This is a genomic window from Amycolatopsis sp. NPDC050768, assembly GCF_040654155.1.
GTDB lineage: Bacteria > Actinomycetota > Actinomycetes > Mycobacteriales > Pseudonocardiaceae > Amycolatopsis.
In genome coordinates, this window is record NZ_JBFAHL010000010.1 from 164,600 (window position 1) to 222,270 (window position 57,671).

Sequence of the window (57,671 nt, forward strand, 5' to 3'; positions counted from 1 at the left end):
GGGTGCGTTATGGCGTTGGCGGGGGCTCGCGCTGGGGGCGGGGGGTCCGGCCGGGGCCGATCGCACCGCCCCATCCGGAAGCCGGCGCGATCTCGCGCCGGGGTCGCCTTGGGACAGTCCCGGGCTTCGCCTGTTGGGAAGCCGGCGCGATCTCGCGCTGTGGTGGCGTTCACATCGCTTGTTGGGCACCTCGTGTTGGGGTGCTGTTCCCGGGGATGTGAGGTGGGCGTCATCGGTTTGGATCTCCGAATGACGTCCAGCCATCGCGCGGGATCTTCGTTGCGGGTCCTCGTCGTGACCGAGTCGTACCCGCCGCAGGTCAACGGGGTCGCGCACACCGCGTTCCGGGTCGCCGAGCACCTGACGGAGCGCGGTCACGCGCCGCTGGTGGTGGCGCCGACCGCGCCCACCGGGCTGCGGCAGGAGGCGTCGGCGGAGGTCGGGAGCTCACCCGTCGTGCGGGTGCCCGCGCTGTCGTGGCCCGGTTACCCGGACGTGCGCATGGCGCTGCCGACCCGAGCGGTGGCGCGCGCGATCGCCGAGCACCAGCCTGACGTGGTGCACCTGTCGAGCCCCCTACTGCTCGGTGCCCACGCGGTACGGGCCGCCCTGAAGCGGCAGGTGCCGATCGTGGCGGTGTACGAGACGGACGTCGCGGCATACTGCGCTTCCTACGCCCCGCGGGTGCCCGGTGGCGCGAGGTACGTATGGCACCGGCTGCGGGGGATCCACGGACCGGCCGACCGCACGATCGTCTCGTCCAGCGCATCGAAGCGGGCGCTGGAAGCGCAGGGCATCCCTCGCCTGCACCTGCTCCCCCACGGCGTCGACGCCGTGCGCTTCGACCCGCGGCACCGGGATCCGGAGCTGCACCGCCGGCTCGCGCCGAACGGCGAGGTCCTCGTCGGGTACGTCGGCCGCCTCGCGCCGGACAAGCACGTCGAGCTGCTGCGCGACGTCTGCGCGCTGCCGGGGGTGCGGGTGGTCGTCGTCGGAGACGGGCCGAACCGGCCCAGCCTGCAGGCGGCGCTGCCCGACGCGACCTTCCTGGGCCTGCGCGTCGGTGCCGAGCTGGCGAGCATCTACGCGACGCTCGACGTCTTCACGCACACCGGGCCCTTCGAAACCTTCGGGCTGACCATCCAGGAAGCGATGGCGAGCGGCCTCCCCGTCGTGGCGCCGGCGGCCGGCGGTCCACTGGACCTCGTCGTGGACGGGCACACCGGGTACCTGGTAACCCCGCTCGACCCGGGCGCCCTACGCGACGCGGTGCTCCGGCTCACGGAGTCGCCCGCGAAGCGCGCCGCGTTCGGTGCCGCGGGCCGCGCCACCGCGGTCCGCAACACCTGGGAAGCCTCCGGCGACCGCCTGATCAACCACTACCGCGAGGTGCTGGGCGAGCGCTCACCCCAGGCTCGCGCCCGCGCTGCCGCCTGACCTCACTCAGCTCCCGACAGGTCCGGCGTTGGGGTCGAGCACCCCTCCGATGATCAGCCCGAACAGCAGCAGGCCGAGCACGATCCGGTAGATCACGAACGGCACGAAGCTCTTGCGCTTGATGTAGGACATCAGCCACGCGATCACCACGTACCCGACGCCGAAGGCCACCAGCGTGGCCAGGATCGTGGGCCCCCACTGCGCGGTCTCGCCGTTCTTGCCGATGTCGGTGAGCTTGTACAGGCCCGAGCCGAACACGGCCGGCAGGGCCAGCAGGAACGAGTACTCCGCGGCGTCGGCGCGGGTGTAGCCCATGAGCAGGCCGGCGCTGGTGGTGCCGCCGGAGCGCGAGACGCCCGGGATCAGGGCCAGGGCCTGCGCGAAGCCGAACCCGAGGCCGTGCGGCACGGTGAGGTGGTCGAGCGAGCGCCGCTGCGAGCCCACGCGGTCGGCGATGAGCAGGATCACGCCGAACACGATGAGCGTCGTCGCGGTGATCCGCAGGTCGCGGAAGGTCTCGTCGATCTGGTCCTGCAACAGCAGGCCGAGCACGACGATGGGGATCGAGCCGACGATGATCAGCCAGCCCAGCCGCGCGTCGGGGTCTCGGCGCCAGCTGCGGCGGTAGAGCGAGAAGAACCAGGCCTGCAGGATCCGGCCGATCTTCTTCCCGAAGTACAGGATCACCGCCAGCTCGGTGCCGATCTGCGTCACGGCCGTGAACGCCGCGCCCGGGTCGTCCCAGCCGACGAGCGCGGCCACGATCCGCAGGTGCGCGCTGGAGGAGATGGGCAGGAACTCCGTGAGCCCCTGCACCAGTCCCAGCACCAGTGCTTCGAACCACCCCATCAGGCCACTCCCGCCAGCTCGATCGCTTCCACAGCGGTCCGCAGAGCCGCCTCGAATCCCGCAGACTCCCCGTACGGAGTCACGGACAACGTCGTCACGCCCGCCTTCGCGAACTCCGCCATCCGCTCGGCGATCCGCTCCCGCGGGCCGAGCAGCGACGTCGCGTCGAGGAACTCGAGCGGCACGGCCGCCTGAGCCCCCTCGTAGTCGCGGGCGAGGTAGCACTCCTGCACTTCGGCCGCCGCGGCCTCGAACCCCATCCGCACGGCGAGGCGGTTGTAGAAGTTCTGCTTCCGGCTGCCCATCCCGCCCACGTAAAGAGCGGCGTGGGGGCGCACGGCGTCGGCGCACTCGCGCCAGTCGTCGCCGACCACGAGCGGCACGGCAGGGGCGACGTCGAAGCCGTCGAGCGAACGCCCGGCCGCCTCGGCGCCGGCGCGGATGTGGGCCAGCTGCTCACCCGCGTGCTCGGGTGAGAAGAACACCGGCAGCCAGCCGTCGGCGACCTCACCCGTGAGCGCGAGGTTCTTCGGCCCGATCGCGGCGAGGTACACCGGCACCTGCTTGCGCTCGGGCCGGAAGGTCAGGCCCAGGGCCAGCCCGGGCCCGTCGGGCAGCGGCAGCTCGAAGTGCTCGCCGCTGAAGCGCACGCGGCGCCTCGACTGCACGGCCCGCACGATCTCCACGTACTCGCGGGTGCGGCCCACCGGGTCGGCGAACCGCACGCCGTGCCAGCCCTCCGACACCTGCGGGCCCGAGACACCCAGGCCGAGCCGGAACCGGCCGCCCGAGAGCGTGTCGAGCGTGGCGGCGGTCATGCCTGTCATCGCCGGCGTCCGCGCCGGGATCTGCAGCACGGCGCTGCCGACGTCGATCCGCTCGGTCCGCGCGGCGATCCAGGTGAGCATCGTCACGGCATCGGAGCCGTAGGCCTCGGCCGCCCACACCACCGAATACCCGAGTTCGTCCGCTCTCCTGGCCAGCGCCAGGTTCGCGGAGTTGTCCCCGGTGCCCCAGTAACCGAGGTTGAGTCCCATTCGCACGGCCGGAAACGTACCGAGGGCGCGACTCGCGCCGTGCCCTGGGTGCACCGACGGGGTGGCCGGTCGCGACACGGCCTCACCTTGGTCAACTACGGGCCGGGCCGACGGCTAGGCTCGGTGGTCGTGGAAAAGCGACAGCTCGGCCGGTCGGGACTGCGGGTCTCGCGCCTGGCGCTCGGCACGATGACGTGGGGCGGCGACACCGACGCCGAGGAGGCGGCCAGCCAGCTCGTCGCGTTCGTCGACGCCGGTGGCACCCTCGTGGACACCGCGGACATCTACGCCGAAGGCGAGGCCGAGCGCGTACTCGGGAGCCTGCTGGGCGACCTCGTACCCCGCGACGACGTGGTGGTGGCCACGAAGGCCGTCGCGCGGCGCACCGAAGGGCCCTTCGGCGGCGGGGCTTCCCGGGGCGCGCTGCTGAGTGCGCTCGACGGCTCGCTGCGCCGCCTCGGCACCGACCACGTTGACCTGTGGCAGCTGCACGCGTGGGACGCGGGCGTGCCGATCGAGGAGACCCTCTCGGCCCTCGAGTACGCCGTGACCAGCGGGAAGGTCCGCTACGTCGGCGTCTCCAACTACGCGGGCTGGCAGCTGGCCACGACCGCGTCGCGCGCCTGCGCCGTGGCACCGATCGTGTCCTGCCAGTACGAGTACTCGCTGCTGGAGCGCGGAGTCGACCGCGAAGCCGCACCGGCCGCGCTGCACCACGGCATCGGGCTGCTGCCCTGGGCGCCACTGGGCCGCGGCGTGCTGACTGGCAAGTACCGCACGGGCACGCCTGCCGACTCGCGCGGCGCGTCCAGCGAGTTCGCCGGGTACGTGGAGCACCACCGCACGGACCGCGCGGCGCGGATCGTGCAGGCCGTGGCCACGGCCGCCGACGGGCTCGGCATCTCGCCGCTGGTCGTCGCGCTGGCCTGGGTGCGCGACCGGCCGGGGGTCGTGGCGCCGGTCGTCGGCGCCCGCGACACCGGCCAGCTGACGGGTTCGCTGGCGGCGGAGGAGCTCACGCTCCCGCCCGCGATCCGCAGCGCGCTCGACGACGTGAGCTGCGTCGACGTGGGCTACCCCGAGCGGGGTCCGAAATGAGGCGCAGGTGTCTGTTGGATGACGCACACGTGACGGCACGGGAATCGTGGGGGATGCTGGTGAGGACACCTCGCCGAGGGACAGCTGGAGGCTTCAAGGTGCGTCGGCTCACCGCCGCGTCGCGGATCGCGATTCCGCTGGTCGGTGCTCTCGCGCTTTCGGCATGCTCGGCTTCGGGCCAGGACAACACCGACTCGCTGCAGGTGGTGGCGAACCCGGTGGCCGCGAAGCCGGCGGTCTCCCCCGCCGTGACGACGAAGCCCGCGGGCCAGGTACTCGCGACGCCGGCCGTGTCGGCGATGGCGACCGACGAGAAGACCCGCACGCTCGCGGTCGCGGTCACGCAGCCGCCGTCGGTGCTCGTCTACGACCTCGACTCGCTGAGCACCCCCAAGGCCACCGTGCCCCTGCCCGGGCCGGCCGAATCGCTGACGACGTCCGACGGCCAGGCGATCGCGAGCATCCCGACCAAGGGCGAGCTGGCCAAGATCGCGCTGCCCGGCGGGCAGCTGACCACGCAACCGGTCGCCGGCCAGCCGACCGCCGGTGTGGCCGACGGGCCGGACACGATCGTGGCCGTGCGCGACCGCAAGGCCGTCGAGGTCCTGGCCGGCGGCGCGGTCACCAAGACCATCACCGGCCAGCTCTACAGCGCCGACGACGTCGTGGACACCGGGCAGGGCGTGGTCGTGCTCGACCGCCTGCGCACCGCGGTGTTCAGCGTCGACGTGAACGCAGGGACGATGGGCGAGGGCCTGCGAGCCGGCGACGGCGCCGCCAACGCCACCAGCGACTCCTACGGGCGCGTGCTGGTCACCGACGCCCGCGCGGGCGCGCTGCTCGCGTTCTCCGTCGGCCCGCTGATCCTGCGCCAGCGCTACCCGGTGCCGGGCGGGATCTACGGCATCGCCTACGACCACCAGCGCAACCTGGCCTGGGTCACCCTGACCGGCCAGAACCAGGTGGTGGGCTTCGACGTCCGCGGTGGCGAGCCCACCGAGAAGTACCGATTCCCGACCGTGCGCCAGCCGAACACGGTGAGCGTCGACGACCGGAGCGGCCGAGTGCTCGTCGGCTCGGCCGCAGGAGAAGGGACCCAGGTGATCCAGCCATGACGACTGTCGACGAGGCGGTGGTCGAAGGGGATTGGGAGTACCGCCGCCTGCGCCTGCCCCCGGGTGTGTCCCGGCGCGCGGCGGCGATCCAGCTCTCGATCCACGCCGAGTTCGCCGGCTGGGAGCTGCGCACGGTGCGGCTCTACGCCGACGGCACACGGCGAGTCTGGTTGCGGCGCAAGCGCACCGCAGCCGACCGCCTGCCCGAGCTCGCCACCTGACCGAGCCCAGGACCCGGCCCAAGTGCGTCCGACGTGTGCGGGCTGCCGGAATCTTACGGGCGCGGGCCTCGGCAGCGCCACCGCGCGGATGACAGTGCGTGGCGCCGTGAAACCTTGGCCACCACGACGGTGGCCGCTCGTTCACTCGCCGGCGGACGCCAGAAGCCCTTCGATCTCGGTGATCGCTTGGGCGTTGTCCCGGTAGCGGATTCCGTGGATTCCGACCGCACGCGCAGCGTCGATGTTGGGTTCGAGATCGTCGAGGAAGATCATTTCTTCGGGGGCCACACCAAGCCGGACACAGCTCAGCCGGTAGATCTCCGGATCCGGCTTGCTCATCCCGACCTCGTGCGAGTAGACGATGTCGTCCACCAGGTCCTCGAAACCGTACGCGGCTTGTTCCCGTTCCCGGGCACCGACGAAGCTGTTGCTCAAGATGCCCGTTCGACAGCGCGGCCGCACCCCGCGGACGTAGTCGATCAGGTCGGCGTTGCCGGTGCCGAGGTACTGTTCCCAGATATCGGCCATGATCGCGTCGGCTCGTCCTCGGCCGACGCCGAGCCTGCTGCTGATCGTGTCACGCACGTCGTCCTCGGTGACAGTGCCGACGGCGCCGGCTGCCCAGATGTCGGCCAACCGCCGGGTGATCTCGCCTTCCGAGAGGCCGAGCCTGGCCTCCCACCGCCTGTCGACGCCGAGGTCGGGCGCGATCTCGAGCACGTCACCGATGTCGAACACCACCGCGCGAATCACCATGGCGGCGAACCTATCGACCGACCTGCTGACCCAGGGCCCCGGCTCAGGCGGTGAGCCGCCCGAGCCACTCCTGCCAGCTCTGCTCGTCGCCGGCGTCGGCGGAGAACACGTGGTGGCAGGAGTGGCTCGGGCCGTGGAAGCCCTGAAGGAAGCAGTAGAGCGCGTCGGCCGTGCGGACGCCCACTGTCTGCGGATTCACGGCGTAGACGACGCCTTCGACGGACCGGCCCGCCAGCTCGACGCGCACAAGGTCGCCCTCCTCGGGCCGGCCCGGCAGGCCCAGTTCGGCCCCGAGTGCCGCCCACAAGCGGTCCCAGTCGGACACGGGCGGGCCGAACGCCGTGACCGGCGTGGCCGTGCGGCCGGCGAAGTACGTGACGTACTCGGCGAGGTTGCGGAAGAACAGCGCGCCGCCGGCGGTCATCGCCTCGAACTCGTCCTGCCAGTCGTCGCCGGGCAGGAACCCGCTGGTGACGCAGCGGACGACCGAGCTGCCGCCGTCGCGTCCCTCGATCAGGAACTCGTAGGCGATCCGGCGCCCGTCGGGCTCGGTCTCCGTGCCGTAGACGAGCCGCTCCAGCGGGTCCCACGCGGTGATGGCCATGTCCGGTTCGTAGCCCGCGAAGGAGCCGCGCACGACGCCGCCGAGGCCGCCTTCGACCTCGTTGCGGCCCATGTACCACGAGTCGATGCCCGGCCCGGTCGCGATCGCGGCCCAGATCTGCTCCGGCGTGGCGGCCACCTCGGCCGATCCGGGGAGCTCGAACTCTTTCCCGGTGAACTCCGCCATCTCAGGCCTCCTCGTCCGGCACGCTCGGGTGCACAGCCACGATCACGCGGTGCGCGCGCCCGTTCTCCGCGCCCTCGTCGTGGTACTTCCCCACCAAGGTCGTCACGGCCACTGCGAGCTCCTCGGCGAACGCGGCCCGGTCCGCCGCCGAGGCGAAGCGCACCTCGCCGTCGAGCGCGAACGTCGCGACGCGCTTGCGCGCCTTGGCGGCGCCCGTGATCAGGATCCCGACGTCGCGCACCAGCCGGCCCGCCACAGCGAGCAGCCAGCGCGCCGACAAGCGGTCGGGCGACCGCGCCGGGTCCGGCTGCACCGCCGCCAGTGCGGAAGGCGAGATCACGTACGACGCCGCGGTCGCACGCATCATGCGCTCGGTGACGTTGCCCTTGCGCCGCTCCTCCACCAGCTCCACGAGCCCGTGCTTCTCCAGCGCGCGCAGGTGGTAGTTGACCTTCTGGCGGGGCAGGTCGACGCGGGCCGCGAGCATGGTCGCCGACGCCGGCTCCGCCAGCTCGGCCAGCAGCCGGGCGCGGACCGGATCGAGCGACACCTCGGCCGCGGCCGCGTCTTCGATCACCGCAACGGGAAACATGCGCCCATGGTGCTTCCGAAAAATGAAATTGTCAAGAACCACGATGTTGTCGGTACGCCTCGCGCACCTGCGCCACGATCCGTGGCACGACCTGCGCGGCGGCCTCCAGCGGTACGACGTGCCCCACGCCCGGCAGCACCACGGCCGTCCCGTGTTCGAGGCCTCCGACGAGGTGCTCGACGTCCGTGGCCGCCACGATCCGGTCCCGCTCCCCCACGATCGCCGTGACCGGCAAGGAACCCACGCGTGCCAGCGCCGCTTCGCGCGCGTACGCGTCGAGCGCCGGGCGGAACACGGCGACGGTGTGCGGCCAGTTGCGCCGGATCATCGTCACGGTCAGCTCCACGAGCTCCGGATCCGGGTCGTCACCGAAGAGCCACCAGCGCAGCCCCGCGCTCACCGCGCGGCTCGTGTGCTCGCGCACCAGCCCGAACAACTTGGCGCCCAGCACCACTTCCAGGTCCTGCGCCAGCACCCCGAGCGCGCCCGGCCACGCCGCCGAAGCCTCCGTGGCGAGCCGCCCGGACGACGTCGCGAGCAGCACGAGCCCGGCCACGCGCGCGGCGAACAGCTCGGGGTGGCGTTGCGTGAGCGACATGATCGCGAGCCCGCCCATGTCGTGGCCCACCAGCACCACCCGGCCTTCGGGCACGGCGCGTTCCAGTACTTCGGCGAGATCGTCGCCCAGCTGGGCCATGGTCGCCGTGCCACGCCCCGCGCGACCGGACTTGCCGTGGCCGCGGTGGTCGTAGCCGACGACCGACAGCGGCTCGTCCACCGCCTCCGGCAGCAACGGGGCGATCCGGCTCCAGCTGCGCCGGTCGAGCGCGTAGCCGTGCAGGAGCACCACGGTCACGCCGGCCGACGGGTCGCCCCAGCGCACGAGGTGCAGGGGTGTCCCGTCGGCGAGCGTGAACGCGGGCAACTCGGTGGTTTCCGGCGCTCAGGACGACCGCACGAACCGGTCCAGCACGCGCGTGCCGAACTTCAGCGCGTCCACCGGCACGCGCTCGTCCACGCCGTGGAAGAGCGCGGAGAAGTCGAGATCCGCCGGCAGCTTCAGCGGCGCGAAGCCGAAGTTGCGGATTCCGAGCTGCTGGAACGACTTCGCGTCGGTGCCGCCGGAAAGCATGTACGGCAGCGTGCGCGCGCCCGGGTCCTCGGCGAGCACCGCGGCGGTCATCGCGTTGACGAGCGCGCCGTCGAACGTGGTCTCGACCGGTGGGAGCTCCATCCACTCCTTCTCGATGTCCGGGCCGAGCAGCTCGTCGAGCTCGCGGTCGAACGCCTCGATGCGCCCGGGCAGGATGCGGCAGTCGACCGCGGCCTCGGCGACCGACGGGATCACGTTCGACTTGTAGCCGGCGGTGAGCATCGTCGGGTTCGCGGTGTCGCGCAGCGTCGCGCCGATCATGCGGGAGATGTTGCCCAGCTTGGCGACCGAGCCCTCGAGGTCGTCCTCGGGAAAGTCCCAGCCGGTGATCTCGGTGACCCCGGCGAGGAACTCGCGCACGGAGTCGGTGAGCACGAGCGGGAACTGGTGGCTGCCGAGCTTCGCGACAGCCTCGGCAAGCTTGGTGACCGCGTTGTCGCGGTGGATCATCGAGCCGTGGCCCGCCGTGCCGCGCACGCGCAGCTTCATCCAGCGGATGCCCTTCTCGGCCGTCTCGATCACGTACGCGCGCACATCGTCCTTCAGCGTGATCGAGAACCCGCCGACCTCGCTGATCGCCTCGGTGACGCCCTCGAACAGCTCCGGCCGGTTCTCCACCAGCCACTGCGCGCCGTACTTGCCGCCGGCCTCCTCGTCGGCGAGGAACGCGAACACGATGTCGCGTGGGGGGACGATGCCGTGGATCTTGTAGTGGCGGGCCAGTGCCAGCGTCATGCCGACCATGCCCTTCATGTCCACCGCGCCGCGGCCCCAGACGTAGCCGTCCTGCACGGCGCCGGAGAACGGGTGCACCGACCACTCGGCCGGGTCGGCGGGCACGACGTCGAGGTGCCCGTGGATCAGCAACGCGCCTCGAGACGGGTCGGCTCCGGCCAGCCGGACGATGACGTTGTGGCGGTCTTCGCCACCGGACTCGACGTAGGTGATCTCGTAGCCGGCGTCGGTGAGCTGCTCCGCGACGTACTCGGCGGCGGCGCGTTCGCCGATCAGGGTGTCGGGGTCTCCGGTGTTGGTGGTGTCGATGCGGATGAGGTCGCTGGTGAGCGTGACGGCCTCGTCAGCGGCGGCGTCGATCGAGTTCGGTTCGGTCACTCGACCTTCCTATCATCAGCGCGCGCGGTGCCGCGCCGCTCACGCCCGTTCAGGTCCGGTCAAGGGCCGAGACCACCTCGGAAACCGGCCGAAGGTGCTGGTTCAGGATCCGCAGCGCCGTTTCCGTGTCACCCTCGTCGAGCGCGGCGACGAGCTGCCGGTGCTCCGCGTCGATGATCGACAGCCGTTCCGGACGCGCCTCCAGCGCCCGCACGGCGACGCGCTGCTGGCGCGAGCGGAGTGTGTCGTACAGCTCGGTGAGCACGGTGTTGCCGGCGGCGTTCACGATCGCGCGGTGGAACCGGCGGTCGAGCCCGGACACGGCGAACCAGTCACGTTCCGCGCCCGCGTGGCCCATGTCCTCGATCAGGCCGGCCATCTCGGCGGGGGCACCCGCGCCCGCGGCGCAGACCTCGGTGATCGCGTGACCCTCGATGAGGCGGCGGCTCTGGTAGACCTCTTCCAGCTCGCGCGCGGTCACCGTGCGGACCTGCGCGCCCTTGCGCGGCAGCAGGCTGATGAAGCGCTCGGCCTCGAGCCGGTGGAACGCCTCGCGCACCGGCGTCCGCGACACGCCGACCACCCCGGAGACCCACAGCTCGTCGAGGAAGCGTCCGCCTTCCAGCGCGCCCGAGATGATCCCGTCGCGCAGCCAGGCGTACACCCGATCCCGAGCCGGTCCGCCGCCCTCGACCGGGACCGGTCCCGGTGCGGTGGTGGTCATGCGTCTCCCCTCGTCCCGCGCCCGCGTCGGCGCGCTGCGAGCCTACACCTCTGGACCGGCTCCAATCCGTCGTGTATACACGCAGTACACAGAACGGTGACGGTCGCCGTCCCTCCTGAAAGGACACTCGTCATGGTGCACGTCGCCGTCGCGCAGTTCGCGCCCACCGACGACAAACCGGCCAATCTGGCGGAAGTCGCGCGGCTCGCGGGCGAGGCCGCCGACCGCGGCGCCGAGGTCGTGGTGCTGCCCGAGTACTCGATGTTCACCGTGCCGAAGGTCGACGAGCGGTTCGTGGCGTCGGCCGAGCCCCTCGATGGCGCGTTCGCCACCGGGCTGCGCGAACTCGCGCGCGAGCGTGGGATCACCGTGGTGGCCGGGATGAACGAAGCCATGCCCGAGGGCGGGCGGATCTGGAACACGCTCGTCGCCGCGGGTCCGGACGGCGACTTCGCCGCGCTGTACCGCAAGATCCACCTCTACGACGCGTTCGGCTTCCGCGAGTCCGACGTGATCCGCGCCGGCGAGATCACCGAGCCCGCGACGTTCAAGGCCGCCGGCCTGACCTTCGGCCTGCAGACCTGTTACGACCTGCGGTTCCCGGAGGTGACGCGCCGGCTCGTCGACGCCGGCGCGCAAGCCGTGCTGCTGCCGGCGGAGTGGGTGCCGGGGCCGCTGAAGGAGTACCACTGGACGACGCTGGTGAAGGCACGCGCGATCGAGAACACCGTGTACGTCGCCGCGGCCGGGCAGATCGCGCCGATGGGGTCGGGGTCGAGCCTCGTCGTCGATCCGATGGGTGTGGTCACGGCGTCGCTCGGGGAGCGGCCGGGGGTAGCGGTCGCGGAGATCTCGACCGACCGGCTCGAGCAGGTCCGGACCACGAACCCGGCGCTCGCGCTGCGCCGGTTCTCCGTGGTGCCCAAGGAGAACTAGTCGAACGAGCTGTCGCCGCGGTGCGCGCCGAGGCCGATCTCCTTCACGGCCGCGGCCGCGCCGGGCGCGCTGCCGAGCGAGCGTGCGAGGTCCACCGCCGCCGCGAGTTCGGTGCCCGCCGGCACGACCCGGTGCACGACCCCGCAGCGCGCGGCGGCGGCCGCGGTGAGCCGTCCGGTGCGGCACAGTCCGTGCACGGCCTCTTCGGAGAGCCGCTCGGGCAGCGGTACCGCGCCGCAGGGGTCGGGCAGGACGAACTCGGCGTGGTCCGCGGCGACGATGAGATCGGTCATGAGCGCGAGCTCGAACCCGCCACCGCGGGCGAGCCCGTTGACGGCCGCGATCATGGGTTTGCTGAGCCGGAAGAAGTCGGCCACGCCGGCGAACCCGCCGGAGCCGGACGCGAGGGCCCAGCCGGCCGAGAAGTACCCCGATCCCGTGCCGGTCACCACACCGGCGAACAGCGCCGGGTCGTCCCGCAGCCGCGCCCACGCGGTGTAGAGCTCGAAGCTCATCCGGGAGTCGATCTTGTTGCCACCGGGCCGGTCCAGGGTGGCGACGAGCACGCCGTCGATCACCTCGGTGTGCACGGCACAGGACGGGGCGGCGGTCACGCTCGGACGGTAATGCCCGCGCCGCCGGCGGTCAAACCGGGGGCTTGACTGATCCGACAGTCAGCACCCATCGCAACTCGCTGACACTGGGCCAAAACTACGCGAACGCGACAGTGAAAGTGTCCGGACCATTGCGATAATCGCAATGCGGGGTTACGGTCCTCCGGCATGGACGAGTCGGAAGAGCTGCGGACCAGGGTCCGGGAGCTGATCCGGTCCATGCCGGGAGCCCAGCGGGAGTTCGCCGCCGCCATCGGGCTCGAAGAGACGAAGTTGTCCAAGGCGCTGACCGGCACCCGCCGGTTCTCGCCGCACGAGCTCGTCCGCGTCGCCGAGTACTGCGGCGTCACGGTTAACTGGCTGCTCAACGGCAGCGACGACGCGAAGACCGTGACGGCGGTCCCCGCGCTCGCCGCGCGTCCGGAGAGCGATCCCGAGCACCACATGCAGTCCGAGCCGCGGCGGCGGATCCTCGAGACGGCGTGGCTGCTCATCGCCGAGCGCGGCTACCACCGGGTGCGCATCGCCGACATCGCGAAGGCATGCGGCACCAGCACCGCCACCATCCACTACCACTTCCCGAGCAAGGCGGAAGTGCTCAACGAAGCGTTGCGGCGCAACGTGAAGCTCGCCTTCGACCGGCAGGTCGCCGAGCTGCACGCCGTCGACGGCGCCCATGACCGGCTGCTCAAGCTGGTCGAACTGCAACTCCCGGCCGACGGCGTGCTGCGCGCCGAGTGGTCGGTCTGGCTTCAGGTGTGGAACGAGGTGTCCCTCGCCCCGGAGCTGCGGTCGCTCTACACCGATTCCTACGACCGCTGGTACCGGACGATCCTCATGACCATCCGCACCGGCCAGGAGCAGCACGCGTTCCGCGTGGCCGATCCCGAGGCCGCCACCGAGCAGCTCACGGCGCTGATCGACGGGCTCGGCATCCAGGTGCTGACCCGCAAGCCCGGCAGCACCGTGGCCACCATGCGCGCGCATTTGCACGACTTCATCGAAAGGTCGATCGTCAAAGGAGCCTGATGAACCACGAGGTCATCGTCACCTGCGCCCTCACCGGCGCGGGCGACACCGTCGGCCGGAGTCCCCACGTGCCGGTCACGCCGGCGCAGATCGCCGCGAGCGCCATCGAGGCCGCAGAAGCCGGGGCGGCCGTCGTCCACATCCACGTCCGCGAGCCCGAGACCGGGGCTCCGTCGCGCGAAGTGGCGCTGTACGCCGAAGCCGTGCGGCTGATCCGGGAGTCCGGAGTGGACGTGGTCGTGAACCTGACCGCGGGGATGGGCGGTGACCTCGTGCTCGACGAGGAGGATCCGCTCAAGCCGATCGACGGCACGGACCTCGTCAACGCTCTGGCCCGGCTGCCGCACGTGGAGGAGCTGCTGCCCGACATCTGCACGCTCGACTGCGGTTCGCTGAACTTCGGCGAGGGCAGCCAGCTCTACGTGTCCACTCCGGACATGCTGCGCACCGGCGCGAAACGGATCCAGGAGCTCGGCGTGAAGCCGGAGCTGGAGATCTTCGACACCGGGCACCTGTGGTTCGCCTCGAAGATGGTGGAGGAAGGGCTGATCGACGCGCCGCCGCTGTTCCAGCTGTGCATGGGCATCCCCTACGGCGCGCCCGCCGACCCAGGGCTGCTGCAGGCGATGGTGAAGCTGCTGCCCGAGGGCGCACAGTGGGCGTCGTTCGCGATCGGGCGCGACCAGATGCCGTGGGTGGCACAGTCGGTGCTGCTCGGCGGGCACGTGCGCGTCGGGCTCGAGGACAACCTCTACCTCGCCCGCGGGGTCAAGGCGACCAACGGCCAGCTGGTGGAGCGGGCGGTGCGGATCGTCACCGACCTCGGCGCCGGCATCGCCACTCCAGACCGTGCCCGCGAAATCCTCGGCCTCAAGGAGCGTGTCCGTGCCTGAGGTATCCACTGTGGACACCGTCGCGTGCGTCGGTGCGGGGGTGATCGGCGGCGGCTGGGTCGCGCACTTCCTCGCGCGCGGCTACCGCGTTCGGGCCTGGGACCCCGCGCCCGACGCCGCGGCGAAGCTGGGCCGGCTCGTCGACGCCGCGTGGCCCGCGCTCACGTCGCTGGGCTTGGCCGAGGGCGCGAGCCGCGACGCGCTCACCGTCGCCGGCACGCTCGCGGAGGCGGTCGAGGGCGCCGGGTTCGTGCAGGAAAGCGCTCCCGAAGATCTGCCGCTCAAGCAGAAGCTGCTGGCCGACATCGACGCCGTCACGCCGGCCGGTGTCGTGGTCGCGTCCTCGACCTCGGGGTACGGCATGACCGAGATGCAGGTGGCGGCGAAGACACCGGAACGGCTCGTGGTGGGCCACCCGTTCAACCCGCCGTACTTGATCCCGCTGGTCGAGGTCGTGGGCGGGAAGCTCACCGCGCCGTGGGCCGTGACGTGGGCAAGCGAGTTCTACCGGCACGTCGGCAAGACCGTGATCACCATGGACCACGAGGTGCCCGGGTTCATCGCCAACCGGCTGCAGGAGGCGCTGTGGCGCGAGGCCCTGCACATGATCGCGAACGGCGAGGCCACCGTGGAGCAGATCGACACCGCGATCACCGACGGGCCGGGCCTGCGCTGGCCGGTGCAGGGGCCGATGCTCACGTTCCACCTCGCCGGCGGCGAAGGCGGCATGGCGCACATGCTGGACCACTTCGGACCGTCGCTGAAGGCGCCGTGGACGCGGCTCGAGGCGCCTGAGCTCACGACCGAGCTGCGCAACGCCGTGGTCGACGGCTGCGAGGACGAGGCCGCACCGCGCGCGATCGCCGACCTCGTGGCCGAGCGGGACCGGGCGATCATCGCCGTCCAGCGCGCCGTCGGCGAGGCCCGTCGTGGGTGAGGTCCTGCTCCACCACGACCGCGTCCGTCCCGAGTGGATCGACTACAACGGACACCTCTCCGAGCCCTACTACGTGCTGGTGTTCGGCGACGCCACCACCGCGTTGATGGACGCCGTCGGCCTCGATCCCGCCTACCGCGAGTCCACCGGCGCTTCGCTGTACACCGTGGAGGCGCACGTCCGCTACCTTCGAGAGGTCGGGCCGGACGCCGAGCTGACCGTGACGACCTCCGTGCTGGCCGTCGGGGCGAAGAAGGTGCGGCTGTGGCACGAGCTATACGTGGGCGATGAGCTCGTGGCCACGGAGGAACTGCTGTGCCTGCACGTCGCCGACGGCAGAGCCGCACCGTTTCCCGAAGCCGTCGCCGAGCGCCTCGGCGCCCACCTCACGCCACTGCCCGAACACGCCGGGCGCGCCATCGCCTGACGCTCTCCCGAACCCCTGCCCGGCCAGCCTCCCACCGGAAGACACCCATGGAAGAACGATGTGAGCCGAATTCCCTCTCACGCCGCCGGTTCCTCACGGCGGCGCTCGGCGGTGCCGCCCTGCTCGGCGCCACTCCCCTGCTCGCCGCGTGCGGCGGCTCCGCTGTCGCGGCCGCCGCGCCGAGCGGGCCACCGCGCCGCGGCGGCACCCTGCGCGTCGGCGTGACCGGTGGTGGCGCGTCCGACACGCTCGACCCGCACATCCCCGTGGCGAACCCGGACATCGCCCGGGTGCTCAACCTCTACGAACCCCTGCTGCTGCGCGACCACGACTACAAGCTGCAGATGCTGGTCGCCGAATCGCTCACGTCGTCGCCGGACGCGCGGACGTGGACGGCCGTGTTGCGCGACGGGGTGCGATTCCACGACGGTCGCGCGGTGACCCCCGCCGACGTCGTGGCGACGTTCAAGCGGATCACGGACCCGAAGGACCCCAAGAGCGGAGCCGCCAGCCTGACCATGCTCGGCCAGGTGGTGCCGACGGGCGAGCGGACCGTCGAGTTCCGGCTCACCGAGCCCAACGCCGGCTTCGACGACCTGCTCGGCCAGTACTCCCTCGGCATCGTGCCGGCGGACTTCGACGTGAAGCGGCCGATCGGCACCGGGCCGTTCCGGCTGAAGGAGTTCACCGCGGGTCTGCAGAGCACGTTCGTGCGCAACGACCATTACTGGCGGCCCGGCCAGCCCTACCTCGACGAGCTGGTGCTGATCAACTTCGCCGAGGACGACGCCCGGATCAACGCGCTGCTCTCGTCCCAGGTGGACGCGATCGACCAGGTGCCGGTGGCGCTCGTCGACGTGCTGCGCAGCGACCCGCGGATGCGCGTGCTGCGCTCGGCCACGGGCACCTGGCTGCCCTTCACGATGCGCGTGGACCGTCCGCCGTTCGACGACGTGCGCGTGCGGCAGGCGCTGCGGCTGGTGGTGGACCGCGACCAGATGATCAACCAGGTCCTGAGCGGTCAGGGCCGGCCCGGCAACGACCTCTACGCGCCGTTCGACCCGGCGTACGACTCGCAGCTGCCGCAACGCGAACAGGACATCCCGGCCGCGAAGCGACTGCTGGCCGAAGCCGGGCACGAGAACCTCGACATCGAGCTCGTCACCGCGCCCATCCAGGCCGGCGCGGTCGAGGCGGCGCAGGTGTTCCAGCAGCAGGCCAAGGCCGCGGGCGTCAACGTGCGCATCCGCAAGGTCGACACCACCACGTTCTACGGCGAGAACTACCTGTCCTGGGACTTCGCGCAGGACTTCTGGTACACGCGCAACTACCTGCCGCAGGTCGCGAATGGTTCGCTGCCGAAGTCGCCGTACAACGAGACCCATTGGCAGGACCCGCAGTTCACCGACCTCGTCACGCGCGCGAGCGCCACAGTGGACACCGCGGCCCGCACGGACTTGCTGCACCAGGCGCAGCGGATCGAGTACGAACGCGGCGGCCTCATCGTGTGGGGCTTCGTGGACCAGGTGGACGCCCACCAGGTCTACGTGGCGGGCCTCGTGCCGGACCGGACGGGGATCTCGCTGTCCGGCTACCAGTTCCGCGAAGCGTGGCTGGGCACCGCGCCCGTCGACTCAGGAAAGTGAGGTGCGGCATGACCCGGATGATCGTGAAGCGGCTGCTCGTGAGCCTCGTGGTGCTGTGGCTGGTCACGCTGCTCGTGTTCGTGGCGACGCTGTTGCTGCCGGGCGACCCGGCGCGCGCCATCCTCGGCCAGCAAGCGACACCGGAGCGGATCGCCGCGCTGCAGCACCAGCTGCACCTCGACGAGCCGGTCTGGCAGCGCTACCTCACCTGGCTCGGCGGGCTGTTCACCGGCGACCTCGGCACCTCGACGTCCACGCAAGGCCCGGTGACGACGTTGCTGGGCGACCGGATCGTGGCCTCGCTCGTGCTGCTCGTGCTCGCCGCGGTGATCGCGACGCCGCTCGGGCTGGCGCTGGGCACGTGGAGCTCGATGCGGCGCGGCCGGGCCGCGGACCAGACCGTGTCCGGCATCAGCCTGGTGATCGCCGCGCTGCCGGAGTTCGTGATCGGCGTGGCGCTGATCGTGCTGTTCGCGACCACGGTGTTCAAGGTCCTGCCCTCGGTCACGCTCACCGCGCCCGGTGAACCCGTGTGGCGGCAGCCGAGCCAGCTCGTGCTGCCGGTGGCGACGCTCGTGCTGGTGGTGACGCCGTACATCACGCGGATGATGCGGGCGACCATGAACGAGGTCCTCGACTCCGGCTACGTCGAGATGGCCCGGCTCAAGGGTGTGCGCGAGCGGACCGTGCTGCTGCGGCACGCCTTGCCGCACGCCGTGGGTCCCGTCGCGCAGGTCGTGGCACTGCAGCTCGCGTGGCTCGCAGGCGGGGTCGTGGTGGTCGAGTTCCTCTTCCGCTACCCCGGCATCGGGCAGTCGCTGATCGACGCGGTGAGCAAACGCGACGTCGCCGTGGTCCAGGCCGTGACGCTGATCATCGCCGCGGTGTACATCGTGGTGAACCTGCTCGCCGACGTGGTCGGCATCCTCGCGAACCCCAAGCTGCGGACGGAGGCGAGCCGATGACCGCCGTCGACGACGAGCTCGCACCGGCCACCACGGCCGGCGAAGCACCCGTCAAGGCCGGCGGGCTTCTCCGTACGGCGTGGCGGTTCCCGCAGGCGAAGGTCGGCACAGTGCTGGCCGGGATCGTGGTGCTGGTGGCGCTGCTCGGCCCGTGGCTCGGGCCGGTGCTCACCGGCTACAGCACCACGGACTTCGCGGGCAAGCCGTTCAAACCGGACGGACTCGCGGGCACCGACGGCCTCGGCCGCGACGTGCTCACGCGTTTCCTCGCCGGCGGCACCACGCTGCTGCTCTACGCGGTGCTCGCCACCGTGCTCGGGATCGTGCTGGGCGCGCTGCTCGGCATGGTCGCGGGCTACGGCGGCGGCCGCCTCGACAGCCTGCTGATGCGCGGCAACGACGTGCTGCTGTCATTCCCGCAGCTGGTGATCGCGCTGCTCGCCATCGCGGTGATCGGGCCGAAAGGCTGGCTGCTCGTGCTGGTGATCGGCCTGACCCACGCGCCCCGCACGGCTCGCGTCGCGCGCCAGGCGACGGTGGCGGTGCGCGGCGAGGACTACATCCGGGCCGCGGAGATGTACGCGGTGCCGCGAAGCCGGATCCTGCTGCGCGAGATCCTGCCGAACATCACCGGCCCGCTCATGGTGGAGCTCGGTCTGCGGCTGACCTACTCCATCGGCTACATCGCGTCGCTGTCGTTCCTCGGGCTCGGGATCCAGCCGCCCGCGGCCGACTGGGGCCTGATGATCAACGAGAACCGGATCGCGCTGGTCGTGCAGCCGTGGGGCGTGCTGCTCCCGGTGGTGGCGATCGCGCTGCTCGCCGTCGGCACGAACCTCGTGGCCGACTCGTTCGCCTCGGCCGCGGCCGGGCGCACCCGGGAGGAACGCTCGTGACCGCCGTCGACAACGCGCAGCTCGCGCTGGAAGTGACCGGCCTCCGTGTGAAGACGGCCGCGGGTCGGCCGGTGCTCCACGACATCTCCTACCGCATCGCGCCGGGCGAGGTGCTGGCGCTCGTCGGCGAGTCCGGGTCGGGCAAGACCACGGCGGGCCTGGCCGCGCTCGGCCACTTCCGCCGCGGGCTCGTGGCGGACGGCGGCGAGGTGACTCTGCACCCGCGTGAGGGCGAACCCGTCGACGTGCTCTCGCTCGCCACGCCCGAGCGTCGGAAACTGCGTGGCACGACCGTTTCCTACGTGCCGCAGGACCCGGCGCTGTCGCTGAACCCGGCGTTGCGGATCGGGCTGCAGATCGCCGAGGTGCTGGAAACGCACGGCTACCCCGGCCCGGTCGAGGAGCGCGTGGCCGAGGTGCTCACGGAGGTGGGCCTGCCCGCCGATCCGGCCTACCGCCGGCGGTACCCGCACCAGCTCTCGGGCGGGCAGCAGCAGCGCGTGGGGATCGCGATGGCGTTCGCGTGCCGGCCGAGTGTCGTGGTGCTCGACGAGCCGACGACCGGGCTCGACGTGATGACCCAGGCGCTCGTGCTGGAGACCGTGCGGCGGCTGACGGCCGAGCACGGCGTGGCCGCGCTCTACATCACCCACGACCTGGCCGTGGTCGCGCAGCTCGCCGACCGCGTCTCGGTCATGTACCAGGGCCGCGTGGTCGAGACAGGGTCGGCCGAGGACGTGTTGAAGCGCCCGGAACACGCCTACACGCGCGAACTGCTGGCCGCCGTGCCGGATCTGGGCGCGGAACCCGGCGACGCTCCCCCGCCCTCGGACGCAGTGCTGGCCGCGCGCGGCATCCACGTCGCATACGGCCGCCACGAGGTGCTGCGCGGGGTGGACTTGGAGGTGACGCGCGGCGAGTGCGTGATGCTGCTGGGCGAATCCGGGTCCGGCAAAACCACGCTGTCGCAGTGCGTCGCGGGCCTCACGCGCGGCTTCACCGGCACCGTCGCACTCGACGGGACCCCGCTCGCGCCCGGCACGCGCCAGCGCAGCAACGACGAGCGGCGGCGAATCCAGTACGTCTTCCAGAGCCCGTTTTCCTCGCTCAACCCGCGTCGCACGATTGCGCAGTCGATCGAGGTGCCGCTGGTGCACCTGACCTCGCTGTCGCGTCCGCAGCGGCGCGAGCGCGTGGCCGAGGTGCTCGACCGCGTGCGGTTCGGCCGGTCGCTCGCGAACCGCCTGCCCGACCAGCTCAGCGGCGGCGAACGCCAGCGCGCGGCGATCGCGCGGGCGCTGGTCACGACCCCCGACGTGCTGGTGTGCGACGAGGTGACCTCCGCGCTCGACGTGTCGGTGCAGGCGACCATCGTGGAGCTGCTCGGTGAGCTGCGCCGCGAGCTGGGGATGGCCGTGCTGTTCGTGACGCACAACATCGCGCTCGCGCCCGAGGTGGCCGACCGGATCGCCGTTCTGCGCGGCGGGGAGATCGTGGAAGAGGGTACGGTCGAAGCCGTGCTGACCGCGCCCGCCCACTCCTACACCGGCGAACTGCTGGCCACCACGCCGCGCCTATGACCGGCCACGGCGAGGTGCGGCCGGGGTTCGAGGCGGTGCGCGAAGCGTTCGACGAGGTCGCCGGCGCGGCCTCGGGCGGGGTCGCGTTCAGCGTCTTCCAGCGTGGCCGCCTCGTGGTCGAACTGTGTGCCGGATCAGCGGCGCCCGGGGTCCCGTGGACCCGCGACACGCGCGTGGTGCTGTTCAGCGGCACCAAGGGGATCGTGGCCACGCTCGTCGCGATGCTCACCGCGCGCGGCCAGCTCGGCCCGAGCGAACGCGTGGCACGTTACTGGCCGGAGTTCGCGGCGGCGGGCAAGGCCGACGTGGCTGTGTCGCAGGTGCTCGCGCACACCGTCGGGCTGCCCTATGTGGACGCCGATGTGCCGATGGCCGACAACGCGGCCAACGCGGCCGCCCTCGCGTCTCAAAGTCCTCTGTGGACACCGGGCACGCGCGTGGCCTACCACGCGCTGACCTACGGCTACCTCGCCACGGAGCTGATCCGCCGCGTCACCGGCCAGCGCGTCGGCGAGCTGCTGCACGAGCTGCTCACCGCCCCGCACGGGCTGGATCTGCGGCTCGGCACCCCGCCGTCGATCCCGGTCGCGACGCTGCAACGCGCGCCCGGCTACCGGATCAGCACATTCCTGCAGGACGAGGAGCGCCGGCGCGTCGTCGAGCGCATGTACCGCGGCCTGCTGGACTCCACCGACACCATGAACTCCCCCGGGTACCGCGGCGCCGAGCTCGCGGCCGGCAGCGGCGTCGGCACGGCCACGAGCATGGCGCGCCTCTACGACCTGCTGCTGGCGGGTTCCCTCGTCCCGTCGGCCGTGCTGACGCAGGCGACCCGGAGGTGGAGCGAGGGCGTCGACGCGATCAACGACCGGCCGCTGCGCTTCGGTCTCGGCTTCGAACTGGCCGACCCGATCGGCACCTACGGTCCGGAAGGTGCCGACCCGGGCGCCTTCGGCCACTCGGGCGCGGGCGGCGGCCGACACGGCGCGTGGCCGAACCGAGGTGTCTCGTTCTCCTTCACCACCAACGAACTGCAGGCCGAAGACGTGGACACGCGCGCCGCGACGCTGCTGGCGGCCCTGCACCAGGCCGTCTGACCGGAGGCTTTCTCTAGCGGTCACCGAGAGTTTTGCTGTTACGACACGGTGGACCCGCCCGCGCCCTCCGGGTGAGACTCGGCTTCGTCGAAGCACCGCCGGCGGCTGTCCGGAAGGACCGAGAAGCTCGATGCCGGCTCGAGGCGAGCCCCGGAGGGCACGAATGAGCACCGGCGACCCGATGATCGAGGCCACCGGCATCACCAGGACGTTCGGGTCGGTCGACGCGCTGTCCTCGGTGAGCCTGAGCGTCGAGCGCGGCACCGTGCTGGGCCTGCTGGGCCACAACGGCGCGGGCAAGACCACCTTGGTCAACATCCTCACCACCATGCTGCCGGCCAGTTCCGGCACCGCGCGCGTCGCCGGGTTCGACGTCGCGCGCGAGGGCGGTGAGGTCCGTTCCCGGATCGGCCTCCCGGGCCAGTTCGCCTCGGCGGGTCTTGCGCCGCCGCGCGGCGAACTCGTCGGCGATCGCGAGCACCGCGCGTTCGGCATCGGCGACCACCACGGAGTTGCGAGGTCACGGTGTGCGTCCGATCGGGCACCCCACGCAGTCGGTCCACAATAGCCTTCACCGGGCCGCGTAACCGACGGTGATCGCGGTCTGCCTCCCCGCGCGGGGCGATTCGGCGCGGGCTAGGTTCGAACCATGCGGATCGTGTCTCTGCTGCCCGCCGCCACCGACCTCGTGGCCGAGCTCGGCCGCCTTGATGACCTGGTCGGACGCACCCACGAATGCGACTGGCCGCCCGGGGTCGAGTCGGTGCCCGTCGTCACCGCGGCCGAGGTGGACGACGCCGTGCTGACCAGCCGCGAGATCTCCGACGCCGTCGGCGGTTCGGCCCACCGCGGGTCTTCGCTGTACTCGGTGGACACCGCGCGGCTGGCCGGGCTCGCGCCGGATCTCGTGCTCACCCAGGACCTGTGCGAGGTGTGCGCGGTCTCCTACACCCGCGTCGCCGAAGCCGTGCGGATGCTCGACGCGGGGCCGAAAGTCCTGAGCCTCGAACCACGGCGGCTCGCCGAGGTCCTCGGCTGCGTCACGACACTCGGCGACGCGCTGGGCGTACCGGCCCTCGCCGCTGATCGCGTCCGCTCACTCACCGCGCGACTCGACGCCGTCCGCGCTCGTGTCGCCGGCAAGCCGCAGCCACGCGTGGTCGCGCTCGAATGGCTCGACCCGCTGTGGCCCGCCGGGCACTGGGTGCCCGAGCAGATCACCGCGGCGGGCGGCGAACCGCTGCTCGCGGCGCCCGGCGAGCACACGCACCCGATCCCGTGGGACGCCGTGGCAGCCGCGCGCCCGGACGTGCTGCTCGTCCTGCCGTGCGGCTTCAGCCCCGATCGCACGGCGGCGGAGTTCGACGTCCTCACCTCGTTGCCGGGCTGGGCCGAACTGCCCGCGGTGCGCGCCGGTGCGGTGTGGCTGCTCGACGGTCCGGCCTACTTCAACCGCCCCGGCCCGCGCGTCATCCGCGGCGCGGAAGTCCTCGCCCACGTGCTGCACGGCGTCGACGCCGACCCGCCGGTGTCCCCCGCCGAGGCCCGCCGAGCCTGAACCGCCGTCAGGCGAACACGACGTCCGCGGTCGCCACGGCTTCCGCGCGCGCGGAGTCGACCTGCAGCGCCGCGCCGCCGTCGCCGGGCACGCCGGTCGCGAGGAGGTGCTCGCCCGCGAAGACCGGGCGGCGCAAGCGGTAGGACAGCGACGGGATCGCGCGTTCCGGCGCCCGGGTGCGCGCCAGCTCCAGCAGGTGCAGCACGAGCAGCGGGCCGTGCACCACGAGACCCGGATACCCCTCGGTGCCGGTGACGTACGGCTCGTCGTAGTGGATGCGGTGCGCGTTGGCCGTCAGCGCGCTGAACCTGAACAGCAGCACGGGATCCGGCGTCCACGCCTGCTGCCACTCGGCGGCCGACTCCGGCTTGCCGGTCACGTCAAGCGCCGCCAGCGCGGTGCGCCCGGCGTCCTCGCCGGAGCGGTAGACGATGTCCTGCTCCTCGACCACGCGCACGGTCCCGTCCTGGCTGATCTCCGACCGCACGGTCACGAACAGCATCTCGCCGGTCCTGCCGTGTTTCACGGCGACCTCGCCGAGCGACCGCGTCCGTTCCGCAGGCGTGCCCAGCACGAGCGGCGCCCGGACCTCCAGGCGTCCGCCGGCGAACATCCGCCGCCGGTCCGGCAACGGCGGCAGGAAGTGGCCGTCCGCCGGATGGCCGTCGGTGCCGATCTCCGAATGCCGCGGCCACTCCAGGAAGTACAGCCAGTGCCACAGCGGCGGTAGCGCCTGCCCCACGACGGCAGCCGGCCGCGGCAGGTCCAGTGCCGCCGACAGCGCGGCGGCCGGTCCGGCCGGGAGCGCGTCGGTATCGGTGACCGGTTCGGGAGACCACGACTCGACGTAGGAACCCAGCGCGTTCATGGTCTTGGCCTACCACACCACGGCACGACCCGCAGTCAGGCTGTGACGAGCTCCGCGAACTCGTAGATCAGCCGCGAGCGTCGCGCGGCGACCCAGGCCAAGGCGACCTGGCCCGGCGGCAGGTCGCCGACCGGCACGTGGGTGACGTCGGGGCGCGTGTAGTACTCCGAAGTGGACAGCGGCACGATCGCGATGCCCAGACCGGCGGCCACGTGCTCCAGCTTCTCCTCGATGCTGCGGAACCCGCGGGGCCGCGCGGCGCCGCCGGCGCGCAGCTCGGTCGCGACGGCCCGCCACTCCGGCACCGCGTCCGGGTCGTTGAGCAGGTGCTCGTCGGCGAGGTCGGCCACGTCGACGGATTCCTTGCCCGCCAGGCGGTGCGACACCGGCAGGATGGCCACGCGCGGCTCGCTGAACATCGGCCGCACGGTGAGCCCGCGCGGGTCCACCGGCAGCCGGACGATGCCGACGTCGGCCCGGCCGTCGTGCAGCACCTGGGTCTGGTCGTCCCACGTGGTCCGGACCAGCTCCACCTCGAGGCCGGGATGCCGATCCGTCAGCGCCCGCACGGGTTCGGTCACGGTGATGCCGGGCATGAATCCGATGGTGAAGGTCGAAGCGCCGCGCGCCGCCAGCGCCACGCGCCGCCGCAACGCGTCGGCCGAGGCGAGGATCGGCCGGCTGTCCTCGAGCAGCTGCCGGCCGGCGGCCGTGAGCTCCGTCGAGCGCCGGTCGCGGACGAACAGCTGCGCGCGCAGCTCCTCTTCCAACGCCCTGATCTGGCGCGACAGCACGGGCTGCGCGATGTGCAACCGCTCCGCCGCCCGGCCGAAATGCAGTTCCTCGGCCACGGCGACGAAGTAGCGCACCTTCCGCAGATCGACGTCCACCTCGCGCCTCCGTCCCTCGCCGCGCCCAGCCTAAGCCAGCCGCGGCTCCGTGGCCGGGTCGAGACCGACGCCCGGGTGAGGCCGCGCTCAGCCGGCGAAGCGGCCCACGGCGACGAACACGGTCAGCACCAGCAGCACCACGTTGACCGGCACGCCCTTCGGCTCCTTGCGCCGCGCGTGCACCACGATCGCGCCGAGGGCCACGATCGCCAGACCCACCGCCGCGATCGGCGTGAGGACGGGCGCGATGTCCAGGGCCCACGGCAGGATCAGGCCGATCGCGCCGAGCACCTCCGCGAGCGCGATCAGCTTCACCGAGGTGTCCGAGAAGTCCTCGACCCAGCCCATGTTGGGGTTCTCGAGCAGCTTCTTCCGCGGCGTTGCGAGCTTCATCCCGCCCGCCCCCAGGTACAGCACTGCCGAAATCCCCGCCGCGATCCACAACGCGATGTTCATGCCCGCTCCTGATCTGTCCGACTCGTGTAGTTGAACGCTACACTGTTCGAGGTCGAACCGACGAACGGCACGGGCGCCGGAAGGTGCGGACGGGAACCCTCCGGCGCCCGTCCGGTCACCGCGGGGTGACGGTGATCGACTGGCCCGGGCGCAGCCGGATCTGCTGCTTCCAGGTACCGGCGCGCAGTTCGGTCTCGGTGCCGCCGACGCTGCGCACGACCGCCTTCGTGACCTTGCCCCGCCGCCATTCGAGGTCGACCTCGAACCCGCCGCGGGCGCCGATGCCGGTCACCTGCCCGGACTCCGCCCAGGCCGACGGCAGCGCGGGCAGGAGCTCGATCACACCCGAGCGCGAGTACAGCAGCATTTCCAGTACCGCGGCCGGCCCGCCGAGGTTCGCGTCGATCTGGAAGATCGTGTAGCTGCCCTGGCTGTACATGTCGAAGAAGTTGGCTGCCGTGCCGTTGCCGTTGTTGAACGAGGGCCGCAGCACCGTGAGGAAGAGCTGGTACGCGCGGTCGGCGTCCTTGAGCCGGGCCCAGCACGCGGAGCGCCACGCGCAGCCCCAGCCGAAGGTGTCCATCCCGCGGGCGATCAGCAGGTTGCGCACCCCGTCGATCAGTTCCTTCGGCGCGGTGTCGGTGTTGATGCGGTCGCCGGGGAAGAACCCGATGAGCGGCGAGAGATGCCGGTGGGTGGTCTCCCCCAGGTTCTCCGGCGAGAGCCACTCCTGCAGCCAGCCGGTGACCGGACTGACGGTCGGCAGGTGCAGCCGGTCGCGCATCCCCGTGATCGTCTTGCCGTAGTCGCCGTCGCGCCCGAGGATCTGCGTCGCCTGCGTGAAGTGCCCGAACAGGTCGTGGACGAGTTCCTGGGAGTAGGTGTTGCCCTGCGCGTCCGGCCCTTGCTCTGGCGACCAGTCGGTGTCGCTGACCAGGTAGTCCTTGCCGTCGATGTTCTTCGTGACCAGGCGCGCCTCCCAGAACTCCGTCGCGCCCTTGAGCACCGGGTAGACCTTCTCGAGGTAGGCCTTGTCCTGGGTGAACTCGTAGTGGTCCCACAAGTTGTTGGACAGCCACGCGTTGCCCGCCGGGTGCCACACCCAGCCGGAGCCGCCGTAGATGTTGGTGGAGAACGCGATCGCCCAGCCGGCGATCTTGCCGGTGCTGTTGCGGAACCGGTTGCGCGGGTCGTTGAACAGCCGCTTCGTCGTGTCGGTCCACGAGGGCAGCTGCGCGAGGCAGTAGTCCGCCAGGGCGGTGAAGCACTCCTTCAGGCCCGCGCGGTCGGCGAGCCAGTAGTTCATCTCCAGGTTGATGTCGGTGTGGTAGTCGCTGTACCAGTCGGGCGAGTTGTTGTTGAGCCACAGGCCCTGGAGGCTGATCGGGAGACCGCTGCGGGAGCCGGTGATCGTCAGGTACCGGCCGAACTGCACGTAGCTCGCCTCGAGCTCCGGGTCCGGCGTGCCCGGGTCGGTGTAGCGCACCGCGATGCGCGACCACGAGTCGAGGGTGCGCCGGTTGGCCGGCGACTGCCCGAGGTCGACCTTCATGCGGTCGAACAGCTCGCGGTAGTCCTGCACGTGGGTCGCGAGCAGCGCGGTGCCGGACGCGGCGGCCGCGGCCTTCACCTTGCCGACGGCCACGGAAGCCGGGTCCGCCCCGGCGTCGAGGTACTGCCGCGCAGCGTCGGGCACGTAGTTCGTGCCGCCGCAGACCACGATCACCACTTCGCTGCAGCCGGTGAAGGTCACCTCCGTGCCCGAGACGGCAACGCGCCCGCCCTTCGACGCGGCCGTGACGGCGCTGCTGTACTTCAGGCCGTTCGCGAACGTGCCGCCGAGCGAGACGGCGCCGCCGCCCGTCGTCGGCTTCTCGTCGCGAGTGCCTTCCAGCGTCACCGAACCGGTGTAGGAACCACCGCCCTGCTGCGTCAGCCGGATCACCACGACGTCGTCGGGGTAGCTCGCGTAGACCTCACGCCGGTAGGTCGCGCCACGCAGGCCGTAGGTCGCCGTGACGAGGCCGTTGCTGAGGTCGAGGGTTCGCCGGTAGCCGCTGACGCCCGTGTGGGCGGGCAACTTCAGCCGCACCTTGGCCAGGAGACCGAAGCTGCCGAAGTCGTCCTTGCCGTAGGGCAGCTGGCCGTCGTCCTGCACCGTGTCGTTGAGCCCGCCGGTCCAGAGCGACGAGTCGGTGAAGTACACGTAGTCGGCCGCGGGGTCACCGCCGACGAGGCCACCGATCCGACCATTGCCGATCGGCAGCGCCTGCTCGATCACGTGCGACTCGACGGCCGGCGCCGGGTACCAGAGCGTGGTCGCGGCGTTGTCCGAGACGAGGTCGGCGACCGGCGGTCGCGCGGGCGACGCTTGCGCTGTGAACGGGTGAAACCCGCTCAAGGCGAAGCCCGCGCCGACGGCGCCACCGAGCTTGAGAAAGGTCCGACGGGAGGGTGGGGAGGAGAGGTCCGACATGACAGGTCCGTTCGTCGTCGAAGGCGGAATCCGGCCGTGAGCGAGGCCTGAAGCTCGCCAAAGATAGGATGTCTGCCCGAACCTGGTCAAGATTCTTCGGAATTATTTCCCGCCAACGACGGAGACGGATCGGTTTCCGGCGGAGCCGGATCAAACCCCTCGGAGGACTCGGGTGGCGGTGCCTCCGCCGGCGGGGACCGCCACCCGAGCGCGCTCAGCAGGTGCTGGGCGCGGGCTTGCCCGCCAGCCGGTCGGCGAGGTAGGCCAGCGCGCCGGGCGCGCCCTGCACCGCCACCGTCACGTGGTCGCCGATCGGGATCCGGCGGTACTGCACCGCGGCGCCCTGCGCGCAGTACGTGCGCACGAGCTTGTCCACCGGCGGCGAGAACGCCAGCTCGTCGAACACGCCCTGGTAGACGTAGACCGGCGAGCCGGGCTTGAAGCGCCCCATGGTGTTCTCGGCGATCACGCGCTTCACCGCGGGCACCTCGAGCAGTTGCGGCACGGTCGTGTAGTCGCGCATCCGCCGGAATGCCTGTCCGACCGTGAACTGGGCGATGCACTGGTCGCCGACCTCGGTGAACGCCTGCTTGCCACGCGCGTTGAGCAGCGTGTCCGTGTCGATCTCCGGGTACGCGCGGGCCAGCCCGACGGCGGCGCCCACGTAGATGCCCGCGAACGGGCCGCCGTCGATGTGGCGGGCGATGTAGTCGAGGTCCGCCGGCACGCCGCCGGCGGCGACCCCGGCGAACTTCAGCTCCGGCGCGTACCGCGGCTGCAGCTCGTTGGCCCACTCACTGGCGAGCGCGCCGCCCGAGTAGCCGATCAGGCCCGTCGGCGTGCTCGGGCCGGCGAGCCCGGCGGGCGGGAACGACTGCGCGGCGCGAATCCCGTCCAGCACACCATGGGCGGCGTTGGCGGCGGCCGCCCACTCGGAGTCCGGACCTTCATAGTCGGCGGTCACCACGGTGTAGCCGGCCGCGACCAGCGGCAGCATCAGCGCCAGCTCCTCGGCCGGCAGCGCGGTGCCCGTGGTGAGGACGTATGAAGGCGCGCAGTCGGTGGTCAGCCCGTCCTGCGCGGTCTGGTACGACACGAGCTTGCGCGCGCCGGCCGCCGGCGGGTTCACCGGCTGCATGATCGTGGCGACGTCTGCGATGGCGGCACCGTCGGTGTCGGTCGAGCGGTACTTCACCTGCCACGCGCGCACCGGCGCGGGCAGGGTCAGCGCCCGGATGGTGACCGGGCGCGAGTCGAGCACGGTGCCCGGCGCGACTTCCGGGAACGGCGAGGGCTGGGCCTAGAACGGGTCGCTCGCGGGATTTCCGGTCGACGGCGCGGCGGTGGCGGACGGCGTGGCGGCCGTGAAGACCGTCGCGGCCATCGCGGTGACGACGGCGAGGGCGGAGAGCTTTCGGCGGATGTCGACGCTGACAGTGGGCACGGGACCTCCAACTCAATACCGAGCGGTATCGGCTCAGAGGCTTACCAGATGACCTGGATCACAGTCAACGAAAAACGTCCAGGTGAGGGAGCTGTAGTCTCCGGCTCATGGCCCCTTCGCGGACCCCGCGCCGTCGCCCGAGCCGCGCCGAGACCCGGCGCAAGATCATCGACGCCGCGAGCGAGGTGTTCGCCCGGCAAGGCATCGCGGCCACGTCGCTCAACGACATCGCCGCGGCGGCCGGGCTCACCAAGGGCGCGGTCTACTCGAACTTCGAGGGCCGCGACGACCTCGTGCTCACCATCATGGAAGAGCACATCGTGGAGCGCATGCGTTCGGCCACCACGGCGTTCGACGAGCTGAGCGACCTCGGCGCGGCCACCGCGGAGGCGGGCGCGCGGCTGGCCGCGGGCGTCGACACGGACGCGACGTGGCACCGGCTTCTGCTGGAGTATTGGGGAATCGCGATGCGCAACCCGGCCGTCCACAAAGGACTCTCATTGCGCCGGGCGCAGCTGCGCGACGCCATCACCGCGGCCATCACGCGGGCCGCGGCCCAGCACGGCGTCGAGCTGCCGCTGCCGCCGGAACAGCTCGCGGTGGTGGTGCTGGCGCTGTCCAACGGGCTCGCGGTGGAGCGCGGCGTCGAAGCGTCCGCGGTGCCGGACTCGCTCTTCGCCGACGTGCTGAAGCTGCTGGTCTCGCCGCACGCGGTCAGTGGTACCGCAGAGCCACCGGATTCTCCTGCTCCGCCAGGTACTGCCGGAAGGTGATCACCCCGTCGGCGTGACCGGGCGCGAGGTTGCCGCCGTCGGCGTAGGCACGGAACAACGCGCCGGGCAGCCGCACCGGCAGCACGCGTTTGGTCCGGCCGCTCGCGGCGAGCACCGCCTTCGCCAGGTCCGCCGCCGCCAGCACCTCCGGTCCGCTGAAGTCCGGCGCCCGGCCCGCGGGCTCCGCCTTGGCCAGCTCGGCCAAGCGCACCGCGAGGTCGCGCACGTCCACGGGCTGGAACCGCCAGCGCGGCACCGGGACCACCGGCAGCCGGGCCGCGCCCGCGAGCACGGCGCGCACGAGCGCGTGGAACTGCGTCGCACGCTGGATCGTGTGCGGCAGCCCGGAACTCGCGAGCACGTGCTCGGCGGCGAGCTTCGCCGCGTAGTAGCCGAGCGGCACGCGGTCGACGCCGACGATGGACACGTACACGACGTGCGGCGGGTTGCCCGTCCAACGCGAGGCCTCGACGAGCGTGCGCATCGTGGCGACCTCGCGCCGGTAATCGGTGGCGCAGTGCAGAACGATGTCGCAGCCCGCCAGCGCGGTGTCGATCCCGCGCCCGGAGCGCAGATCCCCGACGACCCATTCGGCGCCGCCTCCACCGCGGCGCCGGCGGCTCAGCGCGCGCACCTGCTCCCCCGCCTTCACCAGGCGTTCGACGACCACCCTGCCGAGCTGACCGGTCCCGCCGGTCACCAGGATCCGTTCCGGCACGCCGCCCCTTCCCGGCACCACCGCCCGGCCGGACGGCTTCCGCGGCCATCCTGGCACGCGCCCGCCCGGCCCGGAAGCCGTGTGCTTCAGCGGAAGATCAGCGCACCGCGCCCACGCGGACCGCGTGCAGGCCTTTCGACGCGATCGGCTCGCCGCAATGCGCGCACACGCTCTTCACGTGCAGCTGTTCACCGCAGTCGTGCTCGTACACCGTCGGCGGCGGGCCCTGGCGGATGAATCGGTCGCCCCACTGCATCAGGCCGAGCAGCACCGGCTGGAGCGCCTTCGCGGACTCCGTGGGCAGGTACTCGAAGCGCGGCGGGTGGTCCTCGTACTGGCGCTTCTCGAGCACGCCGGCGTCGACCAGCTTGCGCAGCCGCGCCGCCAGGATGTCGCGGCTGGCCCCGGTGTTCTCGGCGATCTGGTTGAACCGCCGCTCGCCCAGCAGGACCTCCCGGAGCGCGAGCAGGCTCCACCGCTCGCCGACCACCTCGAGCGCGTCCGCGATCGAGCACTCCCGGCCTCGCGTTGCCATCCGTCCCACCTCCGTTACACCCCAGCAGGAATTTCCAACCTAGCACGTCACCACCAGGGTGTGAGGTGGCCGACAACCCTCGCCGAGTGAGTTGTGTTATCCAACCCATAACGCGTACAACGGGATCAAGCGGCTATGCAAGGAGGCAGGTCATGAGGGACGCGGTCATCGTCGACGCGGTGCGGACACCGATCGGCAAGGGCAAGCCCACGGGGCAGCTGGCGGGGGTCCACCCGGTCGATCTGCACGCACACGCCATCCGGTCGCTGGTCGAACGCACCGGCATCGACCCCGCGCTGATCGACGACGTGATCAGCGGCGCGGTCGGGCAGATCGGCGAGCAGAGCATGAACACCGCGCGCTGGGCCGCGCTCGCCGCGGGGCTGCCGGAGTCGGTGCCCGCCGTGACCGTCGACCGCCAGTGCGGCAGCAGCCAGCAGGCCATCCACTTCGCCGCGCAGGGTGTGTTGAGCGGCGCCTACGACATCGCCATCGCCTCCGGCATCGAGTCCATGGGCCGCGTGCCGATGGGCAGCCAGATGGCCGGCAAGGACCCGTTCGGCGCCGGTGTCGCCGCCCGTTACCCCGAGGGCCTCGTGCCACAGGGCATCAGCGCGGAGCTCATCGCCGCCAAGTGGGGCTTCTCGCGCGAGCAGCTCGACGCGTACTCCGCCGAGAGCCACCGCCACGCGGCCCAGGCCTGGGCCGACGGCAAGTTCGCCGGCGAGGTCGCCGCGCTCAAGGCGCCGGGCCCCAACGGCACGCTCGTCGACGTGACCACCGACGAGTCGGTGCGCCCGGGCACCACGTCCGAGGTCCTCGCGGGCCTCAAGCCGGCGTTCAAGGCCGACCTCTGGTCGGAGCGCTTCCCGCAGATCGACTGGCGCGTGACGGCGGGCAACTCCTCGCCGATCAACGACGGCGCCTCCGCGGTGCTCATCACCAGCACCGACACGGCGAAGAAGCTCGGCCTCAAGCCGAGGGCGCGCCTGCACTCGTTCTCGGTGGTCGGCGACGACCCGCTCTACATGCTCACCGGCGTGATCCCCGCGACCCGCAAGGTGCTCGACCGCGCAGGGTTGAAGCTGTCTGACATCGACGCGTTCGAGGTCAACGAAGCCTTCGCCAGCGTCGTGCTGGCGTGGCAGGCGGAGCTCGGTGCGGACCTGAACAAGGTCAACGTCAACGGCGGCGCCATCTCGATCGGCCACCCCCTCGGCGCGAGCGGCGGGCGCCTCATGACGACGCTGCTGTCCGTACTGGAGCAGACCGGCGGCCGCTACGGCCTGCAAACCATGTGCGAAGCCGGCGGCCTCGCCAACGCGACCATCATCGAACGGCTGTAACTCTGCCCCGACTCCGTCGGGGCGTGCGAGATCGCCTTTGAGCCGGCTTCCCGATTGTGCGGTCGGATCGGCCGGGGGCCGATCGCACCACACAATCGGGAAGCCGGCGCGATCTCGCGGGTGCAACGGCCGCTAGGTTGCCGGGATGGGGTGGAACCTGGGCGAGCTCATCACGAAGTACGACGTACCGGGCGCGCAGGTGGCTGTGCTGGCCGACGGGAAGATCCGGGACGAGGCCGCGGGTGTGCTGAGCCTGCGCACGGGAGTCGAGACCACGTCCGACTCGGTGTTCAAGATCGGCTCGATCACCAAGATCTGGACCGCCACCCTGGTCCGGCAACTGGTGAGCGAGGGCGTGCTGGATCTCGACCGTCCCGTTCGCGAGTACGTGCCCGGTTTCCGGCTGAGCGACGCGGCCGCCACCGCATCGCTGACCGCCCGCCACCTGCTCACCCACACCGGCGGCCTCGACGGCAACCACTACGTCGACACCGGTCGCAACGACGACGCGATCGAGAAGTTCGTCGCCGCCCTCGCCGACGCGGACCAGCTCCTTCCACCAGGCACGCTCTTCTCCTACTCCAACAGCGGGTACGCGCTGCTCGGCAGGCTCGTGGAGGTGGTGCGCGGCAAGCGTTTCCACGACGTGCTGCGCGAACACCTCGTGGCACCGCTGGGGCTGCGGACCGTCGCCACCGACCCGTACGAGGCGATCCTGCACCGCGCCGCGGTCGGCCACGTCGAGGCCGGCGGAGAGCTCGTGCCCACCACGTCGTGGGCGGCCCGCTACCACTGCGTGCCCAGCGGCTCGCACCTCGCGATGAGTGCGCGCGACCTGCTGGAGTTCGTCCGCCTGCACCTCACCGACGAGACGCTCGCGGCACTGCGCGAACCCCAGCTCGAGTCCGTCCCGGACTTCGGCGGCGGCATCCTCGGCTGGGGGCTCGGCTGGATGCTCTACCAGGACCGCGTGCTCGGCCACACCGGCGTCTCCAAAGGACAAAAGGCGTTCCTGCGCGTCGTCCCCTCGGCCGGCGTCGCGGTGGCGGTGCTGACCAACAGCGCGGGCGGTGAACCGCTGGCGCACGAAATCTTCAGCACGGTGCTCGGGGAGCTCGCCGGCGTCGGGACGGCACCGCTCCCCGTGCCGCCCGCGAACCCCACTCCGATCGACGCGGACCGCATGTGCGGCACCTACCGCACCACGCTGTACGACATCGCCCTCGCCGTCGAGAACGACCGCGCGTTTCTCACCTACCACCCTCGAAGCGAGCTCGCCGCGTCCCTCCTCGGCAAGCGCGAGAGCCGCGTCGAGGTCGTCCGCCTCGGCGACAGCACGATCATCACGCTCGAGCCGAAGTTCGACGGCCACCAGGTCCTGTCCCTGGTCGGCTCGGACGAGCACGGCCGAGCCCGCTTCCTGCACAACGGAGCCGCCGCCTCCCGGATCGCCTGATCATCAAGAGTCATCGGCTTCCAGGCCGTCGCGGTCGGCCCATTCCAGCAGGGGCTCCAGGGAGAACACCGCGTCGTCGATACCCGCGTGTAGGTCGCCCAGCTCCGCGAAGCGCGCGGGCACTGTGGCGATGGTGCACTCGCGCGGCTCGACGTCGTCGACCTCGTCCCAGCGGATGGGCGTCGACACGGTGCCCTCCGGCACGCCGCGCACGGAGTACGCGCTGGCGATCGTGTGGTCACGCGCGTTCTGGTTGTAGTCCACGAAAAGCTTCTTCGGATCGCGGTCCTTGCGCCACCACGTGGTCGTGACCTCGTCGGGCGCGCGCCGCTCCACCTCGCGCGCGAAGGCCAGCGCCGCGCGGCGCACGTCGGCGAAGCCCCAGCGGGGTTCGATGCGCACGTAGACGTGCAGCCCGCTCCCGCCGGAGGTTTTCGGCCAGCCGACGGCGCCGAGCTCGTCCAGCACCTCATGGACGACGTGCGCGACGCTGCGGACCGTGTCGAAGGGACAGTCGGGCATCGGGTCGAGGTCGATCCGCCACTCGTCGGGCTTTTCCGTGTCCGCGCGACGCGAGTTCCACGGGTGGAACTCCACAGTGGACATCTGCACCGCCCACGCGACGTGCGCCGCCTCCGTCACGCACAGCTCGTCGGCGTAGCGGCCGTAGCGCGGGAAGTGCACCCGCACGGTCTCCAGCCACGGCGGCGCACCGTTCGGCACACGCTTCTGGTGCACCTTCTCCCCCGCGACGCCCGAAGGGAACCGGTGCAGCATGCACGGGCGCTCCCGCAGGGCGCGCACGATGCCCTCGCCCACCGACAGGTAGTAGTTCACCAGGTCCAGCTTTGTCTCGCCCCGGGCCGGGAAGTACACCCGGTCCGGGTTGGAGATGCGCACCATGCGGTCCCCGACCGCGACCTCCACCGCCGAGTCTTTCGCCATGCCGTGACGGTAACCGCTGCGGGGCGCGGGCGCGATCAGATCCGCACGAGCCGCACCCAGCCGTCGCCCGTCGCCGGTGAGGACAGGTGCCACGTGTCCGGCCCGGAGATCGGCGCCCAGCTCCAGTCGAGGCGGTAGTCCACCGGCCGGGGCCGGCGAGCGGTGTCGAGCCAGTGGTAGTCCATCCGCAGCAGGAATCCACCCACCGGTCCCGCCTGCGCGATGCGCTGCGCCACCAACGGGACGACGCGGCCCTGGTCGGCGAACGTGTCGACCATCGCGCATTCGCAGAAGTACGCGAGGGTGCCGATCTCGGGCGGGGCCGCCACCGTCGCGTCGCCGACCCGCGCGCCGATTTCCCGGCCGACGCGGGCGTAGTCCGCCGCCGTGGCCCAGTTGCCGAAGATCGGCGGCGCCGTCCAGGGCACCCCGCGCTGCACGTCGAGGTATCCGGCCGGCAGCACCGCGAGCGCCAACGCCAGGCTCGCCACGCCCACCCGGAACGCGCCGCCGCGGGCCAGCCAACCGGCTGCGACCACGAACACCACGGTGAGCGCGACGATCGGCGCCACGTAGTACCACTGGTAGGGCGGCACGCCGAGCAGCGAGTACGCGCCGTAGTACGCCAACCCTCCCGCACCCAGCACGCCCACCGGCCCGAACCGCGCGGCCTGTTCCCGGCGCACCGCGAGCCACCCCAGCCAGCCGAGCAGCGCCACCAGCCCGGCGGCAGCCGGGGCGAACGCCACCAGCGTCGCCTTCCAGCGCTTCGGGTCGAGGTAGTACTCCGGCCCGTTGCCGTAGGTGTACTCGCCGAACGCGCCCTGCGTCGTCTTGATCAGGAAGGTGTCCGGGATCGCCGAGCCGAGCGCGAACCAGCTGAAGACGAACCACGGCAGGCACACCGCGAGCGCCACGCCCACTACGGGCAGCAGCCGGCGCCGCAGCGCGCCGACCCCCAGCGCGAACAGCACCACGAAGACCACCAGATCCAGCCGCACCAGCACCGCGAGCCCGGCCACCACGCCGAACCCGATCGCCCGGCCCTCCAGCGCGTACGCCGTGAGCAGGACCAGCACCGCCGAAATCAGGTGCACCTCCAGCCCCGTCGCCGACAGAACGAACGGGTTGACCAGGATCGCCGCCGTCCCCGCCACAGCCGTGAAAAACGGCAGCCGCAGCGCCCGGGTGATGCGCGCGAACCCCCAGCCCACGGTTGTCATCTCCGCCACGAACACGAGTCCCGCGCCGGCCACCGGGTGGACCTGGCCGCCCGCGACCCGCGTGAGCGTGCCGCCGAGCGCGAGCAGCAGGACGTTCAACGGCGAGGTCGCCGAGTTCGCCGTCTCGGCCTCGACCAGGCCCCAGTGGAAGTGCTCAGCGAGGTTGCGCGCGTACCCGAGCGTGATGAACGAGTCGTCGATCAGGCTTCCCTTGACGCCGAGGAACACCACGGCCGAGACCGCGGCCACCGTGGCCGGCCACAGCACCGCCCGGCCACGGCCGCGTCTCGCGGGCTCCCCCGGCTCGGCCGGGAGACGCCCAGGGGCCACGGCCCGGCCCACGTCAGGTCCCGTCGCCGCGCACGAGGTAGAGCACCTGCTCGCCGGCCCACGGCGACGCGATCCGCCACTGCGCCAGCACGTTTGCCGGCGCGGTCGCGCCGACCGAGGTCGGGACCAGCGCGTACTCGGGCTTCACGGCCACCGCGCCGTAGTCGAAGTAGTGGAAGTTGAGGTCGACGAGCTTGCGGCCGAACGAGCCCATGGTCGCCTCGCGCTGCGCGATCGCCGGGCCGACCGCGCCGCGGTCGTCGAACAGGTCCACGATCGAGCAGCCGCAGCTGTATGCGAGCACCCCGATCTCCCCGCCGCTGCGCACCGTGCCGGTACCGACGAGCCGGCCCAGCTCCGGCCCGATTCGCTCGTACTCGGCGGTGGTGGTGTGGTTGGACATGATCGGCGCGAACGGCCGTGGCAGCCCGCCCCACGCGTAGAACGCCGCGCTCACGACCACGAGCCCGACCGCCGCCAGCACCGCGGGCGCCCCGGCCGTCCAGCGGGCCACCGCCGGTGCGCGCCCGGCCACGGCGGCGACTGCTGCGGCGAAGAAGAGCGTGGTCACGGCGATGCTCGGCGCGTAGTACCAGTGATAAGGCGGTACGTGTAGCCGCGAGTACGCCATGTAGTGCACGACCCCGGCCGGCACCAGCGCCACGAACGGCAGCAGTGTCCTCGCCGCGGGGCCGCGCCGCACCAGCGTGAGGAGCCAGACGGCGAAAGCGACCACGCCCAGCGCCGCCGGGAGGAACGAAAGCCACGTCGCCCCAGGGAAAACGCTCTCGTACAGCGCCGGGCCGTTCGAGAACCCGTAGGCGCCCCAGGACTTCTGCAGCGTTTTGATGATCAGCGTGTCCGGCACCGCGGACCCGAGCACGAACCAGCTGAACACGAACCACGGCAGCGCGACGACCACCGCCGTCAGCAGCGACTTGCCGAGCCCGGCCCAGAACCGCACCCGCAGGAGGACCACCACGATCGCGATCAGCACCAGGTCCACCCGGATGAGCACGAGCACGCCCGTGGCCACGCCGACGAGCACCGGCCGCCGCTCGGCCGAGAACACCAGCAGGCACACCACCGCCGCCACGCCGAACTCGACCTCGAGCCCGATCGACGAGATCAGCAGCGGGTTCACGGTGAGCAGCGCGACCGCCAGCGGCGAGAACCACTGCGGCAGGCCCGCCCGGTCACCCAGGCGGGCCAGGCCGACGGCGATCACGACCTGGCACAGCACGTACAGGATCGCCGCGGCCACCACGGCGTCGCGCACCACCAGCGTCAGCCCGGCCAGCACCAGCACGCTCAAGGGCGAGGTCGCCGTGTTCGACGTGCCCAGCTCGATCAGGCCCCAGTGCCCGTGGAAAGCGAGGTTGCGGGCATAAGACAGCGTGATGAAGGTGTCGTCGATCAGGTGGTTGCGGAACAACGCGAACGCGCCGGCCGAGAGCACGGCGACCACGAGCGCGAGCACGCCGTGGCGGCGCGGTGCCGGTCCGGCGTCCTCGACGTCGCCGGGTGCGGTGGTGCTGGTCGATGCCACGCGGACTCCTCGTCGGGAGGGGTCGGGCAGGGTCTCAGCGCGCGGGCTCCAGCGTGAAGTGCCCGATGCCCTTGGCGGCCGAGTACACCGTCCACGAGTCGGGTCCCGAAGCCGGGCCCTTGCCGTAAAGAAGCCGGTAGTCTACCTGGCGCGGCGGCTGATTCCGGTCGAACCAGTGGTAGTTGATGCGCAGGCCGAGCCGCGAGACGGCCCCGTCCTCCGCGATCCGCTTGCGCACGATCGACGCGACCTGGCTGCGGTCGGAGAACACGTCGAGGATCTGGCAGTCGCAGTAGTACGCGAGCGTGCCGATCTCCCCCGGCCCCGCCACCGACGCGCCGTTGAGCCGCTGCCCGAGCTCGCGGCCCACCCGCGCGTAGTCGGTCGAGCTCGCCCAGTTGCCGAAGATGACCGGCGAGGGCCACGGCACGCCCTGCGCGAGGTCGATCGACACCATGCCGAGCGCGGTCACCCAGGCCAGACCCAGCGCCGTGAGCGGCGCGGCTTTGCGCAGCCCCGGCCGACGGCCGGACTCAGCCAGCCAGATGCCGGTCATGAGCACGGCGAACGACCCGATCGTGGCCGTCGGCGTCACGTAGTACCAGTGGTACGGGCCGACGCCGAGCGTCGAGTACACGATGTAGTAGACGACACCGCCCATGCCGAGCCCGACGACCGGCGCCAGAGCCGGGAAGTCCTCCCAGCGACGCGCGAAGCGCAGCCCGAGCCAGGCCAGCAGGATCACGGCACCCGCGACCGCCGCGGCGAACGTGAAGATCACCGTCACCGGCTGGTACAGGAAGTACATCACCGGGCCGCTGAAGTAGCCCCAGGCGCCGAAGAGGCCTTCCTGGTCCTGCTTGATGACCAGGGTGTCGGGGATGAACGAGCCGAGCGCGAACCAGCTGAACAGGAACCACGGCGCGGCGACCAGCACGGCCGTGCCGAACGCGCGCCAGAAATGCTGTCGGATGGCGCGCGTGCCGAACGTGATGATGAGGACGAACACGACCAGGTCGAGGCGGGTGAGCACCGTCAGCGCCGCGAACACCCCGAACAGGACCGGCCGGCCCTCGACGGCGAACACCGTGAGCCACAGGAGGATCGCCGGCACCAGCAGGACCTCGAGGCCCGTGGCCGAAAGGAGGAACGGGTTCACGACCACGATCACCACGCCGAGCAGGCCGACCCACGTCGCCAGCCCGAACGAGCGCGCCAGGCGCTGCCACGCCCAGCCGATGGCGGCGGACGAGAGCACGGTGAGCGCGCCGAGCGCGACCACCGGGTGAGCCGCACCGCTGACCCGCGTGACGAGCGTGAGCAGCCCGAGCAGCAGCACGTCGAGCGGCGAGGTCGCCGAGTTCGCCGTGATGCCCGGCACCAGCGCCCATTCGCCGTGGAGCGCGAGGTTCTTCGCGTAGGCGAGGGTGATGTACCCGTCGTCGGTCAGGCTCCCGCGCACGAGGAGGAACGACAACAGGCCCAGGAGAGCCGCGGCCCAGGGCAGCCAACGGAAGCGCACGGAGCGTGACCGTACGGCACTGCTGGTGTGGGGCTCCACACGGCTGTCCGCGTCTTCCGGGATCGTGACCACTGACTCATCCACCGACATGGTCCGGGAACAGTAGGGGGTGTTCGTTCCGGCGATGTTAACGCCCCGCCCGCAACGTCCCGTTTTTTTCAGACCAGCGCGTGGCGGCCCGTGCGCTCAGCGTCAGCACTCTGGTCGAGCACGCGCGCGGCGACGCGGCCGATCGCGGCGTCGAGCTCGGCGCGGTCGCCGGTGCCCCAGTCGGCGAGCCGCTCGGCCAGCCAGTCGCGCCAGGCGCGCACGAGCTTGCCGAACTCCTCGCGCCCGGCCTCCGTGAGCGCCCAGCTCCCGCCGGAGAACCTGAGGTACCCGGTGAGCTCCAGCCGCGCGAACGCGGGTTCCAGCACCTGCGGGGGCACGCCGTAGTGCTGCCCGATCGCCGTGAGCGTCGCCGGTTCGCCACGGCGTTCACGCAGGTGGACCTGCACGAGGCACCACAGGCCACCGTGGTCGAGCTCGGAACCGGAGCGCGCCGCGATGGCGGGCGCGACCTTGCGCCGCTCGCGGAAGAAGAGCGTGGCGATGGCCCGTTCCAGCTCGCGGTCGTGGTCGCGCGCCTCGGGCATCGCGAACCCGTCGCCGAGATCGGGTGCGGCCGCCCTGGACGTGTCACGCAGCGGCACCTCCTTGAGGAAGAACGCCAGCGCCAGCGCGACGAGGCCCACCGGAGCGGCCGACAAGAACACCACATGCAGTGAATCGCTGTACGCGGCGATCACGGGCTGTGACACCGTCGGGGGAAGCTGGTGCAACGCCTGCGGCACCTGCGTCGCCCGCGGATCGACTCCCGGTGGCAGGGGGTGCGCCGCGAGAGCGCCGGCCAGGTTCGGGCCGAGCTGGTTGGCGTAGACCGTGCCGAAGATCGCCGCGCCGAACGAGCTGCCGATAGACCGAAGGAACGTGACGCCGGACGTGGCGACGCCGATGTCGCGGTAGTCGACCGTGTTCTGCACCGCGATGGTGAGGACCTGCATGCCGAGGCCGATCCCGAGACCCAGCACCGCCATGTACAGCGCCGACTCCCAGAACCCGGTGTCCGGGTCGAGGCGCGAGAGCAGGTAGAGCCCGGCTGTCATCAGGGCGGAGCCCACCAGCGGGAAGATCTTGTACCGGCCCGTGCGGCTCACGAGGTTACCCGAAAGGATCGACGCGAACAGCAATGCCAGCACCATCGGCAGCAGCCGCACCCCGGACGACGTCGCCGAGACGCCTTGCACGTACTGCATGTAAGTGGGCAGGTAGGACAGCGCCCCGAGCATCGCGAAGCCGACGACGAAACTCATGATCCCGGCCACGGTGAACACGGGGTTCCGGAACAGCCGCATCGGCAGCATCGGTTCTTTCGCCCGGAGCTCCACCAGCACGAACAGCCCGAGCAGCACGATCGAGCCGACCGCCATCCCGATGATCGTCGGCGAGCCCCACGCGTACGTGGTGCCGCCCCAGCTCGTGACGAGCGAGCCCGGTGGCGGCGAGGCCGATGAGCAGGATGCCGAGGTAGTCGATCACGGGCTTGAGGGCGGCTCGCGCGTTGGGCATCGCGGACGCGGCCACGATGAGCACCACGACGACCAGCGGGATGTTCACGTAGAACGCCCAGCGCCACGACAGGTGGTCCACGAAGAAGCCGCCGAGCATCGGCCCGGCCACGGTCACCACGCCGAACACCGAGCCGAGCGCGCCTTGGTACTTGCCGCGCTCGCGCAGTGGCACGACGTCGGCGATGAGCGCTGTCGAGGTCACCATGAGGCCGCCGCCGCCCAGTCCCTGCACGGCCCGCCACACGATGAGCCACACCATGCTGTCGGCGAAGCCGCAGAAGAAGGACCCGACCCCGAAGATCACGACGGACAGCTGGAACATCAGCTTGCGCCCGAACAGGTCGCCGAGCTTGCCGACGACCACGGTCATGATCGTCTCGGCCAGCAAGTACGCGGTGACGACCCACGACAGGTGCCCCGCCCCGCCGAGGTCACCCACGATCGTGGGCAACGCGGTGCCCACGATCGTCTGGTCCAGCGCCGCGAGCAGCATGCCGAGCAGCACCGCGCCGAACACCGCGTTGATCTTCCGCCGCGACAACCCGGCCCCCAGCGCGGCCGGCTCCTCCTGCGTCACCTCGGCGGTGGCCGTCATGCGCCCTCCTCGTCACCCGCTCGGCGGTCGTTCCCGCGGGTCCACCGTAGGGCGAGGTGTCCACTGTGGATAGCCACTCGTTCCGGTGACACCGGGCAGGTCCGAGGCTCCGGCGACCGTCACATTGACCGGACGCGTGAGCGTGGCCAGAGTGTCCCTCGTGGACTACGTGGACGAACGCTCCGGCCGCCGCTACCCGCTCGACGCACTGCGCTGGTGCGGGGACGACGGCGCGCCGCTCACCGTGGAAGCGCTGCCGGGCATCACGCGCGAGCAGGTGGACACCGCCACGCGGTCGCTGTGGCGCTACCGCGCCGCGCTGCCCGGCGATCTGCGGCCGATCTCGCTCGGCGAGGGCTGCACGCCGCTGGTCGAGCGCCCGTGGCGCGGGCACGACACGCGGTTCAAGCTCGAGTGGTTCAGCCCCACGGGGAGCTTCAAGGACCGCGGCAGCAGCGTCATGCTCTCGGCACTCGCCCAAGCCGGCGTGCGCGAGGTCCTCGAAGACAGCTCCGGCAACGGCGGTTCCTCGGTGTCGGCCTACGCGGCCGCCGCGGGCATCGCGGCCACGATCCTCGCGCCGGAGGCGACGTCGCCCGCGAAGATCCTGCAGAGCCGCGCGTACGGCGCGACCGTGGACCTCGTGCCGGGCACCCGCGACGACACCGCCGCCGAAGCCCTGCGCCGATCCGGTGAAACCACCTACGCGAGCCACAACTGGCACCCGTTTTTCCTGCAGGGCACCAAAACCCTCGCGTACGAGCTGTGGGAGGACTTCGGGTACACCGCGCCGGACACGGTCGTGACCGTGGCCGGCGCGGGCAGCATCGTCCTCGGCCTCGACCTGGGGTTCGGCGAGCTGCTCGCCTCCGGCGCGATCGCGAAGCGGCCGCGCCTGCTCGTCGCGCAGCCCGCGAACTGCGCGCCGATCGACGCCGCCTTCCGCGCCGGTGCCGACAGTGCCGTGCCGACGCAGTTCGCGCCGACGATCGCCGAGGGCACCGCCATCCGCGAACCGGTCCGCCTCCCCGAGGTGCTCGCCGCGATCCGCCGCTCGGGCGGGGCGACGGTGGCGATCGCCGAGGACGAGATCGCCCGCGCCGCGCGGGAGCTCCCGCGGATCGGCCTCTACGCCGAGCCGACCAGCGCCACCGCGGCGGCCGCCGTCGACCTCTTCCGCGCCGACGGCGTGCTCGCGCCCGGAGAGAGGACCGCCGTCATCCTCACCGGCTCGGGGCTGAAGGCGGCCACCACGATGAGCACGCTCATCTGACCCCGCACCCGGTCAGCGGTCGTGACTGCGCCGGTCGTAGGAGACCGCGTAGATCGCGCTGCGGGCGGCCAGGATCGGGTCGTCGGACAGCTCGATGCCCTCGGTGAGCAGCGTGGGGTCGAAGACCTGGGAGTTCCAATGCTTCTGGTCGGTGACCTCGGCGGTGATCGCCAGCCGGCCGGCCGTGACCTCCGTGCGGTCCTCGGGCCAGACCAGCGTGGCGTCGTTCGTGGGGTCGCCCGGCTCGCCGAGCTGCACCTTGAGCGTGAACTCGACCGGTCCGCGCGCCAGCCGCTCGCCGAGCTCACCGGTGAGGTGCTCGGCCGACCAGTCGCCGCCCTCTCCGGCGGCGAGCACGTGGTCGCCGGCCTCGGGCACCCAGCGGTAACGCACCGGGCGCAGGGAACCGTCGGCGGCGCGCCAGAAGAACGCGTGGATCGCCCAGTAGGTGGTGGTGCCGTAGCTGACCGGCGTGGGCAGCTGCGAGGCGGTGAACAGGCCCGGGCCCGCGCTCGGGTGCGCGCCGACGTGGGCCTGCACCTTGCCGAGGTCGGGCGCGCCGGTGGCCGGGTCGGGCTCGGCCGACTTGAGCAACGCGAGGAAGTCCTCGGGCGTCGCGGCGATGAACCGGTCGAGGTTCACGCCGACGATGTCGGTGTTGCCGCCACCCGGGAGGTGGAACTTCACCGCGAGCCCGCGCACGGCCGTGCCGGCGTCGGGCAAGTGCGGGTTGGTGTCGGTGTGCGAGAACCGCACGGTCGCGCGCACGGGCTCGCCCCGCAGGTGCGCCGCCGTGGTGAGGTCGGCGGCGACGCCGGACGGGACGAAAGTGGCGTCGTAGCAGACGCCCCGGGCGTGGGCCCGGCGGTAACCCGGGTAGGTGCCTTTCAGCTGCTCGATCTCGTCCACGATGGACACGGAGAGCTGGGACGCGGGCAGTTCGGTGGTCATGTCGCGAAGGTAACGGCCGTCGCGCGTGCGCGCCCGCCGCATTACCCTCCCGGCCACGGAAGTGTTCCTGAAGTTCCCCGCGAACCTGAGAGATATTCCGAAATCCCGGTCACCGTAATCGCCGGCCCGCGCGAATCAAGCCTTGATCAAGTCACCGGAAGAATGGTGCCGCTGTCAAATCGAGGGAGCGTTTTCACGGGATTTTCCCCGAGTGAGGTGTCGCACACCTTAAGTCTTCCTTGGTGTGCTTGGTCACGCGCGCCCGCACCGCTAGCGTCACGCAACCATGGATTCCACAGTGGTCGCAGGCGAAGGCGACAGCTACACGAAAGCACTGGGCAACCGCCAGGTGCAGATGATCGCGATCGGCGGCGCGATCGGTGTCGGCCTCTTCCTCGGGGCCGGCGGCAAGCTCCAGCAGGTCGGCCCGTCGCTGGTGCTCTCCTACGCCATCTGCGGCATCGCCGCGTATTTCGTCATGCGCGCACTCGGTGAGCTCGTCCTGCACGAACCGAGTTCGGGAAGTTTCGTCACCTACGCCCGCAAGTTCATCGGGCCGTGGGCCGGTTTCGTCTCCGGCTGGATGTACTGGGTGAACTGGGCGATGACCGGCATCGCCGAGATCACCGCCGTCGCGATCTACGTGCACAAGTGGCTGCCCGACGTGCCGCAGTGGATCACCGCGCTCGTCGCGCTCGGCGTGCTGCTCGGCGTGAACCTGGTGAGCGTGAAGCTGTTCGGCGAGCTGGAGTTCTGGTTCTCCGTGGTGAAGGTGCTCGCGATCGTCGTCTTCCTGATCACGGCGATCGGCCTCGTGTTCGCGGGCGCCGACATCGGCGGCACCCCGGCCGGTGTGCACAACCTGACCGACCACGGCGGCTTCTTCCCCGCGGGCATCGGCATCGCGCTCATGACCCTGCAGGCCGTGATCTTCGCCTACTCCGCGATCGAGGTCGTCGGCATCGCGGCCGGCGAGACCAAGGACGCGCGCAAGGTGCTGCCGAAGGCGATCAACGGTGTCGTCTGGCGCATCGGCGTGTTCTACGTCGGTTCGGTGCTGCTGCTGGCGATGCTGATGCCGTGGTCGTTCTACAGCGGCAGCGAAAGCCCGTTCGTCACCGTCTTCTCGCGCCTGGGCATCGGCGGCATCGGCGACGTGATGAACGCCGTAGTGCTCACGGCCGCGCTCTCGTCGTGCAACTCGGGTCTCTACTCGACCGGGCGCATCCTGCGGGCGCTGGCCGACCACGGCGAGGCGCCGAAGTTCGTCGGCCGCATGAACAACCGTCACGTGCCCTACGGCGGCATCCTGTTCACATCGATCGTCTACGTGCTCGGCGTGGTGCTGAACTACATCGTGCCGCAGGAGGCCTTCGACATCGCCATCGCGGTGGCGTCGCTCGGCGTGGTGGCCACGTGGGCCACGCTCATCTACTCGCAGATCCGGATGCGCCAGGCCGCGCTGCGCGGCGAGGTCGAACGGCCGAGCTACCGCATGCCGGGCGCGCCCTACACCGGCTGGGCCACGCTCGGGTTCCTCCTGCTGGTGGTCGTGCTGATGGGCTTCTCCGACGGCGCCGAGAAGATCGCGTTCTACTCCATTCCCGTGCTCGCGATCGTCCTGGCGGTCGGCTGGCGGATCGTGGCGCGCCGGCGCGGCGCGCGCGTCGGCGACAACGCCTGAGCCCGGCACCGGGCCGTACCGCACACGCCCGGCCGGGCACCGTTCCCGGCCCGGCGTGTGCGGTGCGGGCATACTCGGATCCGGCGGCGCGGACGCGTCGCACGGCGGGAGGTCGGTGATGGTGTCGTCGGAAACGTCCCGGAAGGTGACGATCCACGACGTCGCCCGCAGCGCGGGGGTGTCGCGCCAGACCGTGTCGCGGGCGCTCAACGACAAGGCCGAGATCGACGGCACCACGAAACAGCGGGTGCTCGACGCGGCCCGTGAGCTCGGCTACCGGCCGAGCCGGTTCGCCCGCGGCCTCGTGCGCCAGGACACCACCACGATCGGGCTCGTGATCCCCGACCTGCTCAACCCGTTCTTCACCGAGGTCGCCGCCGCCGCGCTCGAGGCCGCGCGCGCCCGCGGCTGGCACGTGGTCGTGTACGACACCTCCGACAGCGCCGAGGAAGAACTCGGCACGCTGCAGGTGATCGGTTCGCAGGTCGACGCCGTCGTCGGCTACTTCAGCCGGCCCGAGGACGAGCTCGACCGCTTCACCCGCGGCATCCCCGTGGTCCTCATCGGCCGCGAACACCACACGCCCCGGTTCAGCTCGATCCGGGTCGAGGGCGCGGACGGCGTGCAGGCCGCGATCACGCACCTCGTGCGAGCCGGTCACCGGCGCATCGGCATGCTCGACCACGCGGGCCGCGCCGAGCCGAGCGTCCGGCGCGACTGGTTCGCCGCCGCGGTCGCCGCGCACGGGCTCGAAGCCGAGGTCGTCGAGCGGGCCGCCCAGTCGGTGGACGGCGGGGCCGCGGCCCTGGAGGCGCTGCTGGCCGAGCACCCCGACGTGACGGCCGTGTTCACCTTCAACGACATCATCGCCATGGGCGCCCTGCGCGCCGCCCGCCGCCTCGGGCGCCGGGTGCCGGACGACCTCGCCGTGGTCGGGTTCGACGGGCTCCAGCTCGGCACCGTCGTGGACCCGGCATTGACCAGCGTCGCCCTCGACACGCGCCGGCTGGGCGCCCTCGCGATCGACCAGGCCGCGCGCCTGCTCACCGGCGCGACTCCCCTGTCGGCCGACGAGCTCGTGATCCAGGCCGAGCTGCTGGTCCGCGAATCCGCCTGAGCCTCTCCGCTTGACACCTCACGGCACCTCGCGCACACTTCCGGGCAATTCGTGAACGTTCACGGGAGCGTTCACGGAGCTCTCCGGAGGGTCCCCGATGACGTTGACTCGACGACGGTTCCTGACCGGCGCGGCGGCACTCGGCGCCGCGGCGTTCGGGGCAGTTGCCTGCACCAGTCCCACGACCGCCAACCCAGGGCGGATCACGCTCTGGTACACCTCGAACGGCCTGTCCGACGCCGTGCTCGGCGAGGCCGTGAAGCGGTTCGCCGCCGACAGGCTGACCCCTTCGCAGGTCAGCGGCGAGCTGAAACAGCGGCTGCTCGCCGCGCTGGCCGGCGAGGCCTACCTGCCCGACTTCACCATGCTCGGCGACGACATCGCCACCTACTTCGCCGACACCGACCACTTCGTCGACCTGAACAGCCTCGGCGCGGCCGGTGTGCGCGACGAGTACCTGCCCTGGAAGTGGCAGGCGGGCACCAGCCCCGACGGCTTCCAGCTCGGGTTTCCCGTCGACGTCGGCCCGGCCGCGCTGTACTACCGCCACGACCTGTTCACCCAGGCCGGCCTGCCGAGCGAACCCGACGAGGTCGCCGCGGCCGTGTCCACATGGGACGACTACTTCGCGTTCAGCGCGCAGGTGCAGAAGAAGCTGCCCGGCCGTTACATGATCACCGACACCAAGACGGTGTTCACGTACTCGCTCGCGCAGGAACCGCGCAAGTACTTCGACCGGGCCAACCACTACCTCGACGACCAGTCGCAGGTGCGCCGCGCGTGGGACCGGGCCGTGCAGGCGTTCCGGATGGGCCTGACCGCCGGGTACGCGGGTTCGCAGAGCGTCAACGGCCAGTCGATCGACCGCCACGCGGCCTGGAACAGCGGCAAGGAGCTCAGCTTCGTCAACGCCTCCTGGATCACCGGCGAGCTCAAGGAGTCGGCGCCGGGCACCTCGGGCAAGTGGCGTGTGTGCCGGCCACCCGGCGGCGCGGGCAACCAGGGCGGTTCGTTCCTGGCGATCACGAAGTACTGCCCCGACCCGCACGCCGCGTTCGAGATCGTGAAGTGGCTGCAGTCGCCGCAGAACCAGCCGCAGACGTTCCTGGACCTGGGGCTCTTCCCGCCCAGTCCGTCGGCCTACACCGACCCGCGGCTGCTCGCACCCGAGCCGTTCTTCGGCGGGCAGGTGACGATGGACGTGTTCTCGAAGATCGCGCGGGAGGTCCAGCCCGTGTACTTCAGCCCGTGGGACATCACGATCAGCGACACGTTCACCGACGAACTGACCAATGTGGAGAGTGCGGGCAAGGACCCCGAGGACGCGTGGCGCGACGCCCGCGCTTCGGTGGAACGCCTGCTGCGCCGCCAGGGGGTGCTCTCGTGACCGCGATCCTGCCCGCCGAGACGGCCGGCGCCCGCCGTGCCCCGGTCCGCCACACCGCCGACGGCCGCCGCAAACGGTGGCGCTACCTGCCGCAGTACCTGGCCGTCGCGCCGTTCTTCGTGCTGTTCGCGATCTTCGGCGTCTACCCGGTGCTGTACTCGCTCTACCTCGCGCTGCAGCGCTGGGACGGCGTCGGCCCGATGAAGTTCGTCGGGCTGGAGAACTTCGCGTTCCTGCTGTCGGACACCACGTTCTGGGACTCGATCGGCAACACTCTGATCATCTGGGTGATGTCGACGGTCCCGATGACGGCGCTCGCGCTGCTCATCGCGGTCGGCCTCAACTCTTCGGTGCGGTACAAGGGTGTGCTGCGCGTCGCGTACTTCCTGCCGAACGTGACCTCGATCGTGGCGATGTCGCTGGTGTTCGGCTCGATCTTCTCCGACGAGTTCGGGATCCTGAACTGGTTCCTGGGCCTGTTCGGCATCGGCAACGTCGATTGGCTGAGCGACCCGTGGGCCATTCGCGGCGCGATCTCGATCATGATCATCTGGCGCTGGACGGGCTACAACGCGATCATCTTCCTGGCCGGGCTGCAAGCGTTGCCACCGGATGTGTTCGAGGCCGCCCGCATCGACGGCGCCGGCCCGGTGCAGACGTTCTTCCGCATCACGCTGCCGCTGCTGCGGCCGGTGCTGCTGTTCTCCGTGGTGATGTCGGCGATCAACGGGCTGCAGATCTTCACCGAGTCGCAGGTGCTGCTCGGCAACCGCGGCGGCCCGGGCGGCGCGGGCATGACGATGGTCCTCTACTTCTACAACACGGCCTTCGCGGACAACGACTTCGGTTACGGCGCGGCGATCGCGTGGGGCATCTTCGTGGTCGTCGTCCTCTTCTCGATCCTCAACTGGCGGCTCGTGATGCGGCCCGAGCGCGGCCAGGTCCAGACCAAGGGAGCCGGCCGATGACGACCAGGCGCGCACGGGTGCTGACGCTGGTGGCGCTGATCGTCGGCGCCCTGATCACCCTTTTCCCCTACTACTGGCTCGCCGTGATGGCGTCCAACACCACGGCCGACATCTACGCGACCCCGCCGCGGCTGACGTTCGGCGGGCACCTGTTCGCCAACATCGGCGAGGTGTTCGCGAAGATCGACTTCTTCGGATCGCTGCTCAACACGCTGATCGTCGCCGTGGTCACCACGTTGCTGGTGCTGTTCTTCGACTCGCTGGCGGCGTTCACCTTCGCCAAGTACGACTTCCCGGGCAGCAGCGTGCTCTTCGGCATCCTGCTCTCGACGTTCGTGGTGCCCACGCAGCTCTCGGCGATCCCGCAGTTCACGTTGATGGCGAACTTCGGCTGGGTCGGTGACCTCAAGGCGCTCATCATCCCGGCCGCCGCCAATGCCTTCGGCATCTTCTGGATGCGCCAGTACGCCCGCGGCGCCATCCCGGACGAGCTGCTGGAAGCGGCACGGATGGACGGCGCGGGGTTCTTCCGCACGTACCTGTCGGTCGGGCTGCCGGTGCTGCGCCCGGCGCTCGCGTTCCTCGGCATCTTCACCTTCGTCAACGCCTGGAACGACTACCTGTGGCCGCTGGTCGTGCTGATCGACTCCAACCACGTGACGCTGCAGGTGGCGCTCTCGCAGCTGCAGGGCGTGTACGTGAAGGACTACAGCGTCGTGATGGCCGGGACACTCGTGGCGATCGTGCCGCTGATCATCGTGTTCCTCTTCGGTGCCCGGCACTTCATCCGCAACATCGCCGCCGGCGCCCTCAAGGGCTGAAAGGAATCCATGTCGTCGTCGTACGTCGAAGACCCCGCCCCCGGCCACGGCTCACTACTGGCCCGCGCCGCGTTCTCTTCGGACGCGCGGTCGGTGAGCCTGGCCGGGACGTGGCGGTTCCGCCTCTCGCCCTCTCCGGCGGCCGCGCCCGAAGGGATCGCGCGCGACGACTTCGACGACAGCGGCTGGGACACGCTCACGGTGCCGGGCCACTGGCAGCTGCAGGGACACGGGAAACCGGCCTACACCAACGTGCACTACCCGTTCCCGGTGCAGCCGCCGCTGGTGCCTTCGGACAACCCGACAGGGGATCACCGCCTCACGTTCGATCTGCCGGCCGGCTGGCCGGACGAGCCTGCGGTGCTGCGCTTTGACGGCGTCGACTCGTGCGCGAAGGTGTGGCTCAACGGCGAGGAGCTCGGCGTCACGCGCGGCAGCCGGCTGCCGACCGAGTTCGAGGTGAGCCACCTGCTGCGTGCGCGCGGAAACGTGCTGGCCGTGCGCGTGCACCAGTGGTCCTCGGGCAGCTACCTCGAGGACCAGGACATGTGGTGGCTCTCGGGCATCTTCCGCGGGGTCACGCTGCTCTCGCGCCCGGCGGGTGGTGTCGAGGACTACCAGCTGCACGCCGACTACGACCACGTCGGCGGCCTCGGCACGCTCTCGGTCACCGCGGCCGAGGGCGTGCTGCTGAGCGTGCCCGAGCTCGGCGTCGAGAACCTGCCGGCCGGCTCGCCGGTGGAAGTCGCCGTGGAGCCCTGGAGCGCCGAATCGCCGCGGCTCTACCACGGTGAGGTGCACACCGCGGCCGAACGCGTGCCGGTGCGGATCGGGTTCCGCACCGTGGCGATCGAGGACGGCCTGCTCAAAGTGAACGGCCGGCGGGTGCTGCTCCGCGGAGTCAACCGGCACGAGCACCACCCGCGGTTCGGCCGCGCGCTGCCGCGCGAGTTCGCGCTGGCCGACGTGCTGCTCATGAAGCGCCACAACGTGAACGCGGTGCGCACCAGCCACTACCCGCCGGACCCGTACTTCCTCGAGCTGTGCGACACCCACGGACTGTGGGTGATCGACGAGTGCGACCTCGAGACCCACGGCTTCGGCGACCTGGGCTGGGCGGGCAACCCGAGCGACGACCCGCGCTGGGGCGAGGCCTACCTCGACCGCATGCGCCGCACCGTCGAGCGCGACAAGAACCACCCGTCGATCGTGCTGTGGTCGCTCGGCAACGAGGCCCACACCGGCCGCAACCTCGCCGCGACGGCCGCGTGGACGCGGGAGCGCGATACGTCGCGGCCGGTGCACTACGAAGGCGACTTCGAGTGCGAGTACGTGGACGTGTACAGCCGCATGTACGCCGACCACGCAGAGGTCGACCGGATCGGCCGCCGCGACGACGCCAACGAACGCCGCCGGTCGCTGCCGTTCCTGCTGTGCGAGTTCGCGCACGCGATGGGCAACGGGCCGGGCGGGCTGCTGGAGTACCGCGAGCTGTTCGAGCGGTACCCGCACGTGCAAGGCGGGTTTGTGTGGGAGTGGCTCGATCACGGGCTTGCCCAGCGCGACGCCGGAGGCCGCGAGTACTTCGCGTACGGCGGCGACTTCGGCGAACAGATCCACGACGGCAACTTCGTGATCGACGGCCTGGTCCACCCCGACCGCACGCCCTCGCCCGCGCTGGCCGAGTTCGCGAAGGTCTTCGAACCGGTGCGGATCGACGCGAGCGCCGAGGGGGTGCGGATCTCGAACCACTACGACGTGGTCGGGTCGGCGCACCTGGTGTTCCGCTGGAGTTTCGAGGACGACGGCGTCGAGGTGGCGGCCGGCGAGCTGGCCGTACCCGAGGTCCACCCCGGACAGAGCCTCGACGTGCCGCTCCCCCGGCTGCCCGATGCCTCGGGAGAAGGCGTGCTCACCGTGCGAGCGGTGCTGGCGGCCGACACCGGCTGGGCATCCGCGGGCCACGTCGTGGCGTGGGGGCAGCTGCCCGTGACGCCCGCGGCCGACCCCGTGCCTCCCGCAGTGGGTGCGCCACTGCTGCGTGAACGGGGGCTCCTGCGGCTCGGGCCCGGCGCGTTCGACGCCGCCACCGGCCGGCTCGTCGCGCTCGGCGGCCACCGCGTCGAGGGGCCGCGACTGGACCTGTGGCGCGCGCCGACCGACAACGACCGGGGTTCCGACGACCCCGAAGCCGCGCAGTGGCGGGCCGCGGGCCTGCACCGGCTGCAGCACCGCGTGGCCGAAGTGGACGGACGAGCGTCGGCTCTCGTCGTGCGGACGCGGGTCGCGCCGCCCGGGCTCGGGTTCGGCATGCTCGCCGAGTACCACTGGACCGCCGACGGCGACCGCCTGCGCCTGCGCGTCGAGCTGGAGCCGGACGGCGAGTGGCCCTGCACGCTCCCCCGCCTCGGCCTGCGGATGGCGGTGCCAGGCGCGTTCGGCGGCGTCGAGTGGTTCGGCGCCGGCCCGGGCGAGGCGTACGCCGACAGCCGTCAGGCGGCGCGGATCGGCCGGTTCGCCTCCACGGTGGACGCTTTGCAGACGCCGTACGTGTACCCGCAGGAGAACGGCAACCGCGCCGACGCGCGCTGGCTGCGCCTGACATCCGTGGGCGGCGCCGGGCTCCGGATCGAGGGCGAGCCGGTGTTCGACTTCACCGCGCGGCGCTGGACTTCGGAGGACCTCGACGCCGCTCGCCACACCGTCGACCTCGTGCCGGGTGAGCTCGTGCACCTCAACCTCGACTTGGCCCAGCACGGACTCGGCACCGCCTCCTGCGGGCCCGGCGTGCTGCCGCGCTACCGCCTGCGCGCCCAGAAGGCGAGCCTCACGCTCACGTTCTCCCCGATCACGCCCGAAGGAGCCACCCGATGACCGGTGCGCCCGAGGTCCGCCTCGTCCCGCACACGCACTGGGACCGTGAGTGGTACGAGCCGTTCCAGCGGTTCCGCCTTCGCCTGGTCGACCTGCTCGACGAACTCCTCGACCACGCCGAGGCCGACCCGCGGTTCCGGTTCACGCTCGACGGGCAGATGGCGGCCGTCGACGACTACCTGGAGGTGCGCGGCGAGAACCGCGACCGGGTGGCCGCGCTGGTCGCGTCCGGGCAGCTCGCGGTGGGGCCGTGGCAGATCCTGCTCGACGAGTTCCTCGTCTCGGGCGAGAACATCGTGCGCAACCTGGAGCTCGGCTGGGCGCGCGCCACCGAGCTCGGCGGCGCGATGCGCGTGGGCTACCTGCCCGACGAGTTCGGCCATTGCGCGCAGATGCCGCAGATCCTGGCGGCCGCCGGGTTCGAGCACGCGTGCGTGTGGCGCGGGGTTCCGTCCGGAGTGGAAGGTCACGCGTTCCGCTGGACGGCGCCGGACGGCAGCTCCGTGCGTGTGGAGTACCTGGCCGGCGGTTACGGCAACGCGGCCTACGTGTTCTCCGACCCCGGCTTCTTCGCCTCCCGCATGGCCGAGCTCGGGCGGCGGCTGCGGCCGTCGTTCGGCGCCGACCCCGTGCTCGCGATGTACGGCACCGACCACTCCGCGCCCGTCGGCTCGCTGGTGAAGCTCGTCGCCGGGCTCGACCCGGCGTCGGTCGACGTGCGGATCAGCACGCTGGCCGAGTACGTCGGCGCGCGCGACGCCACGGACCCTTCGCTGCCGGTGGTCCAAGGTGAGCTGCGCAGCCACGCGGCGGCCAACATCCTGCCGGGTGTCCTTTCGGTGCGCCCGCAGCTCAAGCAGGCGATGGCGCGGGCGGAGCGGCTCGTGGAGCGCTACGCCGAGCCGTTCGCCGCGCTGTTCTCGGCCGAGTGGCCGCAGCGGTTCCTGGACCTGGCGTGGTGGCGTCTGGTCGACGCGTCGGGGCACGACTCCGTGACCGGCTGCGGGGTCGACGAGACAGCGACGCAGGTGTTCGCCCGGATCAGCGAGGCGGGCCACCTCGGGCAGGCCGTGCGCGACCGCGTGGCCGGCCGGCTCGCGCGCTCCGTAGCGCGGGATTCGCTGCTGGTGCTCAACCCGACGCCCGCGGCTCGCCGCGACCTGGTGACGCTGGACGTGGAAGCGCCGTGGGCCGAGGTCGCGCTGGAGCTGCCCGACGGCACGCGCCTGCCCGCGCAGGTGGAGGCACACAGCGGACAGTTGCTGCACGAGGAAGCAGCCGCGGGCCCCGACCTGCCGCTGTTCCTGCCGCGCATCCACGGGCGCGAGCTGTTCGGTAGTGAGATCACCGGCTGGCGGTGCGACCCTTCGGCACGGCTGCTGGAGTTCTCCGTCGCGCGGCACGGCGGCGAGGAACCGTTCGACGTCGAAGCCGTGCGAGCGGCGGTGACCGGCGCGACTGGAGCGTGGACGATCCGCATCGTCCAGGCAGAGCAGCGGACGGTCACCGCGTTGGTCGACGTGCCGGCTCTCGGCTGGACGACCGCCCGCGTGGTGCCGGGCTCTGTTTCGGTCACCGCTCCGGTCGTCGCCGGCCCGTCGCTGAGCAACGGGCTCGTGACGGTCGAGGTGCGCGACGACGGCACGCTGCGGATCACCGCGGCCGACGGCACTGTCCTCGACGGCGTCGGCCGGATCGTCGACGGCGGCGATCGCGGCGATTCCTACAACTACGCCCCGCCCGGCACCGACACCCTGGTCACGCGGCCGGACTCGGTGCGGGTGGCACCGGGCGCCGAGGGGCCGCTGCGCACGACGTTCACCGTCGAGCGGACGTACTCGTGGCCGGCGGAGATGGACTGGGCGGGCGATCGGCGCAGCCCGTCGACTTCTCGTGGCACGGTGACGATGGCCGTCGAACTGCGCGCGGGTGAACCGTTCGTCCGCCTCGACCTCACGATCGACAACACCTCACGTGACCACCGCGTGCGATTCCACGTCCCGCTCGCCCGCGCCGCGCAGACCTCACACGCCGAAGGCCAGTTCGCCGTCGTCGAACGCGGGCGCACAGCCGAGGGCGGCTTCAGCGAGTACCCGATCCCGACGTTCCCGGCCCACGGATTCGCCGACGCCGGCGGCGCCGGACTGCTGCTGACGCAGGCGTGCGAGTACGAGCTCCTGGACGAAGCGCTCGCCCTCACCGTGCTGCGCACGAGCGGCCGGCTCAGCCGCAACGTCCACCCGTACCGCGAGGAGCCCGCCGGCCCGCAGATCCCGACGCCGCTCGCCCAGCAGATCGGCACCACCACCGTGCAGCTCGCCGTCCTCCCGCACACGGGCGACTGGCGCGCCGGCGCCGTGCTCGACGCGGCCGAGCGCTACCGCCATCCGCTGCACGCCACCCTCGGTACGGGCTCGCCCGACGCGCCGCCCGCGTCCCGGCACGGGCTCACGGTCGAGGGCGCGGTACTCACCAGCTTGCGGCGTCGCGAGGGCACGCTGGAGGTGCGGCTGGTGGCCCAGTCCCCTGAGGCGGCCGTCGCCGTGGTGCGCGGATCCTTCACATCGGCACAGCGAGTGGATCTGCTCGGCAAGCCCGGCGAAACCGTGCCGGTGACCGACAGAGAGCTGCGGCTTTCCCTGCGACCGTGGGAAATCGCGACGCTCCGCCTGTCCTGAACCTCAACCGCGGGTACGCAGCATCGGCGGCGACAGCAGCTCGGCCGGCCCCCTCCGGTACAGCCGGGCGGGGCGGCCGCCGTCGCGGGTCGTGGTGGTGCCGATTGGTTCGAGGAGTCCTTCGGCGCCCGTGACCTTGCGGTGGAAGTTGCGCGGGTCCAGCCGCGCGTCCCACACCAGCTCGTAGACGCGGCGCAGCTCGGCGACCGTGAACTCGGGCGGGCAGAACGCCGCGGCGAGCGGGGTGTACTCGAGTTTCGCGCGAGCCCGTTCGAGGCCGTCGGTGAAGATCTTCGCGTGGTCGAAGGCGAGCGTCGCCGGGTCGAGGCTCGCGACGGGGGTCCAGCGCGCCTCGGCCGCGTCCGTGCCGGCCTGCGGCACCGGCAGGTCGGGCGCGAGCGCCAGGTAGGCGATGGTCACCACGCGCAGCCGCGGGTCGCGGCCCGGGTCGCCGTAGCCCGCGAGCTGTTCGATGTGGACGGTGCCGGCTGCCAGGCCCGTCTCCTCCGCCAGCTCGCGCCGCGCCGCGGTGTCGAGGTCCTCGTCGGCGAGGACGAAGCCGCCGGGCAGCGCCCAGGCGTCGCGGAAGGGCTCGATCCCCCGCCGCACCAGCAGCACGCAGAGCTGCTCCCCCGTGATCGTGAGCACGACGAGGTCCACGGTGACCGCGCTGGGCGGGAACTCCTCCATGTGTCGCACACTACACCGTAACCGTCAGCTTGACGAAAAGACCGCCGAACCCATATCGTCACGGCGACGATAAGGAGGCCCCATGGTGGACATCAAGCGCCGGTTCGGGTTCCGGCACCTGCGGGGTGTGCCGACCGCGCACATCCGGCACCTGCGCGGCGGCAAGCTCGTGCACGACGGCACCGGGCTGTCATTCTGGTACCGGCCGCTGGCCGCGGCCCTGTCGGAGATCCCGGTAGACGACCGCGAGCTGCCGCTGCTCTTCCACGCGCGCACCGCCGACTTCCAGGACGTGACGGTGCAGCTCGCGCTCACGTTCCGTGTGGTCGACCCGGCGCTCGCCGCCCAGCGCCTCGACTTCTCCGTCGACCCGGACACGGGCCGTTGGCGCGGCGACCCTCTGGCGCAGATCAGCGGGCTGCTCACGGAGAACGTGCAGCAGTACGCCCTCGACGTGCTCACCCGCACGCCGCTCGCGGAGGCGCTTGTGGACGGTGTCGGCGCCGTGCGCGACCGCATCCGCGCGGGGCTGGCCGAGGAGGACACGCGGCTCGCGCAGACGGGTTCGGCCGTGCTCGACGTGCGTGTCGTCGCGATCCGAGCCGAGCCGGAGGTCGAGAAGGCGCTGCAGACGACCGCACGAGAGAAGGTGCAGCAGGAAGCCGACCGCGCGACCTACGAGCGGCGCGCGCTGGCCGTGGAACGCGAGCGCGCGATCGGCGAGAACGAGCTGCAGAACAAGATCGAGCTCGCCCGGCGCGAGGAGCAGCTGCACGTCCAGCGAGGCGCCAACGCCCGGCGTCAGGCCGAAGAAGCCGCGGCGGCCGACCACATCGAGACCGAGGCGCGCGCGAACCGGGAGACGCGGCTGGCGCACGTGAAGGCCGAGGCCACGCGAACGCTCGGCGAAGCGGAGGCGGCCGGCGAGGCCGCGAGGCTCGCCGCGTACCGCGACCTGCCGGAGCCGGTGCTGCGGGCGTTGGCCGTGAAGGAGCTGGCCGCGAACTTGCCGAAGATCGACAGCCTCGT

51 protein-coding genes and 1 pseudogene (1 of these 52 cut by a window edge) are annotated in these 57,671 nt (G+C 71.5%); 28 read left to right on the forward strand and 24 right to left on the reverse strand.

Translation table 11 applies throughout. The annotated features are described in order from the left end of the window. Positions 1-249 precede the first annotated feature (249 nt). The gene (locus AB0H62_RS28380; protein WP_360589256.1) at positions 250-1,437 is read left to right on the forward strand and encodes a glycosyltransferase family 1 protein; all 1,188 of its coding nucleotides are present in this window, start codon (positions 250-252) and stop codon (positions 1,435-1,437) included. Positions 1,438-1,443: 6 nt separating this feature from the next. Here the strand turns inward: AB0H62_RS28380 and AB0H62_RS28385 are convergent, their stop codons facing one another. Then, positions 1,444-2,286, reverse strand: a complete 843-nt coding sequence (locus tag AB0H62_RS28385; RefSeq protein ID WP_354873310.1) for an undecaprenyl-diphosphate phosphatase — start codon at positions 2,284-2,286, stop codon at positions 1,444-1,446. Then, entirely contained in the window at positions 2,286-3,329 is a 1,044-nt protein-coding gene (locus tag AB0H62_RS28390) for an LLM class F420-dependent oxidoreductase (protein WP_220240654.1), read from the reverse strand. The genes AB0H62_RS28385 and AB0H62_RS28390 overlap by 1 nt, the downstream gene beginning before the upstream one ends. Before the next feature lie 123 nt (positions 3,330-3,452). On the opposite strand from AB0H62_RS28390, the gene AB0H62_RS28395 reads away from it, so the two are divergent. From AB0H62_RS28395 to AB0H62_RS28405, 3 genes are all read left to right on the forward strand, one after another. Further along, the gene (locus AB0H62_RS28395) at positions 3,453-4,421 is read left to right on the forward strand and encodes an aldo/keto reductase (protein WP_220240653.1); all 969 of its coding nucleotides are present in this window, start codon (positions 3,453-3,455) and stop codon (positions 4,419-4,421) included. Between the two features lie 98 nt (positions 4,422-4,519). Continuing rightward, positions 4,520-5,536 (forward strand): hypothetical protein, encoded by a 1,017-nt coding sequence (locus AB0H62_RS28400; protein ID WP_360589259.1) that lies wholly within the window; start codon positions 4,520-4,522, stop codon positions 5,534-5,536. Next, on the forward strand, positions 5,533-5,757 hold the full coding sequence (locus AB0H62_RS28405; RefSeq protein WP_354873304.1) for a DUF5703 family protein: 225 nt from the start codon (positions 5,533-5,535) through the stop codon (positions 5,755-5,757). The genes AB0H62_RS28400 and AB0H62_RS28405 overlap by 4 nt, the downstream gene beginning before the upstream one ends. Before the next feature lie 141 nt (positions 5,758-5,898). Here AB0H62_RS28405 and AB0H62_RS28410 read toward each other — a convergent pair whose 3' ends face one another. The 6 genes from AB0H62_RS28410 to AB0H62_RS28435 form a co-directional block, all read right to left on the reverse strand. Then, positions 5,899-6,477: an HAD-IA family hydrolase gene (locus AB0H62_RS28410; RefSeq protein ID WP_360589261.1), complete on the reverse strand. Its 579-nt coding sequence runs from the start codon at positions 6,475-6,477 to the stop codon at positions 5,899-5,901. A gap of 79 nt (positions 6,478-6,556) precedes the next feature. Beyond that, complete coding sequence (locus AB0H62_RS28415) at positions 6,557-7,303, reverse strand: SRPBCC domain-containing protein (protein WP_360589263.1); 747 nt, start codon at positions 7,301-7,303, stop codon at positions 6,557-6,559. 1 nt (position 7,304) lies between these two features. Next, complete coding sequence (locus AB0H62_RS28420) at positions 7,305-7,895, reverse strand: helix-turn-helix domain-containing protein (protein ID WP_360589265.1); 591 nt, start codon at positions 7,893-7,895, stop codon at positions 7,305-7,307. 31 nt (positions 7,896-7,926) lie between these two features. After that, entirely contained in the window at positions 7,927-8,820 is an 894-nt protein-coding gene (locus AB0H62_RS28425; RefSeq protein WP_360589267.1) for an alpha/beta hydrolase, read from the reverse strand. A gap of 18 nt (positions 8,821-8,838) precedes the next feature. Further along, entirely contained in the window at positions 8,839-10,161 is a 1,323-nt protein-coding gene (locus AB0H62_RS28430; protein WP_360589269.1) for a M20/M25/M40 family metallo-hydrolase, read from the reverse strand. Between the two features lie 49 nt (positions 10,162-10,210). Further along, entirely contained in the window at positions 10,211-10,885 is a 675-nt protein-coding gene (locus AB0H62_RS28435) for a GntR family transcriptional regulator (protein ID WP_220240645.1), read from the reverse strand. A 132-nt stretch (positions 10,886-11,017) separates the two neighbouring features. Here AB0H62_RS28435 and AB0H62_RS28440 point away from each other — a divergent pair, with 132 nt between their 5' ends. Further along, positions 11,018-11,821: a carbon-nitrogen hydrolase family protein gene (locus AB0H62_RS28440; RefSeq protein ID WP_220240644.1), complete on the forward strand. Its 804-nt coding sequence runs from the start codon at positions 11,018-11,020 to the stop codon at positions 11,819-11,821. Here the strand turns inward: AB0H62_RS28440 and AB0H62_RS28445 are convergent. Continuing rightward, positions 11,818-12,435, reverse strand: a complete 618-nt coding sequence (locus AB0H62_RS28445) for an enoyl-CoA hydratase-related protein (RefSeq protein WP_360589271.1) — start codon at positions 12,433-12,435, stop codon at positions 11,818-11,820. The genes AB0H62_RS28440 and AB0H62_RS28445 overlap by 4 nt on opposite strands. A gap of 168 nt (positions 12,436-12,603) precedes the next feature. Between AB0H62_RS28445 and AB0H62_RS28450 the strand changes: the two genes are divergently transcribed. The 11 genes from AB0H62_RS28450 (at position 12,604) to AB0H62_RS28500 (ending at position 23,463) form a co-directional block, all read left to right on the forward strand. Continuing rightward, a complete protein-coding gene (locus AB0H62_RS28450; RefSeq protein ID WP_360589273.1) occupies positions 12,604-13,464 on the forward strand; it encodes a TetR/AcrR family transcriptional regulator in 861 nt (286 codons plus the stop codon). Beyond that, positions 13,464-14,357 carry a 3-keto-5-aminohexanoate cleavage protein gene (locus tag AB0H62_RS28455; RefSeq protein ID WP_360589275.1) on the forward strand — a complete coding sequence of 298 codons (894 nt, stop codon included), beginning with the start codon at positions 13,464-13,466 and terminating at the stop codon, positions 14,355-14,357. Before AB0H62_RS28450 ends, AB0H62_RS28455 begins: the two co-directional genes overlap by 1 nt. Further along, positions 14,350-15,294: a 3-hydroxyacyl-CoA dehydrogenase NAD-binding domain-containing protein gene (locus AB0H62_RS28460; protein WP_360589277.1), complete on the forward strand. Its 945-nt coding sequence runs from the start codon at positions 14,350-14,352 to the stop codon at positions 15,292-15,294. The genes AB0H62_RS28455 and AB0H62_RS28460 overlap by 8 nt, the downstream gene beginning before the upstream one ends. After that, entirely contained in the window at positions 15,287-15,721 is a 435-nt protein-coding gene (locus AB0H62_RS28465) for a thioesterase family protein (RefSeq protein ID WP_220240639.1), read from the forward strand. Before AB0H62_RS28460 ends, AB0H62_RS28465 begins: the two co-directional genes overlap by 8 nt. A gap of 47 nt (positions 15,722-15,768) precedes the next feature. Beyond that, on the forward strand, positions 15,769-17,367 hold the full coding sequence (locus tag AB0H62_RS28470; protein WP_360589279.1) for an ABC transporter substrate-binding protein: 1,599 nt from the start codon (positions 15,769-15,771) through the stop codon (positions 17,365-17,367). A gap of 8 nt (positions 17,368-17,375) precedes the next feature. Continuing rightward, on the forward strand, positions 17,376-18,332 hold the full coding sequence (locus tag AB0H62_RS28475) for an ABC transporter permease (RefSeq protein WP_220240637.1): 957 nt from the start codon (positions 17,376-17,378) through the stop codon (positions 18,330-18,332). Next, a complete protein-coding gene (locus AB0H62_RS28480) occupies positions 18,329-19,228 on the forward strand; it encodes an ABC transporter permease (RefSeq protein WP_220240636.1) in 900 nt (299 codons plus the stop codon). Before AB0H62_RS28475 ends, AB0H62_RS28480 begins: the two co-directional genes overlap by 4 nt. Then, on the forward strand, positions 19,225-20,808 hold the full coding sequence (locus AB0H62_RS28485) for an ABC transporter ATP-binding protein (protein WP_360589282.1): 1,584 nt from the start codon (positions 19,225-19,227) through the stop codon (positions 20,806-20,808). Before AB0H62_RS28480 ends, AB0H62_RS28485 begins: the two co-directional genes overlap by 4 nt. After that, the gene (locus AB0H62_RS28490) at positions 20,805-21,905 is read left to right on the forward strand and encodes a serine hydrolase domain-containing protein (protein WP_360589284.1); all 1,101 of its coding nucleotides are present in this window, start codon (positions 20,805-20,807) and stop codon (positions 21,903-21,905) included. The genes AB0H62_RS28485 and AB0H62_RS28490 overlap by 4 nt, the downstream gene beginning before the upstream one ends. 163 nt (positions 21,906-22,068) lie before the next feature. Next, positions 22,069-22,473 carry an ATP-binding cassette domain-containing protein gene (locus AB0H62_RS28495; protein ID WP_360589286.1) on the forward strand — a complete coding sequence of 135 codons (405 nt, stop codon included), beginning with the start codon at positions 22,069-22,071 and terminating at the stop codon, positions 22,471-22,473. A gap of 81 nt (positions 22,474-22,554) precedes the next feature. After that, a complete protein-coding gene (locus AB0H62_RS28500; protein ID WP_220240633.1) occupies positions 22,555-23,463 on the forward strand; it encodes a cobalamin-binding protein in 909 nt (302 codons plus the stop codon). Between the two features lie 7 nt (positions 23,464-23,470). On the opposite strand, the gene AB0H62_RS28505 is transcribed toward AB0H62_RS28500, so the two are convergent. From AB0H62_RS28505 to AB0H62_RS28530, 6 genes are all read right to left on the reverse strand, one after another. After that, complete coding sequence (locus AB0H62_RS28505; RefSeq protein ID WP_220240632.1) at positions 23,471-24,331, reverse strand: hypothetical protein; 861 nt, start codon at positions 24,329-24,331, stop codon at positions 23,471-23,473. Positions 24,332-24,366: 35 nt separating this feature from the next. Then, positions 24,367-25,221, reverse strand: a complete 855-nt coding sequence (locus AB0H62_RS28510) for a LysR substrate-binding domain-containing protein (protein ID WP_220240631.1) — start codon at positions 25,219-25,221, stop codon at positions 24,367-24,369. 87 nt (positions 25,222-25,308) lie between these two features. Next, positions 25,309-25,677, reverse strand: a complete 369-nt coding sequence (locus tag AB0H62_RS28515) for a DoxX family protein (protein WP_220240630.1) — start codon at positions 25,675-25,677, stop codon at positions 25,309-25,311. A 115-nt stretch (positions 25,678-25,792) separates the two neighbouring features. After that, the gene (locus tag AB0H62_RS28520; protein ID WP_360589290.1) at positions 25,793-28,153 is read right to left on the reverse strand and encodes a glycoside hydrolase N-terminal domain-containing protein; all 2,361 of its coding nucleotides are present in this window, start codon (positions 28,151-28,153) and stop codon (positions 25,793-25,795) included. A gap of 214 nt (positions 28,154-28,367) precedes the next feature. Next, a complete protein-coding gene (locus AB0H62_RS28525) occupies positions 28,368-29,414 on the reverse strand; it encodes a lipase family protein (RefSeq protein ID WP_360589292.1) in 1,047 nt (348 codons plus the stop codon). A gap of 39 nt (positions 29,415-29,453) precedes the next feature. Beyond that, positions 29,454-29,597, reverse strand: a complete 144-nt coding sequence (locus tag AB0H62_RS28530; RefSeq protein WP_360589294.1) for a hypothetical protein — start codon at positions 29,595-29,597, stop codon at positions 29,454-29,456. A gap of 107 nt (positions 29,598-29,704) precedes the next feature. On the opposite strand from AB0H62_RS28530, the gene AB0H62_RS28535 reads away from it, so the two are divergent. Then, positions 29,705-30,370, forward strand: coding sequence for a TetR/AcrR family transcriptional regulator (locus tag AB0H62_RS28535; RefSeq protein WP_220240626.1), 666 nt, complete (start codon positions 29,705-29,707; stop codon positions 30,368-30,370). Here the strand turns inward: AB0H62_RS28535 and AB0H62_RS28540 are convergent. Next, the gene (locus AB0H62_RS28540) at positions 30,312-31,088 is read right to left on the reverse strand and encodes an NAD(P)H-binding protein (RefSeq protein ID WP_360589297.1); all 777 of its coding nucleotides are present in this window, start codon (positions 31,086-31,088) and stop codon (positions 30,312-30,314) included. The genes AB0H62_RS28535 and AB0H62_RS28540 overlap by 59 nt on opposite strands. A gap of 97 nt (positions 31,089-31,185) precedes the next feature. Then, a complete protein-coding gene (locus AB0H62_RS28545; RefSeq protein WP_220240624.1) occupies positions 31,186-31,623 on the reverse strand; it encodes a helix-turn-helix domain-containing protein in 438 nt (145 codons plus the stop codon). A 152-nt stretch (positions 31,624-31,775) separates the two neighbouring features. Here AB0H62_RS28545 and AB0H62_RS28550 point away from each other — a divergent pair, with 152 nt between their 5' ends. Together AB0H62_RS28550 and AB0H62_RS28555 are read left to right on the forward strand one after the other, a co-directional pair. Continuing rightward, positions 31,776-32,969 carry a thiolase family protein gene (locus tag AB0H62_RS28550; RefSeq protein WP_360589299.1) on the forward strand — a complete coding sequence of 398 codons (1,194 nt, stop codon included), beginning with the start codon at positions 31,776-31,778 and terminating at the stop codon, positions 32,967-32,969. Positions 32,970-33,114: 145 nt separating this feature from the next. After that, entirely contained in the window at positions 33,115-34,425 is a 1,311-nt protein-coding gene (locus AB0H62_RS28555; protein WP_360589301.1) for a serine hydrolase domain-containing protein, read from the forward strand. Positions 34,426-34,428: 3 nt separating this feature from the next. Here AB0H62_RS28555 and ligD read toward each other — a convergent pair whose 3' ends face one another. The 5 genes and pseudogenes from ligD to AB0H62_RS28580 form a co-directional block, all read right to left on the reverse strand. Beyond that, positions 34,429-35,370, reverse strand: a complete 942-nt coding sequence (gene ligD / locus AB0H62_RS28560) for a non-homologous end-joining DNA ligase (protein WP_220240621.1) — start codon at positions 35,368-35,370, stop codon at positions 34,429-34,431. 35 nt (positions 35,371-35,405) lie between these two features. Continuing rightward, positions 35,406-36,923: a hypothetical protein gene (locus tag AB0H62_RS28565; protein ID WP_360589303.1), complete on the reverse strand. Its 1,518-nt coding sequence runs from the start codon at positions 36,921-36,923 to the stop codon at positions 35,406-35,408. 13 nt (positions 36,924-36,936) lie between these two features. Continuing rightward, positions 36,937-38,472 carry a hypothetical protein gene (locus AB0H62_RS28570; protein WP_360589305.1) on the reverse strand — a complete coding sequence of 512 codons (1,536 nt, stop codon included), beginning with the start codon at positions 38,470-38,472 and terminating at the stop codon, positions 36,937-36,939. Between the two features lie 34 nt (positions 38,473-38,506). Continuing rightward, positions 38,507-39,994 (reverse strand): hypothetical protein, encoded by a 1,488-nt coding sequence (locus tag AB0H62_RS28575; protein ID WP_360589307.1) that lies wholly within the window; start codon positions 39,992-39,994, stop codon positions 38,507-38,509. Between the two features lie 158 nt (positions 39,995-40,152). Then, positions 40,153-42,199: pseudogene (locus tag AB0H62_RS28580) on the reverse strand (MDR family MFS transporter). 160 nt (positions 42,200-42,359) lie between these two features. On the opposite strand from AB0H62_RS28580, the gene AB0H62_RS28585 reads away from it, so the two are divergent. Continuing rightward, a complete protein-coding gene (locus AB0H62_RS28585; protein WP_360589308.1) occupies positions 42,360-43,472 on the forward strand; it encodes a pyridoxal-phosphate dependent enzyme in 1,113 nt (370 codons plus the stop codon). Between the two features lie 12 nt (positions 43,473-43,484). Here AB0H62_RS28585 and AB0H62_RS28590 read toward each other — a convergent pair whose 3' ends face one another. Then, the gene (locus AB0H62_RS28590) at positions 43,485-44,423 is read right to left on the reverse strand and encodes a catalase family peroxidase (protein ID WP_360589310.1); all 939 of its coding nucleotides are present in this window, start codon (positions 44,421-44,423) and stop codon (positions 43,485-43,487) included. Positions 44,424-44,709: 286 nt separating this feature from the next. On the opposite strand from AB0H62_RS28590, the gene AB0H62_RS28595 reads away from it, so the two are divergent. The 7 genes from AB0H62_RS28595 to AB0H62_RS28625 all read left to right on the forward strand — a co-directional run bounded on the left by AB0H62_RS28595 (position 44,710) and on the right by AB0H62_RS28625 (position 55,952). Continuing rightward, positions 44,710-46,107: an amino acid permease gene (locus tag AB0H62_RS28595; protein WP_360589312.1), complete on the forward strand. Its 1,398-nt coding sequence runs from the start codon at positions 44,710-44,712 to the stop codon at positions 46,105-46,107. A gap of 118 nt (positions 46,108-46,225) precedes the next feature. Continuing rightward, positions 46,226-47,224 (forward strand): LacI family DNA-binding transcriptional regulator, encoded by a 999-nt coding sequence (locus AB0H62_RS28600; protein WP_360589314.1) that lies wholly within the window; start codon positions 46,226-46,228, stop codon positions 47,222-47,224. Between the two features lie 97 nt (positions 47,225-47,321). Beyond that, the gene (locus tag AB0H62_RS28605; RefSeq protein WP_360589316.1) at positions 47,322-48,611 is read left to right on the forward strand and encodes an extracellular solute-binding protein; all 1,290 of its coding nucleotides are present in this window, start codon (positions 47,322-47,324) and stop codon (positions 48,609-48,611) included. Next, entirely contained in the window at positions 48,608-49,579 is a 972-nt protein-coding gene (locus AB0H62_RS28610; protein WP_360589317.1) for a sugar ABC transporter permease, read from the forward strand. Before AB0H62_RS28605 ends, AB0H62_RS28610 begins: the two co-directional genes overlap by 4 nt. Then, positions 49,576-50,400: a carbohydrate ABC transporter permease gene (locus tag AB0H62_RS28615; RefSeq protein WP_360589319.1), complete on the forward strand. Its 825-nt coding sequence runs from the start codon at positions 49,576-49,578 to the stop codon at positions 50,398-50,400. The genes AB0H62_RS28610 and AB0H62_RS28615 overlap by 4 nt, the downstream gene beginning before the upstream one ends. A 9-nt stretch (positions 50,401-50,409) precedes the next feature. Further along, a complete protein-coding gene (locus tag AB0H62_RS28620; RefSeq protein WP_360589321.1) occupies positions 50,410-53,274 on the forward strand; it encodes a glycoside hydrolase family 2 TIM barrel-domain containing protein in 2,865 nt (954 codons plus the stop codon). Then, positions 53,271-55,952: a glycoside hydrolase family 38 C-terminal domain-containing protein gene (locus AB0H62_RS28625; RefSeq protein WP_360589323.1), complete on the forward strand. Its 2,682-nt coding sequence runs from the start codon at positions 53,271-53,273 to the stop codon at positions 55,950-55,952. Before AB0H62_RS28620 ends, AB0H62_RS28625 begins: the two co-directional genes overlap by 4 nt. A gap of 3 nt (positions 55,953-55,955) precedes the next feature. Here the strand turns inward: AB0H62_RS28625 and AB0H62_RS28630 are convergent, their stop codons facing one another. Then, entirely contained in the window at positions 55,956-56,642 is a 687-nt protein-coding gene (locus tag AB0H62_RS28630) for an NUDIX domain-containing protein (RefSeq protein WP_220240610.1), read from the reverse strand. An 82-nt stretch (positions 56,643-56,724) separates the two neighbouring features. On the opposite strand from AB0H62_RS28630, the gene AB0H62_RS28635 reads away from it, so the two are divergent. Further along, on the forward strand, positions 56,725-57,671 hold the 5' portion of the coding sequence (locus AB0H62_RS28635; RefSeq protein ID WP_220240609.1) for an SPFH domain-containing protein. Its footprint extends 55 nt past the window's final position; only the first 947 of its 1,002 coding nucleotides appear in the window; the start codon lies at positions 56,725-56,727; its stop codon lies beyond the right edge, outside the window.

Coding starts and splice junctions, on each gene's coding strand:
- AB0H62_RS28515 (WP_220240630.1), bottom strand. CDS start 25,677: ATGAACATCGCGTTGTGGATCGCGGCGGGGATTTCGGCAGTGCTGTAC.
- AB0H62_RS28555 (WP_360589301.1), top strand. CDS start 33,115: ATGGGGTGGAACCTGGGCGAGCTCATCACGAAGTACGACGTACCGGGC.
- AB0H62_RS28415 (WP_360589263.1), bottom strand. CDS start 7,303: ATGGCGGAGTTCACCGGGAAAGAGTTCGAGCTCCCCGGATCGGCCGAG.
- AB0H62_RS28480 (WP_220240636.1), top strand. CDS start 18,329: ATGACCGCCGTCGACGACGAGCTCGCACCGGCCACCACGGCCGGCGAA.
- AB0H62_RS28440 (WP_220240644.1), top strand. CDS start 11,018: ATGGTGCACGTCGCCGTCGCGCAGTTCGCGCCCACCGACGACAAACCG.
- AB0H62_RS28380 (WP_360589256.1), top strand. CDS start 250: ATGACGTCCAGCCATCGCGCGGGATCTTCGTTGCGGGTCCTCGTCGTG.
- AB0H62_RS28420 (WP_360589265.1), bottom strand. CDS start 7,895: ATGTTTCCCGTTGCGGTGATCGAAGACGCGGCCGCGGCCGAGGTGTCG.
- AB0H62_RS28385 (WP_354873310.1), bottom strand. CDS start 2,286: ATGGGGTGGTTCGAAGCACTGGTGCTGGGACTGGTGCAGGGGCTCACG.
- AB0H62_RS28505 (WP_220240632.1), bottom strand. CDS start 24,331: ATGAACGCGCTGGGTTCCTACGTCGAGTCGTGGTCTCCCGAACCGGTC.
- AB0H62_RS28470 (WP_360589279.1), top strand. CDS start 15,769: ATGGAAGAACGATGTGAGCCGAATTCCCTCTCACGCCGCCGGTTCCTC.
- AB0H62_RS28630 (WP_220240610.1), bottom strand. CDS start 56,642: ATGGAGGAGTTCCCGCCCAGCGCGGTCACCGTGGACCTCGTCGTGCTC.
- AB0H62_RS28550 (WP_360589299.1), top strand. CDS start 31,776: ATGAGGGACGCGGTCATCGTCGACGCGGTGCGGACACCGATCGGCAAG.
- AB0H62_RS28545 (WP_220240624.1), bottom strand. CDS start 31,623: ATGGCAACGCGAGGCCGGGAGTGCTCGATCGCGGACGCGCTCGAGGTG.
- AB0H62_RS28435 (WP_220240645.1), bottom strand. CDS start 10,885: ATGACCACCACCGCACCGGGACCGGTCCCGGTCGAGGGCGGCGGACCG.
- AB0H62_RS28620 (WP_360589321.1), top strand. CDS start 50,410: ATGTCGTCGTCGTACGTCGAAGACCCCGCCCCCGGCCACGGCTCACTA.
- ligD (WP_220240621.1), bottom strand. CDS start 35,370: ATGGCGAAAGACTCGGCGGTGGAGGTCGCGGTCGGGGACCGCATGGTG.
- AB0H62_RS28600 (WP_360589314.1), top strand. CDS start 46,226: ATGGTGTCGTCGGAAACGTCCCGGAAGGTGACGATCCACGACGTCGCC.
- AB0H62_RS28605 (WP_360589316.1), top strand. CDS start 47,322: ATGACGTTGACTCGACGACGGTTCCTGACCGGCGCGGCGGCACTCGGC.
- AB0H62_RS28615 (WP_360589319.1), top strand. CDS start 49,576: ATGACGACCAGGCGCGCACGGGTGCTGACGCTGGTGGCGCTGATCGTC.
- AB0H62_RS28450 (WP_360589273.1), top strand. CDS start 12,604: ATGGACGAGTCGGAAGAGCTGCGGACCAGGGTCCGGGAGCTGATCCGG.
- AB0H62_RS28500 (WP_220240633.1), top strand. CDS start 22,555: ATGCGGATCGTGTCTCTGCTGCCCGCCGCCACCGACCTCGTGGCCGAG.
- AB0H62_RS28455 (WP_360589275.1), top strand. CDS start 13,464: ATGAACCACGAGGTCATCGTCACCTGCGCCCTCACCGGCGCGGGCGAC.
- AB0H62_RS28535 (WP_220240626.1), top strand. CDS start 29,705: ATGGCCCCTTCGCGGACCCCGCGCCGTCGCCCGAGCCGCGCCGAGACC.
- AB0H62_RS28520 (WP_360589290.1), bottom strand. CDS start 28,153: ATGTCGGACCTCTCCTCCCCACCCTCCCGTCGGACCTTTCTCAAGCTC.
- AB0H62_RS28490 (WP_360589284.1), top strand. CDS start 20,805: ATGACCGGCCACGGCGAGGTGCGGCCGGGGTTCGAGGCGGTGCGCGAA.
- AB0H62_RS28475 (WP_220240637.1), top strand. CDS start 17,376: ATGACCCGGATGATCGTGAAGCGGCTGCTCGTGAGCCTCGTGGTGCTG.
- AB0H62_RS28595 (WP_360589312.1), top strand. CDS start 44,710: ATGGATTCCACAGTGGTCGCAGGCGAAGGCGACAGCTACACGAAAGCA.
- AB0H62_RS28590 (WP_360589310.1), bottom strand. CDS start 44,423: ATGACCACCGAACTGCCCGCGTCCCAGCTCTCCGTGTCCATCGTGGAC.
- AB0H62_RS28495 (WP_360589286.1), top strand. CDS start 22,069: ATGAGCACCGGCGACCCGATGATCGAGGCCACCGGCATCACCAGGACG.
- AB0H62_RS28625 (WP_360589323.1), top strand. CDS start 53,271: ATGACCGGTGCGCCCGAGGTCCGCCTCGTCCCGCACACGCACTGGGAC.
- AB0H62_RS28405 (WP_354873304.1), top strand. CDS start 5,533: ATGACGACTGTCGACGAGGCGGTGGTCGAAGGGGATTGGGAGTACCGC.